Source organism: Aeromonas sp. R6-1 (assembly GCF_040908165.1).
Classification (GTDB): domain Bacteria; phylum Pseudomonadota; class Gammaproteobacteria; order Enterobacterales; family Aeromonadaceae; genus Aeromonas; species Aeromonas caviae.
In genome coordinates, this window is the sequence record NZ_JBFODF010000041.1 from 57,099 (window position 1) to 114,602 (window position 57,504).

The 57,504-nt window shown below is 61.1% G+C and carries 51 protein-coding genes (2 of these 51 running past the window's edge); 31 read left to right on the forward strand and 20 right to left on the reverse strand.

The window, feature by feature from the left end; genetic code table 11:
• A protein-coding gene (gyrA, locus tag AB5Y68_RS12075; protein WP_368207192.1) for a DNA topoisomerase (ATP-hydrolyzing) subunit A crosses the window boundary here: on the forward strand, nt 1-520 show its 3' portion. It extends 2,228 nt beyond the left edge of the window; 520 of the gene's 2,748 nt are visible here — the last part of the coding sequence; its start codon lies beyond the left edge, outside the window; it ends in the stop codon at nt 518-520.
• Between the two features lie 304 nt (nt 521-824).
• Nucleotides 825-998, forward strand: a complete 174-nt coding sequence (locus AB5Y68_RS12080; RefSeq protein ID WP_164882096.1) for a hypothetical protein — start codon at nt 825-827, stop codon at nt 996-998.
• 6 nt (nt 999-1,004) lie between these two features.
• Here AB5Y68_RS12080 and AB5Y68_RS12085 read toward each other — a convergent pair whose 3' ends face one another.
• On the reverse strand, nt 1,005-2,060 hold the full coding sequence (locus AB5Y68_RS12085; RefSeq protein ID WP_039040761.1) for a PA0069 family radical SAM protein: 1,056 nt from the start codon (nt 2,058-2,060) through the stop codon (nt 1,005-1,007).
• Nucleotides 2,061-2,234: 174 nt separating this feature from the next.
• Between AB5Y68_RS12085 and AB5Y68_RS12090 the strand changes: the two genes are divergently transcribed.
• Entirely contained in the window at nt 2,235-2,825 is a 591-nt protein-coding gene (locus AB5Y68_RS12090; RefSeq protein ID WP_039040762.1) for a tetratricopeptide repeat protein, read from the forward strand.
• Nucleotides 2,826-2,828: 3 nt separating this feature from the next.
• Here AB5Y68_RS12090 and AB5Y68_RS12095 read toward each other — a convergent pair whose 3' ends face one another.
• Nucleotides 2,829-3,041: a hypothetical protein gene (locus AB5Y68_RS12095; protein WP_010674802.1), complete on the reverse strand. Its 213-nt coding sequence runs from the start codon at nt 3,039-3,041 to the stop codon at nt 2,829-2,831.
• Between the two features lie 325 nt (nt 3,042-3,366).
• Between AB5Y68_RS12095 and thrS the strand changes: the two genes are divergently transcribed.
• The 13 genes from thrS (at nt 3,367) to AB5Y68_RS12160 (ending at nt 19,394) form a co-directional block, all read left to right on the forward strand.
• On the forward strand, nt 3,367-5,295 hold the full coding sequence (gene thrS, locus AB5Y68_RS12100) for a threonine--tRNA ligase (RefSeq protein WP_010674801.1): 1,929 nt from the start codon (nt 3,367-3,369) through the stop codon (nt 5,293-5,295).
• A gap of 21 nt (nt 5,296-5,316) precedes the next feature.
• A complete protein-coding gene (infC, locus tag AB5Y68_RS12105) occupies nt 5,317-5,847 on the forward strand; it encodes a translation initiation factor IF-3 (RefSeq protein WP_185219337.1) in 531 nt (176 codons plus the stop codon).
• Between the two features lie 86 nt (nt 5,848-5,933).
• A complete protein-coding gene (rpmI, locus tag AB5Y68_RS12110; protein WP_005300673.1) occupies nt 5,934-6,131 on the forward strand; it encodes a 50S ribosomal protein L35 in 198 nt (65 codons plus the stop codon).
• A gap of 15 nt (nt 6,132-6,146) precedes the next feature.
• A complete protein-coding gene (gene rplT, locus AB5Y68_RS12115; RefSeq protein WP_010674800.1) occupies nt 6,147-6,503 on the forward strand; it encodes a 50S ribosomal protein L20 in 357 nt (118 codons plus the stop codon).
• Between the two features lie 305 nt (nt 6,504-6,808).
• Nucleotides 6,809-7,792, forward strand: a complete 984-nt coding sequence (pheS, locus tag AB5Y68_RS12120) for a phenylalanine--tRNA ligase subunit alpha (RefSeq protein WP_039040764.1) — start codon at nt 6,809-6,811, stop codon at nt 7,790-7,792.
• 12 nt (nt 7,793-7,804) lie between these two features.
• Nucleotides 7,805-10,192, forward strand: a complete 2,388-nt coding sequence (pheT, locus tag AB5Y68_RS12125) for a phenylalanine--tRNA ligase subunit beta (RefSeq protein WP_039040765.1) — start codon at nt 7,805-7,807, stop codon at nt 10,190-10,192.
• Between the two features lie 3 nt (nt 10,193-10,195).
• Nucleotides 10,196-10,492, forward strand: coding sequence for an integration host factor subunit alpha (ihfA, locus tag AB5Y68_RS12130; protein WP_005300715.1), 297 nt, complete (start codon nt 10,196-10,198; stop codon nt 10,490-10,492).
• Between the two features lie 54 nt (nt 10,493-10,546).
• On the forward strand, nt 10,547-14,470 hold the full coding sequence (locus tag AB5Y68_RS12135) for a transporter substrate-binding domain-containing protein (RefSeq protein ID WP_039040766.1): 3,924 nt from the start codon (nt 10,547-10,549) through the stop codon (nt 14,468-14,470).
• A 1-nt stretch (nt 14,471) separates the two neighbouring features.
• A complete protein-coding gene (locus AB5Y68_RS12140; protein ID WP_039040767.1) occupies nt 14,472-15,722 on the forward strand; it encodes a response regulator in 1,251 nt (416 codons plus the stop codon).
• The gene (locus AB5Y68_RS12145) at nt 15,723-16,337 is read left to right on the forward strand and encodes a GNAT family N-acetyltransferase (RefSeq protein ID WP_039040768.1); all 615 of its coding nucleotides are present in this window, start codon (nt 15,723-15,725) and stop codon (nt 16,335-16,337) included.
• 72 nt (nt 16,338-16,409) lie between these two features.
• Complete coding sequence (cobB, locus tag AB5Y68_RS12150) at nt 16,410-17,183, forward strand: Sir2 family NAD+-dependent deacetylase (protein ID WP_010674794.1); 774 nt, start codon at nt 16,410-16,412, stop codon at nt 17,181-17,183.
• 106 nt (nt 17,184-17,289) lie between these two features.
• Complete coding sequence (locus AB5Y68_RS12155; protein WP_080770069.1) at nt 17,290-17,748, forward strand: hypothetical protein; 459 nt, start codon at nt 17,290-17,292, stop codon at nt 17,746-17,748.
• Complete coding sequence (locus AB5Y68_RS12160) at nt 17,745-19,394, forward strand: GGDEF domain-containing protein (RefSeq protein WP_039040770.1); 1,650 nt, start codon at nt 17,745-17,747, stop codon at nt 19,392-19,394. The genes AB5Y68_RS12155 and AB5Y68_RS12160 overlap by 4 nt, the downstream gene beginning before the upstream one ends.
• 89 nt (nt 19,395-19,483) lie before the next feature.
• Here the strand turns inward: AB5Y68_RS12160 and AB5Y68_RS12165 are convergent, their stop codons facing one another.
• The 7 genes from AB5Y68_RS12165 to AB5Y68_RS12195 all read right to left on the reverse strand — a co-directional run bounded on the left by AB5Y68_RS12165 (nt 19,484) and on the right by AB5Y68_RS12195 (nt 26,257).
• Entirely contained in the window at nt 19,484-20,509 is a 1,026-nt protein-coding gene (locus AB5Y68_RS12165; protein ID WP_039040771.1) for a substrate-binding domain-containing protein, read from the reverse strand.
• On the reverse strand, nt 20,509-21,441 hold the full coding sequence (gene rbsK, locus AB5Y68_RS12170) for a ribokinase (protein WP_039040772.1): 933 nt from the start codon (nt 21,439-21,441) through the stop codon (nt 20,509-20,511). The genes AB5Y68_RS12165 and rbsK overlap by 1 nt, the downstream gene beginning before the upstream one ends.
• Before the next feature lie 97 nt (nt 21,442-21,538).
• On the reverse strand, nt 21,539-22,414 hold the full coding sequence (gene rbsB, locus AB5Y68_RS12175; RefSeq protein WP_039040773.1) for a ribose ABC transporter substrate-binding protein RbsB: 876 nt from the start codon (nt 22,412-22,414) through the stop codon (nt 21,539-21,541).
• A gap of 30 nt (nt 22,415-22,444) precedes the next feature.
• Entirely contained in the window at nt 22,445-23,413 is a 969-nt protein-coding gene (rbsC, locus tag AB5Y68_RS12180; protein ID WP_039040774.1) for a ribose ABC transporter permease, read from the reverse strand.
• Complete coding sequence (gene rbsA, locus AB5Y68_RS12185; protein ID WP_039040775.1) at nt 23,410-24,939, reverse strand: ribose ABC transporter ATP-binding protein RbsA; 1,530 nt, start codon at nt 24,937-24,939, stop codon at nt 23,410-23,412. Before rbsA ends, rbsC begins: the two co-directional genes overlap by 4 nt.
• 35 nt (nt 24,940-24,974) lie before the next feature.
• A complete protein-coding gene (gene rbsD / locus AB5Y68_RS12190) occupies nt 24,975-25,394 on the reverse strand; it encodes a D-ribose pyranase (protein WP_039040776.1) in 420 nt (139 codons plus the stop codon).
• A 245-nt stretch (nt 25,395-25,639) separates the two neighbouring features.
• Nucleotides 25,640-26,257, reverse strand: coding sequence for a glutathione S-transferase family protein (locus tag AB5Y68_RS12195; protein ID WP_039040777.1), 618 nt, complete (start codon nt 26,255-26,257; stop codon nt 25,640-25,642).
• 257 nt (nt 26,258-26,514) lie between these two features.
• On the opposite strand from AB5Y68_RS12195, the gene AB5Y68_RS12200 reads away from it, so the two are divergent.
• A complete protein-coding gene (locus tag AB5Y68_RS12200) occupies nt 26,515-27,270 on the forward strand; it encodes a hypothetical protein (protein ID WP_052258877.1) in 756 nt (251 codons plus the stop codon).
• 61 nt (nt 27,271-27,331) lie between these two features.
• Nucleotides 27,332-27,994, forward strand: a complete 663-nt coding sequence (locus tag AB5Y68_RS12205; protein WP_039040779.1) for a DUF2987 domain-containing protein — start codon at nt 27,332-27,334, stop codon at nt 27,992-27,994.
• A gap of 71 nt (nt 27,995-28,065) precedes the next feature.
• Here the strand turns inward: AB5Y68_RS12205 and ttcA are convergent, their stop codons facing one another.
• From ttcA to ccoN, 11 genes are all read right to left on the reverse strand, one after another.
• Nucleotides 28,066-28,974, reverse strand: a complete 909-nt coding sequence (gene ttcA / locus AB5Y68_RS12210) for a tRNA 2-thiocytidine(32) synthetase TtcA (protein ID WP_010674783.1) — start codon at nt 28,972-28,974, stop codon at nt 28,066-28,068.
• A 67-nt stretch (nt 28,975-29,041) separates the two neighbouring features.
• Nucleotides 29,042-29,989: a universal stress protein UspE gene (gene uspE / locus AB5Y68_RS12215; RefSeq protein WP_039040780.1), complete on the reverse strand. Its 948-nt coding sequence runs from the start codon at nt 29,987-29,989 to the stop codon at nt 29,042-29,044.
• 136 nt (nt 29,990-30,125) lie between these two features.
• Nucleotides 30,126-30,881 carry an FNR family transcription factor gene (locus tag AB5Y68_RS12220; protein ID WP_039040781.1) on the reverse strand — a complete coding sequence of 252 codons (756 nt, stop codon included), beginning with the start codon at nt 30,879-30,881 and terminating at the stop codon, nt 30,126-30,128.
• Nucleotides 30,882-30,949: 68 nt separating this feature from the next.
• Nucleotides 30,950-31,636 (reverse strand): sulfite exporter TauE/SafE family protein, encoded by a 687-nt coding sequence (locus tag AB5Y68_RS12225; RefSeq protein ID WP_039040782.1) that lies wholly within the window; start codon nt 31,634-31,636, stop codon nt 30,950-30,952.
• Complete coding sequence (gene ccoS / locus AB5Y68_RS12230; RefSeq protein WP_039040783.1) at nt 31,620-31,826, reverse strand: cbb3-type cytochrome oxidase assembly protein CcoS; 207 nt, start codon at nt 31,824-31,826, stop codon at nt 31,620-31,622. The genes AB5Y68_RS12225 and ccoS overlap by 17 nt, the downstream gene beginning before the upstream one ends.
• Before the next feature lie 82 nt (nt 31,827-31,908).
• Nucleotides 31,909-34,305: a heavy metal translocating P-type ATPase gene (locus AB5Y68_RS12235; protein ID WP_039040807.1), complete on the reverse strand. Its 2,397-nt coding sequence runs from the start codon at nt 34,303-34,305 to the stop codon at nt 31,909-31,911.
• Nucleotides 34,306-34,393: 88 nt separating this feature from the next.
• Nucleotides 34,394-34,882 (reverse strand): FixH family protein, encoded by a 489-nt coding sequence (locus tag AB5Y68_RS12240; RefSeq protein ID WP_039040784.1) that lies wholly within the window; start codon nt 34,880-34,882, stop codon nt 34,394-34,396.
• A 113-nt stretch (nt 34,883-34,995) separates the two neighbouring features.
• A complete protein-coding gene (gene ccoP, locus AB5Y68_RS12245; protein WP_039040785.1) occupies nt 34,996-35,985 on the reverse strand; it encodes a cytochrome-c oxidase, cbb3-type subunit III in 990 nt (329 codons plus the stop codon).
• Nucleotides 35,985-36,164 (reverse strand): CcoQ/FixQ family Cbb3-type cytochrome c oxidase assembly chaperone, encoded by a 180-nt coding sequence (locus AB5Y68_RS12250; RefSeq protein WP_010674775.1) that lies wholly within the window; start codon nt 36,162-36,164, stop codon nt 35,985-35,987. The genes ccoP and AB5Y68_RS12250 overlap by 1 nt, the downstream gene beginning before the upstream one ends.
• A gap of 11 nt (nt 36,165-36,175) precedes the next feature.
• Nucleotides 36,176-36,790, reverse strand: coding sequence for a cytochrome-c oxidase, cbb3-type subunit II (ccoO, locus tag AB5Y68_RS12255; RefSeq protein WP_039040786.1), 615 nt, complete (start codon nt 36,788-36,790; stop codon nt 36,176-36,178).
• An 18-nt stretch (nt 36,791-36,808) separates the two neighbouring features.
• Nucleotides 36,809-38,233, reverse strand: a complete 1,425-nt coding sequence (gene ccoN, locus AB5Y68_RS12260) for a cytochrome-c oxidase, cbb3-type subunit I (RefSeq protein ID WP_010674773.1) — start codon at nt 38,231-38,233, stop codon at nt 36,809-36,811.
• 279 nt (nt 38,234-38,512) lie between these two features.
• Here ccoN and AB5Y68_RS12265 point away from each other — a divergent pair, with 279 nt between their 5' ends.
• From AB5Y68_RS12265 to AB5Y68_RS12325, 13 genes are all read left to right on the forward strand, one after another.
• Nucleotides 38,513-38,971: a hypothetical protein gene (locus tag AB5Y68_RS12265; protein WP_039040787.1), complete on the forward strand. Its 459-nt coding sequence runs from the start codon at nt 38,513-38,515 to the stop codon at nt 38,969-38,971.
• Between the two features lie 108 nt (nt 38,972-39,079).
• Nucleotides 39,080-39,538, forward strand: a complete 459-nt coding sequence (locus tag AB5Y68_RS12270; RefSeq protein ID WP_010674771.1) for a GAF domain-containing protein — start codon at nt 39,080-39,082, stop codon at nt 39,536-39,538.
• Nucleotides 39,539-39,639: 101 nt separating this feature from the next.
• Nucleotides 39,640-40,284, forward strand: coding sequence for an RNA chaperone ProQ (gene proQ / locus AB5Y68_RS12275; RefSeq protein WP_010674770.1), 645 nt, complete (start codon nt 39,640-39,642; stop codon nt 40,282-40,284).
• A gap of 8 nt (nt 40,285-40,292) precedes the next feature.
• Nucleotides 40,293-42,308 (forward strand): carboxy terminal-processing peptidase, encoded by a 2,016-nt coding sequence (prc, locus tag AB5Y68_RS12280; protein ID WP_039040788.1) that lies wholly within the window; start codon nt 40,293-40,295, stop codon nt 42,306-42,308.
• 129 nt (nt 42,309-42,437) lie between these two features.
• A complete protein-coding gene (gene pepN, locus AB5Y68_RS12285; protein WP_039040789.1) occupies nt 42,438-45,062 on the forward strand; it encodes an aminopeptidase N in 2,625 nt (874 codons plus the stop codon).
• Nucleotides 45,063-45,129: 67 nt separating this feature from the next.
• Complete coding sequence (locus tag AB5Y68_RS12290) at nt 45,130-45,351, forward strand: DUF2835 family protein (RefSeq protein WP_010674767.1); 222 nt, start codon at nt 45,130-45,132, stop codon at nt 45,349-45,351.
• 274 nt (nt 45,352-45,625) lie between these two features.
• Nucleotides 45,626-50,488, forward strand: coding sequence for an NAD-glutamate dehydrogenase (locus tag AB5Y68_RS12295; RefSeq protein ID WP_039040790.1), 4,863 nt, complete (start codon nt 45,626-45,628; stop codon nt 50,486-50,488).
• 47 nt (nt 50,489-50,535) lie between these two features.
• Nucleotides 50,536-51,546, forward strand: coding sequence for a quinone-dependent dihydroorotate dehydrogenase (gene pyrD / locus AB5Y68_RS12300; protein ID WP_039040791.1), 1,011 nt, complete (start codon nt 50,536-50,538; stop codon nt 51,544-51,546).
• 85 nt (nt 51,547-51,631) lie between these two features.
• Nucleotides 51,632-52,168 carry a cell division protein ZapC gene (locus AB5Y68_RS12305; RefSeq protein WP_039040792.1) on the forward strand — a complete coding sequence of 179 codons (537 nt, stop codon included), beginning with the start codon at nt 51,632-51,634 and terminating at the stop codon, nt 52,166-52,168.
• A 308-nt stretch (nt 52,169-52,476) separates the two neighbouring features.
• Nucleotides 52,477-54,648: a bifunctional 23S rRNA (guanine(2069)-N(7))-methyltransferase RlmK/23S rRNA (guanine(2445)-N(2))-methyltransferase RlmL gene (gene rlmKL, locus AB5Y68_RS12310; protein WP_039040793.1), complete on the forward strand. Its 2,172-nt coding sequence runs from the start codon at nt 52,477-52,479 to the stop codon at nt 54,646-54,648.
• Nucleotides 54,648-54,875, forward strand: coding sequence for a glutaredoxin family protein (locus AB5Y68_RS12315; RefSeq protein ID WP_039040794.1), 228 nt, complete (start codon nt 54,648-54,650; stop codon nt 54,873-54,875). Before rlmKL ends, AB5Y68_RS12315 begins: the two co-directional genes overlap by 1 nt.
• 72 nt (nt 54,876-54,947) lie before the next feature.
• On the forward strand, nt 54,948-56,858 hold the full coding sequence (locus AB5Y68_RS12320; RefSeq protein ID WP_039040795.1) for an ABC transporter ATP-binding protein: 1,911 nt from the start codon (nt 54,948-54,950) through the stop codon (nt 56,856-56,858).
• Between the two features lie 8 nt (nt 56,859-56,866).
• Nucleotides 56,867-57,504, forward strand: partial view of a DUF3466 family protein gene (locus AB5Y68_RS12325; RefSeq protein ID WP_039040796.1) — the 5' portion only. 1,012 nt of this gene lie beyond the right edge of the window; only the first 638 of its 1,650 coding nucleotides appear in the window; it begins with the start codon at nt 56,867-56,869; the stop codon falls past the right edge of the window.

The following is a 57,504-nucleotide window of genomic DNA, read 5'->3' on the forward strand; positions in this document are numbered from 1 at the left end:
GGGCACCTTCAAGGGCGTACGTCCCATGGGTCGTACCGCTGCTGGCGTGCGCGGCATCAAGCTCGGCGCCGGTGACAAGGTGGTCTCCCTCATCGTGCCCCGTGGTGATGGTGCCATCCTCACCGCTACCGAGAACGGTTACGGCAAGCGCACCGCGCTGGACGAGTACCCGACCAAGAGCCGTGGTACCCAGGGCGTCATCTCCATCAAGGTGGATGAGCGCAACGGCAAGGTGATCGATGCGATCCAGGTCGAAGATACCGACCAGATCATGCTGATCACCAACGGCGGTACCCTGGTTCGTACCCGGGTGTCCGAGGTGAGCGTCATCGGCCGCAACACCGGCGGTGTGCGTCTGATCCGTACCGGTGAAGACGAGACCGTGGTTGGCCTGCAGCGCGTTGCCGAGAGCGACGAAGAGGAAACCGAGGCCCTGGCTGTTGAAGGGGAGGTGTCTGAAGGCACCGACACCGCAGCGGACGCTGGCGCCGTCGATACCGGGGAGGCGGGCGACGAGTAATCGTCCCCCTTTGTCCGGTGCAAAAGAGCGACCTTGATGGTCGCTCTTTTTTTGTCTGCCTCACCGCAGGCTCTCCCCGTCCCTGTGCTTGCCCTGGCGCCCTCTTTTCTGCTGCGAGGCTCCGTCTGCCGTGCATGCAGCCCTGCCTGCCACGGCGTCATCTTCCTGATATGCAGGGTTGGTCCCATCGCATCAACACGATTCCTTCACTCGGCTGTCATGGCCCTGTCATGACGGCCAGCCATGCTGCCTGCGTTGAATGAGGCCACCACAGAGGCAGGCATCGCTTGCCAGGAGCACTGTTATGACGAGCTGGGTAATGTGGGAGATCTGGTGGAGCCGGATGTGGGGAGGGCAGGAGAAGGCGCGCCTTAGGGTGGATGAGGAGGAGGTGGCGCACGAGCCATCCCGCCTGCCTGCGGAGCTGATTGCACAGCGCCATCCAGCGGGGAGCTGCCCGCCGAGACCACGGGGCTGACGGCGCTCAGAACAGACGCAACTGCTCGCCCGGGCGGATGAAGGCGGCTGTATTGAGTGTTACATGGCGCTTGCCCAGTTGCAGCCGCCTGCTGATCAGGCGAAAGCGCTGGGCGAGCAGGTTGGCAAACTGTCCTTCACCTCGCATGCGGCTACCAAAGGTGGCGCTGTTGAGTGCGCCGCCCCGGCTTGCCCGCAGCTGGTTGAGGATCGCCTCTTTCTGGCCGGGATAGTGCGTATCGAGCCAGTCGCAAAAGAGGGTGGTGAGCTCGTGGGGCAATCGCAGCAAGATGTAATCCGCACAGCCCGCCCCGGCGTCGACGGCGGCCTTGATGATCTGTTCCAGTTCCGGCTCGTTGAGCCTGGGGATCATGGGGGCGGCGAGCACGCCGACCGGCACACCGGCCTTGGCCAGTCGTTCGATCACCTTGATCCGCCCAACCCCCGTGCTGGCCCTGGGCTCCAGCTGTCGCCTCAGCGTCTCATTGAGGGTGGTGACCGACACCATCACCTGGCATAACCCTTCCCGGGCCAGCTCGGTCAGCAGATCGAGGTCGCGCAGGATCATGGCGCTCTTGGTGATGAGCCCTACCGGATGGCGATGAGCCAGCATCACCGTCAGGAGTTCGCGAGTCAGGCGATAGTGGTGCTCGATGGGTTGATAGGGATCGGTATTGGCCCCCAGTACGATGGTTTGCGGCTGATAGGCTGGCTTGGCAAACTCCCGTCGCAGCAGCTCGGCAGCATTGGTTTTGGCAAACAGCTTGCTCTCAAAATCCAGCCCGGGGGAGAGCTCAAGGTAGGCGTGGCTAGGTCTGGCATAGCAGTAGATGCAGCCATGCTCGCACCCCTGATAGGGATTGATGGAGCGACCGAAGGGAAGATCCGGCGAATCGTTGTAGCTGATGATGCTGCGGGCGCTGATCTCCGTCACCTCGGTGCGGGGAGCGCTGGCGGCAAATGCCGCGTCCCAGTCGCTCTGACTCCAGCCGTCGTCAACTGGTTCGATTTGCGGGCCGCTGAAGCGGTGCTCGACATTGTGGTTCGCGCCTCGTCCTGCCATCACATCACCAATATACTGTTTATATATACAGTTATTTTGCTGTGTAGCCCGTCAAACTGCAAGTTCGCAAAGAGCGACCCCATGAAAGAGGGTGAACCCAGGTGATCTCCTGCTTGATCTGTTGCTACATTTCGTTTACATAGACGAAATGCGAACCAGATCACGGAAAATGTCATGCAACCTACTATCGCCCGCTGGCTCTTCATCACCCTCATTGCGCTGGTCATCTGGCGTCTGATCCCGCTCTCCACCGAGCAGGAGCTGGCGGCGGCCAACCGCGCCTGGCGGACAGGGCACTTTGATGAGGCGACCCGGATCTGGTCGCCCCTGGCGGAGCAGGGCCAGCCACGGGCACAGGCGCTGATGGGTTGGAGCCATGAAGTGGGGCAGGGGAGCGAGCAGGATATGGATCGCGCCATCCGACTCTATCGTCAGGCTGCGCAGGCGGGGGACGCTTTCGGCCAGTATCGGCTGGGAGAGGTCTATCTGCGCGGGGCCGGGGTGAAGCGGGATCTGCACGAGGCGTTTCGCTGGATGCAGCTGGCAGCCAGGAACGGTGATGTGCCCGCCATGCTGAAGGTGGGCATCCTGCACCTGATGGGGGTCAACGGGCGGGTTGAACTGGCCGAGGCGAAGCAGTGGCTCTATCAGGCCTCGCAAAAGGGCAACAAGATGGCACTCCAGGTATTGCAGGAGATGGCGCTGGCCGAGGAGGGACGCAGCGCCTTCGATTTCAATGGCCACTCTTTTCTGAACGCCGGTTAGGGATCAACGGCTGGCGGTGACTTTGCCGGGCGTCACGTCCGTGACATAGAGGGTACTGCGCTCGGCACTGTGGACGATGCTGCATACCTCCCGCTTGCTGCCATCACCCAGGATCACCAGCTCACCGATATGGACGGGACAGTGAGTCGTGAGAAGGTGATCCGGATGAACCAGCTTTTCTGCATGCTCCGGAAATGAAATGTCGTAGGTGTACATCATGCTCTCCTTGCTTTGGCTGACGCCTCAATCTGGTACAGGGTATGGCAGCAGAAGGGCGCCCTCGCAAGTAGGACAGGTTGACACCCGCGCTTAAGCGGTATGCAAAATCGCCAAGACAGCTTGTCTGGGTTGTCGCGTCTGATACAATCCCCCGCTGTACCTCTCAATGGATGGCCTTGCACACGCCATATGGTGTGCCACTGCCGTGTACCAACCGTATTGTGAACGGTGAAACTCGGGAGTGAACAGCTGGACATGAAAGGGTTTCTCCAACCTGCATGTGGCCTTTGGTAGGGGTCACCACTGTATAAGGAAACACCTAATGCCAATCATTACTCTGCCTGACGGCAGCCAACGTCAATTTGCCCACGCCGTTTCCGTCATGGATGTGGCCGCGGACATCGGTCCCGGTCTCGCCAAGGCGTGCATTGCCGGTCGGGTAAACGGTGAACTGGTGGATGCCTGCGAGCTGATCGAAGCCGATGCCTCCCTGGCCATTATCACCGCCAAAGACGAAGAAGGTCTGGACATTCTGCGCCACTCCTGTGCTCACCTGCTGGGTCATGCCATCAAGCAACTCTGGCCCCAGACCAAGATGGCCATCGGTCCCGTCATCGACAACGGTTTCTACTACGACATCGATCTCGACCGCACCCTGACCGATGAAGATCTGGCTGCCTTGGAAGAGCGCATGCTGGCGCTGGCCGCCAAGGATTACGACGTCATCAAGAAGAAGGTCTCCTGGCAGGAAGCGCGCGACGTGTTCGAAGCCCGTGGCGAGACCTACAAGGTCGAGATCCTGGATCAGAACATAGCCCGTGATGACCAGCCCGGTCTCTATCATCACGAAGAGTACATCGACATGTGTCGCGGCCCGCACGTGCCCAACATGCGTCACTGCCACCACTTCAAGTTGCAGAAGATGTCCGGCGCCTACTGGCGCGGCGACTCCAATAACAAGATGCTGCAGCGCATCTACGGCACCGCCTGGGCCGACAAGAAGCAGCTCAAGGCGTATTTGCAGCGTCTGGAAGAGGCCGCCAAGCGCGACCACCGCAAGATCGGCAAGCAGCTCGACCTGTACCACATGCAGGAAGAAGCGCCGGGCATGGTGTTCTGGCACAACGACGGCTGGACCATCTTCCGCGAGCTGGAAACCTTCATCCGCGGCAAGCTCAAAGAGTACGACTATCAGGAGGTGAAAGGCCCCTTCATGATGGATCGCGTGCTGTGGGAGCGTTCAGGTCACTGGGAGAAATACGCCCAGGCCATGTTCACCACCCAGTCCGAAAACCGCGAGTACGCCATCAAGCCGATGAACTGCCCGGGTCACGTGCAGATTTTCAACCAGGGTCTGAAATCCTACCGCGATCTGCCGCTGCGCATGGCCGAGTTCGGCTCCTGCCACCGCAACGAGCCGTCAGGCTCCCTGCACGGCCTGATGCGGGTTCGGGGTTTCACCCAGGATGACGCCCACATCTTCTGTACCGAAGAGCAGATCATGGAAGAGGTGTCTGCGTGCATCCGCATGGTCTATGACGTCTACGGTACCTTCGGTTTCGAAAACATCGTGGTCAAGCTCTCGACCCGTCCGGAGCAGCGTATCGGCTCTGATGAAGCCTGGGATCGTGCCGAGGCTGCGCTGGCCGAGGCGCTGGAACTCAACGGCCTGAAGTACGACCTGCAACCGGGCGAGGGGGCTTTCTACGGTCCCAAGATCGAGTTCACCCTGCACGATTGCCTTGATCGTGCCTGGCAGTGTGGTACCGTGCAGCTCGACTTTGCCCTGCCGGGCCGTCTTGGCGCCACCTATGTAGGCGAAGACAACGAGCGCCACATCCCCGTGATGATCCACCGCGCCATTCTGGGCTCGCTGGAGCGCTTCATCGGGATCCTGACGGAAGAGTACGCCGGTCTGTTCCCGACCTGGCTGGCGCCGACCCAGGCCGTGGTCATGAATATCACGGATAACCAGGCCGATTATGCTGTGAAAGTTGCCAAGGCATTGAATGATGCGGGCCTTCGCGCAAAAGCGGACTTGAGAAATGAGAAGATTGGCTTTAAAATCCGCGAGCATACTTTGAAGCGAGTACCCTTCATGCTGGTCTGCGGCGACAAAGAAGTAGAAGCCGGCAAGATTGCAGTGCGTACTCGTAAAGGGGCTGACCTGGGCTCTTATCCTGTTGAAGAGCTGATTGCTCTGTTGACCCAGGAAGTTCAGACCCGCGGACAAAAGAAAGTGGAGGAATAAGCTATAAAAGGCGGAAAAAAACTGGGCAAGCAACCGCAAGCCCGCGCTCACCGGATCAATGAAGAGATCCGTCTGAAAGAAGTTCGTCTGACTGGTCTGGATGGTGAAGCCATTGGCATCACCTCCATTCAGGATGCGCTGAACTTGGCCCTTGAGGCTGGAGTGGATCTGGTCGAGATCAGTCCGAACGCTGAGCCGCCCGTTTGCCGGATCATGGATTACGGCAAATTCCTCTACGAAAAGAGCAAGACCACCAAAGAACAGAAGAAAAAGCAGAAAGTCGTCCAGGTCAAGGAAATCAAATTCCGTCCTGGCACCGACGAAGGCGACTATCAGGTAAAACTACGCAACCTGGTTCGCTTTCTGGAAGACGGGGACAAGGCAAAGGTCACCCTGCGCTTCCGTGGTCGTGAAATGGCCCACCAGGATCTTGGTATCAAGGTTCTCGAGCGCGTCAAGAACGATCTGGAAGAGCTGGCCGTAGTCGAATCGTTCCCGAAAGTCGAAGGCCGTCAAGCTGTGATGGTCCTCGCACCCAAGAAGAAATCTTAAGGCCCACAAGAAATTGACTCATGGGGCTGGCCCCATGAGTCGGTTCGCCTTGCGATTTTGTTGTCACTCACAATGCGGAGTATGAAATGCCGAAGATGAAAACCAACCGGGGCGCCGCAAAGCGCTTCAAGAAGACTGGCTCAGGTCGCTTCAAGTGCAAGCACAACCACCTGCGTCACATCCTGACCAAGAAGAGCAGTAAGCGTAAGCGTCAGCTGGGACCGAAGTTCTTTGTTTCCGCTGCCGACCACAAACGTGTTGTCGCTTGTCTGCCGTACGCATAAGGGGGGATGTGAAAAATGCCAAGAGTTAAACGTGGTGTGACCGCTCGCGCTCGTCACAAGAAAGTAATGAAAGCCGCCAAGGGTTACTACGGCGCCCGTTCCCGTGTCTACCGCGTAGCGGTACAAGCGGTAACCAAAGCTGGTCAGTATGCCTACCGTGACCGTCGCCAGAAGAAGCGTCAGTTCCGTCAACTGTGGATTGCGCGTATCAACGCTGCAGCCCGTCAGAACGGCCTGTCCTACAGCCGTCTGATCGACGGTCTGAAGAAGGCTTCCATCGAGATCGATCGCAAGATCCTGTCCGATATCGCCGTTCACGACAAGCTGGCTTTCACCGCCCTGGTTGAAAAAGCTAAAGCAGCTCTGGTCTAATCCAGTTCTGTTATAAAAATAAAGGAGGCTCAGGCCTCCTTTTTTGTTGTCTGTTTTTGAGCGTTGGCAGGTAGCATGCCACGTTCATGAATGCTTTATCCTTCCATATGCCAACAAACTAGAACAAACGACGCTTGTCTCAATCCTGTTGCACCTGGCTTGTGGCTTTTCCATATAACAAAATGATTTGCAGGGAGAAAAGCCCGTCATAACTATGGTCAGCCAAGGGGCTTTTTTTGTATTATTCCCCTCTTGACCTTATTTAGCCTAAAGGCTCCTGTTCCGGGAGTGGTGACGAGGAAGACATGCAACAGCTTGAAGAAGTAGTCGGCCAGGCCAAGGCCGAAATTGAGGGCGTAAGCGACATCGCCGCCCTCGACGAAATCCGGGTCAAATATCTGGGTAAAAAGGGCTTTTTTACCGAGCAGATGAAGGGACTGGGTGCCCTGTCCGCTGAAGAGCGTCCCGCAGCGGGCGCCGTGATCAACCAGGCCAAACAGCAGGTTCAGGATGCCCTGAACGCGCGTCGTGAAGCCCTCGAAGTCGCCGTGCTGAACCAGAAGCTGGCCGCCGAGACCATCGACGTCAGCCTGCCGGGCCGCCGCATCGAGAATGGCGGTCTGCACCCGGTGACCCGTACCATCGAGCGCATCGAGCGCCTGTTTGGCGAGATGGGCTTCAAGGTTGCCCGTGGTCCCGAGATTGAAGATGGCTTCCACAACTTCGATGCGCTGAATATCCCGGCTCACCACCCGGCGCGTACCGATCACGACACCTTCTACTTCAATCCTGATCTGATGCTGCGTACCCACACCTCCGGTGTGCAGATCCGCACCATGGAATATCAGCAGCCGCCGATCCGCATCATCGCGCCGGGCCGCGTCTATCGTAACGACTACGACATGACCCACACCCCGATGTTCCACCAGGTCGAAGGCCTGCTGGTCGACGAGCATGCCAGCTTCACCGAGCTGAAAGGCATCCTGCACGACTTCCTGCGCAACTACTTCGAGGAAGACTTGACCATTCGCTTCCGTCCTTCCTATTTCCCGTTCACCGAGCCGAGCGCCGAAGTGGACGTGATGGGCAAGAACGGCAAGTGGCTGGAAGTGCTGGGCTGCGGCATGGTGCACCCGAACGTGCTGCGTTCGGTCGGCATCGATCCGGAAAAATACTCCGGCTTTGCCTTCGGCATGGGCGTTGAGCGCCTGACCATGCTGCGTTACGGGGTCAACGACCTGCGTGCCTTCTTCGAAAACGACCTGCGCTTCCTCAAGCAGTTCAAGTAAGGGCGAGAGAACATGAAATTCAGTAAATCCTGGGTGATGGAGTGGGTCCGCACCGAGTTGAGTGACAATGCACTGGCCGAGCAGATCACCATGGCCGGTCTGGAAGTGGACGCCGTGGAAGCGGTGGCCGGCCAGTTCAACAATGTGGTCGTGGGTGAAGTGGTCGAGTGCGCCCAGCACCCGGACGCGGACAAGCTGCGGGTGACCAAGGTCAACGTGGGCGAGGCCGAGCTGCTGGACATCGTCTGCGGTGCGCCGAACTGCCGTGCCGGCCTCAAAGTGTGCGTGGCCAAGGTCGGGGCGACCCTGCCGGGTGATTTCACCATCAAGAAAGCCAAGCTGCGCGGCCAGCCGTCCCACGGCATGCTCTGCTCCTTCAGCGAGCTGGGCATCGACGTCGAGGCTGATGGCATCATCGAGCTGCCGCTGGATGCCCCCATCGGGACCGATATCCGTGAATACCTCGCGCTCAACGACGTCAGCATCGATGTGGATCTGACCCCAAACCGTGCCGACTGCCTCGGCATCGCGGGTCTGGCCCGTGAAATCGGCGTGCTCAACAGCGTGGACGTGGTCGAGCCGACCTGGGCGCCGGCTGTTGCCACCTGTGATGCCACCTTCCCGATCCGGGTTGAAGCGCCGGCGGATTGCCCCCGTTATCTCGGTCGTGTCATCAAGGGGCTGAACCTGCACGCCCAGAGCCCGCTCTGGATGCAGGAGAAGCTGCGCCGTGGCGGCATCCGTTCCATCGACGCCATCGTCGACATCACCAACTACCTGCTGCTGGAATACGGCCAGCCGATGCACGCCTTCGACCTGGCGACGCTTGAAGGGGAACTGGTGGTGCGCCGCGCCCGTGCCGACGAGCCCATGACTCTGCTCGATGGCAACGAGGTGAAGCTCAAAGAGACCACGCTCGTGATTGCCGACGCCAAAGGCCCTGCCTGCATGGCCGGCATCTTCGGCGGCGATCGCACCGGTGTCTCCGAGACCACCACCGACATCCTGCTGGAGTGCGCCTTCTTCGCGCCGCTCTCCATCACCGGCCGTGCCCGTGCCTACGGTCTGCATACCGATTCTTCCCACCGCTTCGAGCGCGGGGTGGATCCCGAGCTGCAGGCCAAGGTGATGGATCGTGCCACCCGTCTGCTGCTGGACATCTGCGGCGGTGAAGCGGGTCCGGTCATCGAAGTCAAATCCGATGCCCATCTGCCCAAGGCTGCCCCCATCAAGCTGCGCCGCACCAAGCTCGACAAGGTGATCGGCATCAGCGTGGCGGATGCGCAGGTGGTCGAAATTCTGACTCGTCTGGGCATGCAGGTAACCGTGGATACTGACGGCTGGACCGCGCTGGCTCCCTCCTGGCGTTTCGACATCGCCATCGAGGAAGACCTCATCGAGGAAGTGGCCCGCATCTACGGCTACAACAATATCCCGAACCTCAAACCCGCCGCATCCCTCGCGATGGTAGAGCAGGCAGAAGGGCAGGTGACCCTGAAGCGGGTGCGCGACCTGCTGGTTGACCGCGGTTTCCAGGAAGCGATCACCTACAGCTTCGTGGATCCCAAGGCTCAGCAGACCCTGTTCCCGCAGAGCGATGCCATCGTGCTGCCGAACCCGATCTCGGTCGAGATGTCCGCCATGCGCGTCTCTCTGTTCCCGGGTCTGGTGCAGGCGGTGGTCTACAACCAGAACCGTCAGCAGCCGCGCGTGCGCCTGTTCGAGCAGGGCCTGCGTTTCATCAAGGACGAGAATGCCGAGAACGGCATCCGTCAGGAGCCCATGCTGGCCGGCATCATCACCGGCAACCAGGGGGACGAGCACTGGGATGTCAAGGCCCGTCCCGTCGACTTCTTCGATTTGAAGGGTGACCTGGAAGCGGTACTGGATCTGACTGCAGAAGGGGCTACCTTCACCTTCGAGCGCACCGAGCACAGTGCCCTGCATCCGGGCCAGAGCGCAGCCATTCTGCGCAATGGCGTCGTGATCGGCCACATCGGCGTGATCCACCCGAGCCTCGAGAAGAAGCTGGGGCTCAAGAGCCGCGCTGTCATGTTCGAGCTGGAGCTGGACAAACTGACGCCGGCCAAGGTGCCGGTTGCTGCCGAAGTATCCAAGTTCCCGGCCAACCGTCGCGATATCGCCGTGGTGGTTGACAGACAGATCCTGGCAGGCGACGTTCTGGCAGTAATTAAAAAAGTTGGCGGAAATCAGTTAGTTGGAATAAACTTGTTCGACGTATACCAGGGCGCTGGTATGGCAGAGGACAAGAAGAGCCTGGCCATCAGCCTGGTGTTGCAAGACACCCAGCGCACCCTGGAGGAGAAAGAGATCGCCGAGACCGTGGACAATGTCGTGCGGGCCCTCGGTGAAGAGTTGAATGCATCCTTGAGGGATTGATCTATGGCGCTTACCAAAGCCGACATTGCAGAGCACCTGTTCACCCAGCTCGGGATGAGCAAGCGTGAAGCCAAAGATATGGTGGAAGCCTTCTTTGAGGAGATCAGACAGGCGCTCGAGCGTGGCGAACAGGTCAAGATTTCCGGCTTCGGTAACTTCGATCTTCGCGAGAAGAACCAGCGTCCCGGACGCAACCCCAAGACGGGGGAGGATATTCCCATCAGCGCCCGTCGTGTGGTGACCTTCCGGCCCGGCCAGAAGCTCAAGGCCAGGGTAGAAAATGTTGAACCCAACGAGTGACAAAAAGCCAGGCAATCGCCTGGCTTTTCCGTTCCGATGATAAAAATCCTTCTGTTGTCCGGCGCGCTGCTGGCCTTGCCACTGCGTGCCGCCATACTCCCGCTGTCACCGGATGCCCAGGCTTATGCCGATTCGCTCACCGGGCTGACCTTCTGTTACCCGGCCCTGCAACGTCCTCCCTATCTGGAGGCGGAGGGGGGCCTGCTTATCGATCGCATGACGCGGCTGGCAGAGTTGTTGCCGGTACCGGTGCATGTCGAGAAGCGGCCGAGCTGGGCAGCAGTGACGCAGGATCTGCTGAACGGGCGCTGCGATCTCATTCCTCACGTCGGGCCTGCCCGATCGAACTCGAGCGATACCGTCTTGAGCCGCGCCATGCTGGAAGCGGAGTCTGCCATCCTCTATCGGGGTGAGCTCGATCAGGCGCAGTTTCTGGTGTCACCCATCTGGCAGGCCCAGGAGACCCTGAAGCGTCTCTATCCTGGTTCATCCCAGCAACTGCTGACCGATGCCGAGAACTGGTATGGCGCCCTGGTGGCCGGCAAGGGCAGCGCCTATCTCGGTGATTATCTGCAACTGCGCTACCTGATGCGGGAGTACCCGGATGAAGGGCTGCGTCTTCGCCGTCTTCGCAGCGACGATCTGGTCATCAGCTACCGGCTGATGATGCGCAACCAGCCCGAGTTGCTGGAGCTGGTGGATACGGCCATCCGCTATTTGCCGCCGGGCAGTCTCTACCGGGATCTGGGCAAGTATCTGCCTCAGGGTGAGCAGGATGTGAATCCCCTGCATTTTACCGACAAGGAGCAGGCCTGGCTGGTCGGCAAGGCCCACACCATCAAGATGGTGGCGGATCCCGGTTTCATGCCATACAGCGGCGTCAACCAGCAGGGAGAGCTCATTGGCTGGAGTGCGGATGTCTTGCGGGAAGTGAGTCGGCAGACGGGGCTGCGCTTCGAGCTGGTGCCTGCCGCCAGCCGGGAGGAGGCGCTGGCATTGCTGCGCAGTGGCGATGCCGCCATGATGGTCGGACTGATGGAGTCCGCCGCCCTGAACAAGGAGTTCGACTTCACGAGGATGGTGGCGACCAGCCGCTATGCCCTGGTCAGTCGCAGCAAGAGGGGGTCTGCCTCCCTCGCGGAGGTCAGTGGCAAGGTGGTGGTCCCGAGAATGCTCTATGATCCCGGCCTGCTTGCCCGGTTCGGCCAGCATGAGTGGGAGGTGACCGACAACCTGCTGCAGGGATTGGCGGCGGTGCGGCATGGGGATGCCCAGGCCATGCTGGCGGAGTTGTACCAGCTCCAATATCCCATTCGAAACAACCAGTTGAGCGAGCTGACCATCACCGAATTGCCGGAGCGTTTCGGCCTCGGCTTTGCCATCCGGCCGGAACAGACCAGCCTGGCAGGGGTACTGGATCAGAGCCTGATGACCCTCAATGATCGGCAGGTGGACGATCTGGTGCAACGCTGGCGCCGCCTGGTGGTCAACCAGCAGGAGGGGGTCAGCTATGGTTTCTGGCTTGGCTCCGTGTTGCTGGCACTGCTGATCAGCATGGCGGTGATCTGGTCAGTCTGGCGATCCCGCCAGCAACTGGCCCAGGAGGCCCGCGAGCGTCACAAGGTGGAGCAGGCGCTGGCGCTGGAAAGCAAGTTCAGGGAGTCTCTCTTCCAGGCGCTCCCCGTTCCCGTGTTCTTGCGCAATGACAAGGGGGAGGTGATCAAGCGCAACAAGCGGGCCAAGCGCATGGAGGCGCGCTACGCCGCCGATCTGGTGCTGCCCGCGCCACAGTTGCAGGGCGCCGAAGGGGAGCTGGCGCTGCACGAGCAGGTCTACTCCTATGCCCAGATCCCCTTGCGACTGGGGCCCCAGGCACCGGCAGGGGATCTTATCGCCCTCTCCGACATCAGCGCCCTGCGCGAGCGTACCCGCCTGCTGCGTCAGGCAGAGCGGCGCCTGCGCGCCCTCACCAATACGGTGCCCGGTGTGGTGCTGCAATTCACCCTGCTGGGGGGAGCCATCACCCGGGTGGAGTTTGTGAGCCGGGGCAGTCACGAGCTGCTGGGGCTGGCGAGCCAGCAGATCCGGGTCAATCCCAACGAGACCCTGACCCGCATCTCCCATCAGGACAGGCGCGAGATGCGAGCACCCATGCTGGCCATGCTGCAAGCCGGACGACCGTTCTCCCATCTGCTGCGCTATCAGCACCCCGCCAAGGGAACCCGCTGGCTGCAATTTTCCGGCAGGGGGCGCCGTCAGGGAGAGGGGTGGCGGATCTACGGGGTGGTGCAGGATGTGACGGCCAGGGTGGAGCAGGAGCACTCCCTGCAACTTTCCCACGAGCAGGCCCAGCAGGCCGTGCTTGCCAAGGGGCGCTTCCTGGCCGCCGTGAGCCACGAGATCCGCACCCCCATGAACGCCATGCTCGGCCTGCTGGAGTGGCTCGAGCAGACCGGACTCAATGCAGAGCAGGCCTCGGTTCTGGCCCATGTCAGACAGGCGGGCAATGAACTGCTCGGACTGCTCAATGACGTGCTCGACTTCAGCCGCAACGAGACGCGCCAGTTGCGCCTCTCCGTGCAGCCCACGGATCTGGTGGAGCTGTGCGAGCATGTGGCGGCGGTGCACTGGTCCAAGGCGCGATCCCGCCATCTGCAACTGCGCCTGGCGCTCGACCCGGCGCTGCCCGCCTTGATGGAACTCGATCCCCACCGGGTGCAACAGGTGCTGCACAACCTGCTCTCCAACGCCATCAAGTTCAGCGAGCAGGGAGAGGTGGTGCTCTGGGCCCGGCGGCAAGGGGAGTGGATTTTGTGCGGGGTGGATGACGAGGGGCCCGGGATCAGTGCCGAGCTGTTGCCCCGGTTGTTCCAGCCCTTCGAGCAAGGGGAGGAGCCTGGCCAGCCCAGAGCCCAGGGGACCGGGCTTGGGCTGGCCATCTGCCGCCAGCTGATGGAACAGATGGGGGGCGAGATCCGGGTTGAACCTCTGGCTCGCGGGGGCAGCCGTTTCCTCTGTTCCTTGCCCCTCAGACATGCGCAGGAGAAGGCGCCCTGGCAACCGCGCGTCAAGACGGTCTCCCTGCAACTGTTGCCCGGGGAACTTGAATATATGCGGGCCTGGCTCGCAGCGTTTGGCGTGGCCGAGGACCCGGCTGCACCTTGCCTTGGGGCCATGCAGGACGATGGGGGCTTGCGCGCCTGGTACTGGCAGGGGGAACCCTGGATCCCGGGCTCCGTGGTCAGCCTGCTGCAACCCAGACTCGTCCGTGGCGCCGAGGAGATCACGGACCTGCCGGGGGCAGGCAGGCGGGTGCTGCTGGTGGAAGATCATGAGGTGAACAGAATGCTGATCAGCATGCAGCTGGGTCAGCTGGGTGCCCGGGTATTGAGTGCGGCCAATGGCCGTCTGGCACTGGAGATCCTGCAATCGGAGTCGGTGGATCTGGTGCTGACGGACCTGCAGATGCCGGTGATGGACGGCGCCGAGCTCTGCAGGCAATTGCACGCCGATGAACGCTGGCAGCATCTACCCGTCTATGTGATCACCGCCGATCTCAGCGAGCAGGCGGCGCAGCGACTGGCGGAATGCGGCTGTCAGGGCCATCTGGACAAACCCGTCTTGCTCAGGGATCTGGCCGTACTGCTTCGTACCGTCTTTGGCCCCCATGATGGGGGGAAGGCACCGCAGCCAACGGCAGCCCTTTCCCTGCCCGTGTCCCTCAGCCCGGCCCTCGTTGACATCTATCTGGCATCGGTTCACCAGGATCTGGCCGACATTGAGCGGTGTGTCACACAAGGGGACGAGAAGGCCCTCAATACGGCTTTACACAAGATGAAGGGGGCCGCCAAAATGGTGGGGGCTACCCCCCTGGTAGAGGTGATCGACCGTTGGCAGGAGGCCCCCGGACATCCCCTTGGAGCCGCCTTGAGGCAGTGCGTGGAAGAGGTCTGCCGACAACTGGGCGAGAGAGCATGACATGATCATCACAGATGAAGAGTTGATGGCCTTGCTGGAGTCTGATGACAGCCAGGAGCCAACGTTTTACCCGGTCAGCGTCTATGCCCTGGACGCCGTCTCCCATCAGGCGGTCAAGGGGGCGGGCCTGCCGGCCTATGCCAATCTGCACCGCACCCGACCCGATGCCGGCTGGCAATGGGAAGGACTGTTTGCCGCCGGGGCCATCGCCCTGTTTGATCCTGCCTCTCATCAGGGGGCCGACTATCTGCCTCATCTGTTGGCTCCCGGGGCGGGGATCTATCGCCTCAGCGACCCCTGGCTCGAGGGGTTGCAGGCACGGGAGCAGGGGTGGCGTGCCTGGCTCGCCCAGTGCCAGATCCTGCTGCTCGAAGATCACCCCTTCCAGGGAGCCTGTATTCAGCAGGAGATCCAGGGACTGGGGTTGCCCTGCCACTGGGTTCAGGATGGCGAAGGGTGCCTCAAGGCGCTGGAAGAGGGGGGCGTGAGATTGCTTATCTGTGATCTCAGCCTGGCGGAGCAGGATGCCATCAGCCTGCTGATGAGCCATCCCCAGTATCGCCACAGCGGTCTGCCCATCATCCTGCTCTCCGCTCATGATCAGACCCTGATAGACGGCGCCCGGCGTCTCCTGCACGATGCGGGTTTCAACGTGCTGGCCGCCCTGGCCAAGCCGCTGCAAAGCGATGATCTGCTGCGTCTGCTCAAGATGCTCTATCTTGGCCCCCAGCGTCAGCGCAGGCTGGGCGGGCTCAAGCGCACCGTGCGTAGCTGGCAGGGAGAGGCGAGAGGACAGCTTGGGCTGCTGGCAGATGCGGCCTCCTGCACGCTGCCGATCTGGCTGAGCCTGAGCGGCCTTTCCCCTCACTGGGAGCCGCTCAAGCTCTGGCTCGAGCAGCATGGACGAGAAGCAAGCGAGCTGACCCTGGTCATCCACCGACGGGATCACCTGCTGAGCCAGGCGGACCGTTTCGCCCTGGTGCTGCAGGCGAGCCTCGCGGGGGCCAGACTCGCGCTGCTGCTCGATCATGCCCAGCACCTGCCGTTTGATCTCATCGAGCGTCTGCCGTTGCAATCCCTGCTGCTCGGGCAACACCTGCTGCCCGAGCTGGAGGCGATGGCTGCCGACTCCTTGCTGGCCCGCTTCATCCAGCGCTCCCGGGAGCTTGGCATCGCGCTCTACCTCGACGACCCCTTCAACCTGCAGGATGCCGCCCAGTGGCAGGATCGCGGCGTGGCAGGGCGCTGGTGAATGGCTCGCTATCTTTGCTGGCCGCTCGATGAGACGCGCTTGTGGCAGGGGATGACGGGTTGGACGGCTCCCGCCTCACGGGGCGACCTGCCGATGACGATGGTAGTGGGGGGGCTGATTTGCCGCTTGCAGGAGCTGGCGGGCAGCGACCCGAAGCGAATAAGTGCGGCCTATGACACCCTGAGCGAGCAGAGCGTCTATTTGCGCTTCATGCGGGCCAAGCAGCCTGCGACGGCCGAGCAGCTCGCCTTCTTTCTCGACTACCCCAGAGAACCCCAGATAGGATTGCTGCTGACCGACGAGCAGGGGACACCGCTTGCCATGGCCCAGTCCGTGCGCCGGCGCCTGCACCCGGACAGGGCCGAGTTCTCCTGCATCGTCGCGGATCATTTTCAGCATCGCGGCGCCGGGCGTCGCATCCTGCTGGCGCTTGCGCGACTGGCATACGGGGAGGGGATCCGGGAGTGGACGGCGGAAGTGCTCGGCCAGAATCGCCCCATGCTGGCCCTGCTCAAGGGGCTCGGGTTGCCACTTACCCTGGTGACAGGACGGGAGATGGTCTTTGCCAGGCTGGATCTTGCGCCCATGGCGAGCTTTGTGCTTCCATCGGCCTAAGACCAAGGGCGAATGGGCCGCTTCTTGCTCCTGTGCTAAGGTCAGCCTGTTACCCGTTGGAGGAGAACAACCATGGTGCAGTCAGCCAAACATATCGTGATCCTCACCGGTGCCGGCATCTCGGCCGAATCCGGTATCAAGACCTTCCGTGCCTGTGATGGCCTGTGGGAAGAGCACAGGGTGGAGGACGTGGCCACCCCTGAAGGCTATGCGCGGGATCCCGAACTGGTACAACGTTTCTACAATGCGCGGCGCCATCAGTTGCAGCGCGCCGAGATCCACCCCAATCCGGCCCACTATGCATTGGCCCGGCTGGAGCGCCTGCTGCCGGGGCGCGTCACCCTGGTCACCCAGAACATCGACAACCTGCACGAGAGTGCCGGCAGCAAGAACCTCATCCACATGCACGGCGAGTTGCTCAAGGCCCGCTGCCCGGGCTCGGGTCAGGTGATCGAGTGGCGCGGGGATCTCCATCAGGAAGAGCTGTGTTCCTGCTGCCAGTTCCCCCACCCGCTGCGCCCCCATGTGGTCTGGTTTGGGGAGATGCCCCTCGGGCTTGACCGCATCTACTCGGCCCTGGCCCAGTGCGATCTCTTCATCTCCATCGGGACCTCCGGGGCGGTCTACCCTGCTGCCGGATTCGTCCATGAGGCCGGCCTGAACGGTGCCCATACGGTGGAGCTCAATCTGGAGCCGAGCGAAGTGGGCAGCCAGTTTGATGAAAAACGTTATGGTCCGGCTTCCTTGCTGGTGCCCGCTTTTGTAGATGAACTCCTGCAAAGTTGCGGAGTGCATCAGCCTCTCTCCGTCGAGGGCCATAACTGGATGGAGATGCGGGGCCCCTAATTATTGATTTTTCACACAGTTGCATTGACCCACTGAAATCGCCACACTGGCTCCTAACTTCAAGATGCAGTTGGCACAACATGTCATGAACTTTCCAACGCGCGGGATGGCCTCTCTCCTGCTGGTGTTTTTCTCGTTCGGCACCCAGGCTTCCTCCTCTTCGCTATTGCAACTGATCCTGCCGGACAAGCGGGAAATCACCCTGGATGAGGCGGCGTTGGCCGCCTTGCCACAAGTGGAGTTCGAGACGGCGACGCCCTGGACCCTCGGCACTCACCGCTATCGTGGCCCGACCCTGAAGAGCGTGCTGGCGGCGCAGCAGGTGGATAGTGCCAGCGCCATCGATGTCGCCGCACTCAATGGCTACCAGCAGCGGGTCGATCTCTCCCTGTTTGCCAAGGTGCCGCTGACCCTGGTGCGTTACCAGGATGACAAACCGCTCACCCGTCGCAATAAAGGGCCGCTCTGGCTGCTAGTCCCCCTCTCGGCCCATCCCGACATGGATGTGTCCGCCATCCACAACAACATGGTCTGGCAGGTGATCCGCATCGAGGTTGTCCCGTGACGCGGCGACAGCGAGATAACCTGCTGCTTGCAGCCATTTCCCTGCTGTTTCTCTTCTCGTCCCTCTGGGGGCTGCTGCTGCAGAGTCGGCACGAGCAGCTCGTTGACATGTTCTACCGCAACACCCACTGGAACATCAGCCAGGTAATGCAGGAGTCCCAGCGATTTCTCTATGATGTGCGCCTCTACCGTGCCGGGGCGCTCGACATGGCGGCCCTGAGCCTGGATTACGATCTGCTGTGGAACCGGCTGGATGTGTTCCTGATCAGTACCGAGACCGCCGATGCGCGAGCGAGGCATGGGTTGGGGGAGGTGCTTGAACGGCTCTTTGACGAACTCAAGGCGCTGGATCCCCAGATGCAGTCCGGGGAGCTGAAGAGGGGGAAAGCCCTCGATCTTGCCCTCGTCCGGCTGACCGGTTTGATCCATCAGGTGGAGCAGATTGGGGATCAGATCCTTTCCGGCCAGGAGCGGGAAGCCTCCCTCAACCAGTTGCGGCAGAGCCTGTTCTGGATCCAGATCTGGCAGTTGATCCTGCTGGTGATGGGCTGTGTGCTGGTCTTTGCCCTCATTCGAACCAATCTGCAGAATCGTCGCCTTTCCCTGCTCGATCCCATGACTCGGCTTGGCAACCGTCGGGCCTTGCAGGGGCAGCTCAGGCAATCCCTGCTGCAAGATCGGGTCCAGGCGCTGGCGGTGCTGGATCTGAAGCGGTTCAAGCAGGTCAATGATCTGCTCGGATACCAGGTTGGTGATCGCCTGCTGCAGGCGGTCGCGGCCCGGTTGCGTCAGGCATGCCCCGGCCGTGCGTACCGGTTGGGGGGCGATGAGTTCGCCGTGGTGCTGGACGACGAAGAGGGAGATCTCGATGCCCGCATGGCGGCCATGGTGAGCCTGTTGCAGTTTGAGTTCGTGACCCGGGAAAGCAGCTTTGATCTGGCGTGTCGCTTCGGAGTGGCCAGGTGCGAGGGTGGCGAGGATGCCGATGAGCTATTGGAGCAGGCCATATTGGCATTGAACGAGGCCAAGCGTGAGGGGACCACCCTGGTGTGGTATCAGAGTGCGATGAAGGCTGACCTCCACATGGCCCAGCGGCAGTTGCACCAACTGCGGGAATGGCTGGCGGGGGCCGCCCCTTCACCCCTGGAGACCTTCTGCGAGCCGATGAGAGACGAGCAGGGCGTGCCGGTGACGGCGGTCAGCCTGCGCTGGCGGGTGAGCCAGCAGCCCTGTGACGTGGGCTGGATGCAGGAGCGTGGTGTCCTTGGGCCCGTGATGGCGCGATGGCTGACAGAAGAGCCATGCAGTGGCACCTTGCTGGTGATGCTTCATCAGCCTGCCCAGCTGGCCCCTCTGCTGGCGAGCCTGCCCCCCTTGCCACAGGGGAGGCTGATCCTGGCATTGCCTGCGCTGATACAGGATGCCACCCTGCTTGAGAAGGTGCGCGAGTGTGGTTGCATGCTGGCGCTGAGCGAGCTTGGCAGCAGCGCCCCCGAACTGCTGCAGGCGGGCTGGCCAATTCGCTACTGGCTGCCAGCACCCTCCGGGTACGAGGTGCTGCTCCAGCCGTTGGCAACGGCGCTGGGGCTGCTGCGCCTGGCTCCCCGGGGAGAGGCGCAGCAAGAGGATGACCTCAAGCTAAGTTGAGTGGTGGCTTATGCAGTCTCGGGGCCGATGCCAAGGAGACAATACACAGAAGGGCGGCTCATGGCCGCCCTTCTGCTGCTTGCTGGCACTTAAACTGGTTTGCTGTCCGGTGAGGAAAAGGGAGCGCAGGAGTGTCTGATCACCAGGTCCGGATCCACGGTGATCATGCGGTTCGCGATAGGCTCGCCGTTGATACGCGCCAGCAGCCGGGTGACGGCGAGGCGGCCCAGCTCCTCTTTCGGTTGATTGACCGTGGTGAGCGGGGGAGACATGAACTGGGCCAGCGCCACGTTGTCATAGCCGACGATGGAGAGATCGCGGGGGATCACCAGCCCCGCCTGATGGGCGGCACTGATGACCCCCATGGCCATCATGTCGTTGCAGACAAATAGCGCGGTGGGACGCTCTGGCAGTGCCAGCAGGCGGGTCATGGCGGCGGCGCCGCTGGCGCAGTCAAAGTCTCCCTCCTGGATCCAGCCCGGATTGACGGTGAGCCCGGCCTCCTGCATCGCCTGCTCGAAACCCGCCTGTCGCTGGTTGGCCGGGGCCCGGCTGTGGGGCCCCGTGATGCAACCGATGGCAGTGTGACCCAGCCCCAGCAGGTGGCAGGTTGCCAGGTAGCCGCCGCGATGGGAGTTGTCGGCGATGAGATCCACCTCGCCGTTCTCCATGCCCCAGTCCATCACCACCACCGGCAGGCTCTTGAGCCAGTCGAGCTGGTTGAACACCTCCTGCTGCCCTTCGCTGCACATGATGAGCAGGCCGTCGACCCGTTTCCTGAGCATCATCTTGAGGTAGGAGAGCGCCGTCTCGGCCTGTCCTTCGGTGTTGCCCAGCATCAGGTTGTAACCCTGCTCGAAGCAGTAGCGCTCCACCCCGCGCACCACCTCGGCGAAGAAGGGGTTGCTGGAGGTGGTGACCAGCATGCCGATGCTGTTGGTCTCCTTTACCTTGAGGCTGCGGGCCACCAGGCTCGGGGCATAGTTGAGATCGCGCATGGCCGCGAAGACCCGCTCCCGGGTCTCTTCGGCCACGAAGCGGGTCTCGTTGATGACGTGGGAGACAGTGGTGGTCGACACCCCCGCCAGCGCGGCCACCTCCTTGATATTGGCCATCAGTGCCCCTGCGCAGTCTGTTCAAGGAGGAAGGCATCGACCTCCTGCTTGCTCGGGATGGAGCTTTGGGCACCAAACCGGGTGACGGAGAGTGCCGCCGCCCCGTGGGCAAAGCGTACGGCAGCGTCAAAGTCGGCGCCGGCGAGCTCGGCCGCCAGGAAGGCGCCGTTGAAGGTATCCCCGGCCGCCGTGGTATCCACCGCCTTGACCCGAAAACCCGGCATGAGCGCCTGTTGCTGCCCCTTGCTGCAATAGACCCCTTGAGACCCCAGGGTGATCATCACCTCATCGATGCCCATCTGGTGGAAGCGGGCGGCAGCCTCACGGGCGCTCGCTTCGTCCGTCACCTTGATGCTAGTCAGCAGCTCGGCCTCGGTCTGGTTGGGGGTGATGAGGTCCACCAGCGCCAGCAGATCCCTTGAGAGCGGGCGCGCGGGGGCGGGGTTGAGCACCACCCGGGTGCCGTGGGCACGAGCCAGACGGGCCGCTTCTTGCACGCTCTCGAGCGGCACTTCCAGTTGCAGCAGCAGGGTGTGGGCGGCGGCGATCATCGCCTCGTGACCTTGCACCACGGTCGGGGTGAGGGCGCCATTGGCTTCGGCGGAGATGCCGATGCTGTTTTCCCCCTCGTCGCTCACATAGATGATGGCGATGCCGGTCGGGAGCCTGGGGTCGAGTTCGACGGCGCTGACATCGATGCCGTCGTTGGCAAACCCGGTTTTCATCTGGTGGCCGATGGCATCATCACCGATGCGGGCGATGAAGGAGACAGGGGCGCCGAGGCGGGCGGCGGCCACCGCCTGATTGGCACCCTTGCCGCCGGGAACGACCTGATAGCTGTGGCCGGTCAGGGTTTCACCGGGGCGGGGAAAGTGGGGGACGCGCAGCACATGATCCGCATTCACGCTGCCGAGGACTACGAGACGATTCATTCCTATCACCCTTGGTTGAGTACATCCTGGTCTGGGTGGGCCCAGACCAGGCGGCACTGGCGGAAAAAGAGAGGGGAGGCGAACCTCCCCCAACAACTTACTTGTTGACGATTTGCAGCGGTACCGGGATGGATTTTTCCACCGGTTGACCCTTGAGCACCTTGTCGGCGGTTTCCACGCCGATGGCGCCGATGAGGGCGGGCTGCTGGGCCACGGTGGCGGCCAGTTTACCCTTGGCCACGGCGGCTTTGCCATCGTCGGTGCCGTCAAAGCCCACGATCATCACCTCTTTGCCGGCGGCCTGCACGGCGCGGATGGCACCCAGCGCCATCTCATCGTTCTGGGCGAACACCGCCTGCACGGTCGGATGGGCGGCCAGCAGGTTCTCCATGACGTTCAGGCCCTTGGTGCGGTCAAAGTCGGCGGGCTGGGAGGCCAGCACCTGCAGTTTGTTGGCGGTGACCGCCAGGGCGAAGCCTTCGCCGCGATCACGGGCGGCGGAGGTACCTGCGATCCCTTCCAGCTGGATCACCTTGGCGCCGCTGCCCAGCTTCTCGGCGATGAAGTCGCCAGCCAGCTTGCCACCGGCCACGTTGTCGGAGGCGATGTGGGCCTTGACGTCACCCTGGGCTGCGCCGCGGTCCAGGGTCAGCACCGGGATGTTCGCCTTGTTGGCCAGGCGAATGGCGTTGCCCACCGCTTCGGAGTCGGTCGGGTTGATCAGGATGGCATTGACCTTGCGCACGGTGAGGTCTTCCACGTTGGAGAGCTCCTTGGCCGGGTCGTTCTGGGAGTCCAGCACCACCAGATCGTAGCCAAGCTCCTTGGCCTTGGCTTCGGCGCCCTCCTTCATGGTGACGAAGAAGGGGTTGTTGAGGGTGGAGACCACCATCGCCAGGGTGTGATCCGCGGCCTGGGCGGTGCCCAGCACGGACATGATGGCGGCAGCGAGCAGGGTATTGAGCTTTTTCATCATTTCATTCCTTGTGTGTGGCGTGGCTTGTTAACGGTTGCTTTTGTTATCGATCATCACGGCAAGCAAAATCACGCTGGCCTTGGCGATCATCTGGTAATAGGAGCTGACGTCGAGCAGGTTGAGGGCATTGTTGAGGAAGCCGATGATGAGGGCACCGATCAGGGTCCCCATGATGCGGCCCTTGCCCCCCATCAGGCTGGTGCCCCCCAGCACCACGGCGGCGATGGCATCCAGCTCGTACCCCATGCCGGCAGTGGGCTGGGCGGAGGAGAGGCGGGATGTGACGATGAGCCCGGCCAGTGCCGACAGCATGCCGCACAGACCATACACCGCGAGCTTGACCCGATCCACATTGATACCGGAGAGGCGGGTGGCCGATTCGTTGCCGCCGAGGGCATAGATGTAGCGGCCCAGGCGAGTGTGGTTGAGCAGGTACCAGGCCAGCAGGAAGACGATGGCCATCAGCCAGATGGGCACCGGCAGACCCAGCAGGTAGCCGGTCCCGAGCCAGGCGAAGTGATCGGCGCCGTCACTGAAGCCGGTGGAGATGGGGCGCCCCTCGGTGTAGACCATGGTGACGCCGCGCAGGGCGGTCATGGTGACCAGGGTGGCGATGAACGCCTGTACCTTGCCCTTGGCGATGATGAGGCCGCTGATGCTGCCAAGCAGGGCGCCGGCACCCAGGGTGAGGGGGATCACCAGGCCGATGGGCAGCTCCATGGCCACCATGGTGGCGGCCAGGGCGCCGCACAGGGCCAGTACCGAGCCGACCGACAGATCGATGCCGGCGGTGAGGATGACCAGCGTCATGCCGACCGCCATGATGGCGTTGACCGATGTCTGGCGCAGGATGTTGAGCAGGTTGTCGGCGGTGAAGAAGTTGGGGCTCAGGAAAGAGACCACGCCGATCAGCACCAGCAGCGCGACCAGGGACTTGTTCTCGATCCACCAGGCCTTGCTCATGACGCCGCGGCGGGAAAGGGTTTGGGTTGTCATTGTGCTGCCTCTTGCTCTGCTTGCCACTGTTTACCGACTGCCGCCGCCATCAGCTTCTCCTGATTGGCATCGCGGGTGTTGAATTCTGCGCTGATGCGCCCTTCGTGCATCACCAGGATGCGATCACTCATGCCGAGCACTTCCGGCATCTCGGAGGAGACCAGGATGATGCTCATCCCCTCCTTCTTGAACTGGTTGATGAGCTGATAGATCTCCTTCTTGGCGCCGACATCGACGCCGCGGGTCGGCTCATCCAGGATCAGCACCTTGGGCCGGGTCAGCAGCCCCTTGGCGATGGCCACCTTCTGCTGGTTGCCGCCGGAGAGGAGCTTGATCAGCTGATCCTGACTCGGGGTCTTGATGTTGAACAGACGCACATAGTCTCCTACCGCCTGGCGCTCGGCCTTGCCGTCAATCTTGCCGCCACGAATGAACTCGCCGAGGGCGCACAGGCTCATGTTTTCGCGCACCGACAGCTCCAGCACCAGGCCGTCGCCCTTGCGATCCTCGGAGATATAGGCGATGCCAGCGGCCAGACCATCGGCCGGGCTTCTGGGTACCAAGGCGTGGCCATCCACCGTCACCTGGCCAGCGCTGATGGGGCTGGCACCGTAGATGAGCTTCATCAGTTCGGTACGACCGGAACCCATCAGGCCGCTAAAACCCAGAATTTCCCCCTGACGCAGGGAGAAACTCACCCCGCGCACGCCGGGACCGGCCAGATCCTTCACCTGCAGGCTGACGGGGCCGAGTTCGCGCTCAAGGCGCGGATACTGCTCTTCCAGCCGACGGCCCACCATCATCTCGATGATCCTGTCTTCATCGAGATCGCTCACCGCCTGCTCGCCTATCCACTTGCCGTCCCGCAGCACGGTGACCCGATCGCAGATCTCGAAGATCTCTTTCAGGCGGTGGGAGATATAGACGATGCCGCAGCCCTGCTCGCGCAGTTCGCGAATGACGGTGAAGAGCTGCTCGGTCTCGGTGTCGGTGAGGGCATCGGTGGGCTCGTCCATGATGATGACGCTGGCATCGAACGACAGCGCCTTGGCGATCTCCACCATCTGCTGTTCACCGATGGAGAGACTTCCGAGTCGGGTATCCGGGCCGTGTTTGACGCCAAGCCGTGCCAGCAGGGTGCTTGCTCGTTCGCGCAGTTGCTTGTGGTCGATGCTGCCAAAACGGGTACGGGGTTCGCGGCCGAGGAAGATGTTGGCGGCAATCGACAATTCCGGCAGCAGGTTCAGCTCCTGGTGGATGATGCTGATCCCCTGATCCTGGGAGTCGCGGGGGCCCTTGAAGTGAACCGGCTGGCCGCGATAGCTGATGCTGCCCGAATCGGCCTGGTAGATGCCGGTCAGCACCTTCATCAGGGTCGACTTGCCAGCGCCGTTTTCGCCGAGCAGGGCCATCACCTGGCCCGGATAGACCCGAAGACCCGCTTCGTCGAGGGCGCGTACCCCGGGGAAGGTCTTGACGATCCCGGTCAGCTCCAGAATGGGTGAGAGGGGGGAGGTTGTGCTCATTTGCAGCTTCCTTGAAGAGGCCTTCTTTGAAGAATTCAGAACGCCACACCGGCGCAGAGGATCAGGTTGGCGTAGGGAGTCACCTCGCCGCTGCGCACGATCGCCTTGCTCTGGCGGGAGCGGGTTTTGAACTCCTCATGCAGGCAGTATTCGATGGCGATGGGCTTGCCCTGGGCGGCTGCGTGGGCCTCAAGCTGATCCACCAGCGCCTGATGGGCGGCGGGACTGATCTGCTTGATCTCTGTTGCCATGATCACCTTCTCCACCACCAGATCGGTGAGCAAGGCGGTCAGCACGGTTTCAAGGCTGGGGGTGCCCGCCATCAGCGCCAGATCGATGCGCTCGGGGCCTGCCGGAATGGGCAGGCCCGCATCGCAGACGGTGATCTCGTCGGTGTGGCCCATCTGCGCGACCAGCGCGCTTAAGGGAGCATTGAGCAGCTTGCCTCGTTTCATACAGCACCTCGGCGGCCTGGGACCGCATATGGATATTGAGTTGGGCAATCGGTTACGCAACCGGTTGCGTCATTAGGGCGAAAGATAGGTGTTAACCGTTAACGGGTCTAGGCAGTGATGACGAAAATGTGAAAACGATCTCAGTGACAGGGCAATTTCAGAAGAAACGGGTGCCAGAAGAGCACCCGTCTGAGAGGCGTCGCTGGATGTTGCCCGTACAAAAAGGCGTACCCGGCGCGAGGAGATCAGAGGGCGAGCGCCGCCTGGACTGCGGGGCGGGCCAGCATGCGCTGATAGTGATCCGCCACCTTGGGAAACTCGCTGATGGCAACCCCGTCGCTCTCGAGCCAGCCTGCAATCACGAAGAGGTAGATGTCGGCCAGGCTGAAGCGCTCCCCCAGTACCCAGGGGCCGGCCAGATAGTGGCGCTCAATCTGGTCAAAGCCATCGCGCATGTTCTGGGGCATCTTGGCCTGCATGGCAGCCATGGCCTGTTCATCGTCGGCCCAGCGGCCGGGACGGCGTCCATGGGCATGGGCGACATGGACGGTGGAGACGAGGAAACTGTGTACCTCCTGCATCCTGGCCAGGAGGAAGGGGTCATCCAATGGGGCCAGCCCGGCGTTAGGAAAACGCTGGGCCACGTAGAGCAGCAGGGCCGGTGTTTCGGTCAGCACGCCATGCTCCGTCACCAGTGCCGGGACTCGCCCCTTGGGATTGATGGCGAGGTAGTCGGGGCTGCGCTGTTCACCAGCGGCCAGATCCAGGCGCTTGACAAGGTGAGGGGCACCGGCCTCCACCAGAGCGATGCGTACCGCCATGGCACAGGTACCGGGGGCAAGATAGAGCGTCAGTTCGGACATGACCGTTTTCCTTGTGTGAGAGAGAAGAGCCAGTGGACATCTCGTCCGCCAGCGCGCGCCATCATCCTACTCCCGTTGGACAGAGGGGCCAAGGGTGAGGGGAACTTCATCAAGAAGGGCTGCAAGGCCTTTGGTATCAATGGCTTTCTGAACGGAAGATAACAGGAAAAACGGCTACGCATGCCGGTTCAAACCGCTATAATGTGCCACCTTGGATCAGTCGTCAGTGAATGTTGGACAGTCAATTGAGTAATAGAATGCGGATCGGTGGAACCCTCGAACAGTCCCTCAGCCAGGGATATCGTCTGGACCTGCAAGGGGTGTTGAAAGAGGGGTGGCAACAGACTCGTCGCACCGGTTTCGGATTGGCGCTGGCCATCGCCGGGGTCATGGCAATCTGGATCCTGCTGAGCAATACCTTGCTGACGCCCTATGTCGCCCGTGAAGGAGGGGATATGGATATGGCCCTGATCCTGAGCCTGCTGGTCACGGTGATCATGTCACCCATGACCTCCTCCCTCGACATGCTGGGGTTGCAGCAGTCGGTGGGGGTACGCGCCCGGCCGAGCCAGGTGTTCGACTTCTTCCGCCACTTCCTGCGCCTGGGCAGCCTGAGTCTGCTCGGCAGCCTCATCACCAGCCTGTTTGGACCCCTGTTCGAGCTGCTGGGCGTGCCTGTGATGCTGGCCTTCATCCCTTCCGCCCTGGTGGGCATGGGGCTGGTGTTTACCGTACCTCTGGTGCTGGAGCGCGATCTTTCCCCGGCTCAGGCCATTCTGGTCTCCCTCAAGCTCTTTGCCCGGGGCTGGCCCAGCATAGTGCTGCTGCACGGGGTCATGCTGGCACTCTTCTTCCTGGCGCTCATCCCCATGGGGCTGGGACTTATCTGGGTGGCGCCGCTCTACTTCAACTGCAAGGGCATTCTCTACCGGGATCTGTGTGGGGTGGCAGTCGAAGTGACCGAGGTTGCCAGTGGCAACGACGGGCAGGGCCCGGATCATTTCAACGCATAACGGGATACCAGGGGATCAGCCGGTGTCGACCCGCCCGGAACATGATGCAAAAGGATGGCATATGAACAAGCGATACGGGATGGCGGCGCTCCTGCTGATGCCCATGCTGGGACAGGCTGAGCCGTCCCTTGAACTCGACTACGGCACCTTCTACAGCCAGATGAAGACCTTCGCCAAGGGGGAATTTGGCCATGCCAGACTGGGCTTTTATCTGGCCAGTCAACAGAACGGTCGGCGATGCGGGCTCACCTCGGCCCGGGTCTCGACCCCGGACAGGGATGTGCCCGCCGAGGTCACGGTGGATGGCGAACTGCGTCTGCCCTATGACGAAGATCTCAACCTCGACAAGGCGATCGTGGTGGTGGGGCTCACCGAGGCCCACGCCGCCTGCGATCTGTCGGTACAGGTGATGGCTGACGCCCCCGCCACACCCGAGGTGCCGCTGGCCGAGCTCGTCTCGCGCCAGCAGCAGATGCAGCGATTGCTCGACAAGATGGCCGGCATGGTCGGCCAGTATTTCCTGCCCAAGATGGAAGGGGTGAGGATCTCCATGGTGGCGCCCGCAGGCACAGCCTACCTTGTGGAGGGTGCCCGTCAGGAGGCCGTCTCCTGGCAGCAGGGGCAACTGCTGCTCAGCAATGCGCAGCTGAAGGGGTTTGCCCAGGGCAAGCTGCAACTGCAAGGGGAGAGCCTGCGCCTGACCCCCTGGCTGCACAAGGAGTAGCGACCCGAGTCCGCAGATTGCCAGAATGAAAAAAGGAGCGCCTGGCGCTCCTTTTTTGTGGGTGACGGGGCTTAGCGCACCTCAATCACGTCCAGCATGTCCATCTCGTCGATGTCCAGCAGCGGCGCCTTGGGCAGCTCGGGCGGATCAAATGCCTTGTCGCCACCATCGATGATGCCGGAGTCGCGGTTGATGCTCTTGAAGTCAAACAGCTGGTGATCGAGCAGGTGGCTCGGGATCACGTCCTGAATGGCGGTAAACATGGTCTCGAGACGGCCCGGGAAGCGGCGATCCCACTCCTGCATCATCTGCTTGATGGCCTGGCGCTGGAGGTTCTCCTGGGAGCCGCACAGGTTGCAGGGGATGATGGGGAAGGCCTTGACCTCGGCATAGCGCACCAGGTCTTTCTCCTTGCAGTAGGCCAGGGGGCGGATCACCACGTTCTTGCCATCGTCGCTCACCAGCTTGGGGGGCATGGATTTGAGCTTGCCACCGTAGAACATGTTGAGGAACAGAGTCTCGAGGATGTCGTCACGGTGATGGCCAAGGGCGATCTTGGTGCAGCCCAGCTCCTGGGCGGTGCGATACAGAATGCCGCGGCGCAGGCGGGAGCAGAGCGCGCAGGTGGTCTTGCCCTCCGGTACTTTCTCCTTGACGATGGAGTAGGTATCTTCTTCCACGATCTTGAAGTCGATGCCGAGGGTGCTCAGGTATTCAGGCAGCACGTGCTCGGGGAAGCCGGGTTGCTTCTGATCCAGGTTGACGGCCACCAGATCGAAATGGATGGGGGCGCTGGCCTTCAGGCTCATCAGGATGTCGAGCATGGCAAAGCTGTCCTTGCCGCCAGACAGGCAGACCATGATCTTGTCACCCTCTTCAATCATGTTGAAGTCGGCGATGGCCTGGCCCACGTTGCGCCGCAGGCGTTTCTGCAGCTTGTTGAAACTGTATTTCTCTTTGGCGTTAAGCTCTTCTAGCATGGCCTCAAACCCGGGACAAAAATAAGCGGCTTATTATAGCCATGTCCCGGGGGAGGGCAAGAAACGCTTATGCAGGATGACGCCTGTCATCCACAGGGCAGCTGTAATCGTCGGGTTTGAGGATGAGAATGTCGCAGTTGAGCCTGTCCACCACGTGCTCGGCGGTGTTGCCAAGCAGGGCGGCAGAGAGGCCGGTACGGCCGACGCATCCCATGATCATCAGGGTGGCATTCAGATCGTCCGCCATGTCCGGCAGCACCTCCTCCGGCAAGCCTTCCGCCACCTTGGTCCACATGTGGTTGATGCCGAACTGATCGGCATGCTCCCGCAGCAGATCTTCATGGTGTTTGCGAATGGCATCGTTGTAGGCGTTGGGATCGAACTCTGGCAGTTCGATGGCGACATTGACCGGAGTGCCCGGGTAGGTGTTGACCAGATAGAGACTGGCACCAAGCAGCTCGGCGATGGCGATCCCCTCGCGGGTGATCCGCTCGTTGAGCACCTTCTGCTCCTTGTCATCGCTCGAGCAGTTGATGGCGGCAATCAGGTTGCCCCCCCGTTGCCAGTGCCCTTCTTTTACCAGCAGAACCGGACAGGGGCATTTGCGCAGCAGGTGCCAGTCGGTGGGGGTGAAGATGAAGGTTTGCAGGAAGGAGTGTTTGTGAGTCGCCTTGACGACCAGATCGTGACGCTGTTCCAGCACTTCCTGAATGACGCACTCGAAGGGACGGTTGTGCCAGAGCACTTTCACTTCGCATTCCAGCCCTCTGGCCCGATAGGGAGTGAGGATCTCGTCGAGCCACTCCCGACGCTGGGCGATGACACCATGGCGCATCTCTTCCCGCTCGTCTGCCGAGAGCATGGCGGTCATCTCGTAAGAGAAGTCGTAAATCGTCAGGAGCAGGGTCAGCTGGGCGCCCTCATCCAGCTCGGCGACCTTGACCGCGCGCTCGAGCGCGATCTGGCGCTCCTCCTCGGGATTGATCACCACCAGAATGTTTCGGTACTTGACCATGTTCTCCTCCTTGGCAAAAAGGCCAATGATGGCAACTCTTTAGCTATTACAGCTTAGTCCAAGGGGGGAGGCGGGAAGGTGTGCCGGATCAAATTTCAGGGTGATCCGATCCGGCAAAAAAGGGAATAAACGGGGATTAACCGCAGGGAGGACGAGTGGCTCCGGCCATGACGCCCAAGGCAACGTTGTCCAGTACAGTAATGTATTTGCCTTTGACGCTGATGAGACCGGATTTCTGGAAACGGCCCAGCAGGCGGCTGATGGTCTCGACGGTGAGACCGAGGTAGTTGCCGATGTCCCCACGGGTCATGGAGAGGCGGAACTCCTTGGCGGAGAAGCCGCGCTCGGAGAAACGAACCGAGAGATTGTGCAGGAAGGCAGCGAGGCGCTCTTCGGCGTTCTTTTTGGAGAGCAGCAGTATCATCTCCTGATCGCCCATGATCTCGTTGCTCATCAGCCGCATGATCTGCTGGCGCAACTTGGGCATCTTGCCTGAGAGGTCGTCGAGCACATCGAACGGGATCTCGCACACCATGGCGGTTTCCAGCGCCTGGGCGAAGGAGGGGTGAGACTGCTTGTGGATGGCGTCAAAACCGACCAGATCACCGGCCAGGTGGAAGGCGGTGATCTGTTCGTCACCCTGTTCGGTGATGGTGTATGACTTGATGGTCCCGGAACGGATGGCATAGAGCGATTTGAGCTCGTCGCCGGCCTTGAACAACTCTTCACCCTTCTGGATCGGCTTTTTGCGCTCGATGATGCTGTCCAGCTGATCAAGCTCGTTGTCGTTCAGGGTGAAGGGGATGCAGAGCTGGCTGATGCTGCAATCCTGGCAATGAATTGCACAGCCACCGCTCTGAATACGTCTGCCAGGTTTCTTGTCCGGGATCATAGGCTCAAATGAATAATTGATTTATATCAAACAAGTTTACCACCATCTCATCCGTTTTGGATAGGGTTTCAAAAGGACGCCATCCCGATCCAGAGGGTGTGGATCCCGTAGGCAATAAGTAGCAAGGCGCCCCCCAGGCGCAGGCTGCGCAGGGTGAGCCAGTAGCGCAATCGGTCTGCCAGCCCCCCCAGCGCAAACAGGGTCGGCAGGGTGCCGAGGCCGAAAAAGAGCATGGTGAGCGCCCCGCCACTCGCGGAGCCTGCGGCAGCGCTCCAGGTCAGCATGGAGTAGACGAGGCCGCAAGGGAGCCAGCCCCAGACCATGCCAAAGGGGAGGGCCTGCCAGGTTGATGTAAACGGGAGAAACCTGCCTGCCAGCGGCTTGATGAGAGGCCAGAACTTCGCACCGATGCGCTCGAGCAGCAAGACGCCATGCCACCAGCCAGCCAAGTAGAGGCCGAGCGCTATCATCAGCAGGGCTGCGATGAGGCGAAGCCCTGCCAGGGCGTGTTTGCCAGCGCCTATCTCCGTGGTGGTGGCGAGCAAACCGCCCACCAGCGCCCCCGCCAGCACATAGCTCAGGATGCGCCCCAGGTTGTAGTTGAGCAGATAACCGAGCCTGCCCCAAAAATGCTGCTGCTCGGCAGGTATGGCCATGGAGAGCGCTGCGGACACGCCGCCGCACATGCCGATGCAGTGGCCGGCACCGGCAAGCCCGACCAGCAGGGCGCCCATGAGGTCAAGGCTGCTGGTCATGAGGCCTGCTTTCCTGTTCTGCTTGTTGTTCAGGGGAGGGCAAGGGGCGCTGCTCCTCGTCAAACAGGATGTTGGAGCCCTGCCTGTCGAGATCCTCGAACTGCTCGGAGCGGATGGCCCAGAAGAAGACGGCTCCTGCAATGACAACGAACAGGATGGCGATGGGGATGAGGACGAAGATGATGTTCATGGCGCGGACCCTGTGGTGAAAGGGGGATGATAACCCGGCGAGGCAAGAGGTACCGCCACCCGGGAGGATGCCAGACGGCTGCTCACCGGTTGAGCCGCATGGAGTTGGTGACCACGATTAGGGAGCTCAGGGACATGCCTGCCGCCGCCAGATAAGGGGGGAGCCAGCCACTGGCCGCCAGCGGCAGCACAAGCAGGTTGTAGCCGATGGACCAGGCAAAGTTCTCCTTGATGATCTTGCGAGTGCGCAGGGCCAGGGCCCGGGCGGCCAGCAGACGGGAGAGATCGTCGGCCAGCAGGATGGCGTCGGCGCTGTTCTTGGCAAGATCCGTTCCCCCCGCCATGGCAAAGGAAGCGTGAGCGCCGGCCAGCACAGGGGCGTCGTTGATGCCATCTCCCACCATGATGCTGATATCCCCGGCCGCTTCCCGGGCCTTGAGATAGGCCAGCTTGCCGTCCGGGGTGACCCCTTTTACCAGCTCATCGACCCCCAGCTCGCGGGCTACCTCGTCGGCCTGGGCCGAGCTGTCGCCGGTGAGGATGGTGGTCTTGAGGCCGGCCGTCTTGAAGGCCTGGATCAGTGCCTTCGCATCGGGGCGCAGCGTGTCGGCCAGGATGAAACGGGCCAGCAGTCCGTGTTCATCGGCCAGATAGATGGCCAGCCCTTGAGCGGCATTCTCTTCCTGCGCCAGTTCGAGCCAGCGTGCACTGCCGATGCGGTAATGCTTGCCCTCAATCACTCCCTGCACGCCGTGGCCGATGACGGGGGTGACGTCGCTGGCGGCGAGCGGCACCCCGTCCGCCAGTGGTTTGCTTCGAAACGCACGGGCGATGGGATGCTCGGAGTAGGTCTCCAGGGCCTGGGCGAGTGCGAGGCAGCGGGTTGCGTCGAGCTCGCCGAGGGGTTGGGTGCTCATCAGGCTGATGTTGCCCGTGGTCAGGGTCCCCGTCTTGTCCATCACGATGCGGTTGGCTCGGGTCAGAATGTCCAACACGTGGCCGCGGCGCAGCAGAATGCCGCTGCGGGTCAGGTTGGCAGTGGCCGAGGTCAGTGCGGTCGGGGTGGCCAGCGAGAGGGCGCAGGGACAGGTCGCCACCAGCACCGCCAGGGTGACCCAGAAGGCCCGCTCGGGCTGATGAAAATGCCAGAAGGTCCAGACCGCGGCCGCAATGATCAGGAGCACCAAGATAAAGTGGCGCGACAGCACGTCCGCCAGTTGGGCGATGGCGGGCTTGTCGTCCAGAGCATGATCCTGCAGGCGCATGATCTGGGCGAGACGCGACTCTTCAATGGGATGGCTGACCCGGATCTCCAGGGGGGCATCGGTATTGATGGTGCCTGCATAGACGGGATCCCCGGCCTGCTTGAGCAGAGGCAACTGTTCGCCAGTCAGCATGGATTCGTTGAGGCTGGCCTGGCCCAGGGTGACGATGCCGTCGGCTGGCAGAGTGGCCCCCGCGAGTACCCGCACCCTGTCTCCGACTCGCAGCGTCTTGGCGGCCACCTCGTGTTCGCCGTCATCATCGATGCGGGTTGCCATGATGGGTACCAGGCGCGCCAGGTTGGAGCTCGACTCCGACGCCTTGCGCCTCGCTCGCAGTTCCAGCAGACGGCCCAACAGCAGGAAGAAGACGAACATGGTGATGGAGTCGTAATAGACCTCACCCGTGTTGAAGACCGTGGCCCAGATGGAGGCGACGAAGGCGCCGATCAGTGCCAGCGACACCGACACATCCATGGAGAGGTGCCCCTGCTTCAGGCTGCGCCATGCCCCCACGTAAAAAGGCTGGGCCGAGTAGATCATGATGGGGGTGGAGAGCAGGAGGCTTATCCACTTGAAGTAGATCATGAACTCCTCTTCCACGCTGATGAAGAGGTCCATGTAGAGTGCCACGGCGCACATCATCACCTGCATGGATCCAAGCCCGGCCAGCGCCATGCGGAACATGTAGCTGCGCACCTCTTTGGCGTAGAGTGCTTCCTGCTGATGAGTCTGGAAGGGATAGGCGCGATAGCCGACCCTGGCAAAGCCCTTGAGAATGTCGCTCAACGAGAGCTGGGCCGGATCCCACTTGATGCGGGCGCGATGGGTGGTGGTATTGACGTTGATGTAACGCAGACCGCGCAGGGTCATCAGGTGCCGCTCGATGAGCCAGGCACAGGCGGCGCAGGTCAAGCCTTCCACCGTCAGCTGGATCTCGCGCGTAGTTTCGCGACCCGTACCGGTGTCGGTGACGAACTCCTGCTGCACCTCCGCCAGATCGTAGTGGGTGAGGGCGGCGAGCTCTTCGGGCACCAGCTCCCCCTTGATGCCGGGAGCGGTGCGGTGTTCGTAATAACTGGCGAGGCCGCATTCGAGAATGGTCTGTGCCACGGCCTGGCAGCCAGGGCAGCACATCGGCTGAACGATGCCTTTGATCTCGAGAGTAAAGTTACTGCCAGTGGGAACCGGTTCACCACAGTGAAAACAGCCGGTCATGGTGATCATCCCTCTTTGATGCAGCCCTGCAGGCCGGGTCGGGGAGAAGGGCGGCTGACCGGCGTGCCGATCACCCTGCCTTCGTGATTCAACGTCCCTTGGGATCGAGCTCAATCGCTGCCTGAGTCGGCAGTTGTGCCGTCTCCTGGAGGCGCCACTCATGGTTGAAGGCATCGACCCGCACGTGCCACTTGCCGGTGAGGGGCTTGTCCAGCATCAGGCGATAGACTCCCTTGCCATCGGCCGTCAGCAGATGTTCGCTGTCCAGGCCCGCCAACGTGGGATGAAACAGGGAGAGGTGCAGTGCTTGTCCTGGTGGGATCTTCCCTGCCAGGGGAGTCAAAGTCAGCTCTTTGTCGCTGACATTGAGGGCGATACGGATGCCGAGCGCCTCGGCGCGATCGAACTTGCTGAGATCCTGGTTAATCTCCTTGCCCTGCTTGTAGTAGTCCTCCGCTACCAGGTTGACCCCATCCTTGCTGGCAATGATGGCGGTGGCGATGCTGCCTACCACGGCGGCGCAGGGGAGGGCGATGATGAACCAGGGCCAGAATTGGCGATACCAGGGTTGGGTCATGATGCTACCGAAACAAATGGTTAACGAAATGGCGGTAATTCAGCCAACACAAGATAACAAAAAGCCTCGAAGAGTCGAGGCTTTTTGCTGATTAATCACGTGCTTATCACATGTTACTGCTGATTTTGCCGATCGTTGTGGGACAAGCTGTAAACGTAGGAGGCGAGCAGGTGTACCTTGTCTTCCCCCAGAATGTCCTTCCAGGCCGGCATCACGCCGTGGCGCCCGTGGGTGATGGTCTGTTCGACCACCTGACGGGAGCCGCCATAGAGCCAGATGTTGTTGGTCAAGTCGGGGGCGCCGAAGGCGATGCCGCCCTTGGCATCCGGGCCGTGGCAGGCGGCGCACATGGCAAAGCGTGCTTCCCCTTTCTTGGCTTCCACCAGATCAACCTTGCGACCGGAGAGGCTCAGCACATAGGAGGCCACCTCCTTCACCCCGTCCTGACCCAGGATCTCGCCCCAGGCGGCCATGATCCCCTGACGACCGCCCATGATGGTGGTCTTGATCTGGTCGGGGGCGCCGCCCCACTGCCATTCGCTGTCGGTCAGGTTCGGGAAACCGCGGCCACCGCGGGCATCGGAGCCATGACACTGGGAACAGTTTTGCAGGAACAGGCGCTGACCCACCTTCAGGGCTTCCGGATCCTTGGCGATCTCGGTGATCTCCTTGTAGCTCTTGCCGTCAGCCTGATAGGTCAGCTCGCGGAACTTGGCGCCGTAGATCTCGTCGGCCTTGGCGAGTTCCCGGTCGTATTCCACCGCGCGTCCTTCGGCCTTGGCAGACTCGGCCGCCGCCTTGGACTCGGCCAGGGAACGCACATCCTGGTTGGAGCTCTGCCAGCCCAGCAGACCCTTGAAGTTGCCAAGGCCCGGGAAGGCGAGCAGGTAGATGAGCCCGGTGACGATGAAGAAGAGGAACATATAGGACCACCACTTCGGCAGGGGATTGTTGATCTCCTCGATGCCGTCGAAGGTGTGACCCATGGGTTTGCCCTCTTCGGCCCCCATCTTGTCCTTCATGCACCAGGCCAGCAGCAGGAAGCAGCCGAGAATGGTGCCAAGGCTTATGACGGTCACAAAAATGCTAAACAGAGTGCTCATTATTGCTTCGCTCCTGCGTTCTTGTTATCAGCACTGGGTTGCTCGTCATCGGCAAAAACCAGGTTGGCGGCCTCGTCGAAAGAAGCCTTGCGGCGCTTGCTGTAGGCCCAGACGATGATGCCAATCATGATGACCATCAGCAGCAGGGTGTACAGGCCGCGAAATGTGCCGTAATCCATATCCCGACTCCTTATTTCAGGGCATGGCCCAGTGATTGCAGATAGGCGATCAGCGCATCCAGCTCGGTCTTGCCCTTGACGGCCTCACCGGCACCGGCGATGTCGGCATCGGTGTAGGGCACCCCGAAGTGATCCCGGAACAGAGCCAGCTTCTTGCCGGTCAGCTCGCCGTTCAGCACATTGGTCTCGAGCCAGGGGAAGGCCGGCATGTTGGACTCGGGCACCACGTCACGCGGGTTGATGAGGTGGGCGCGATGCCAGTCATCGGAGTAGCGGCCGCCGACCCGGGCCAGATCCGGGCCGGTACGCTTGGAGCCCCACAGGAAGGGGTGCTCCCACACGCTCTCGCCGGCAACCGAGTAGTGGCCGTAGCGTTCGGTCTCGGCGCGGAACGGGCGGATCATCTGGCTGTGGCAGACGGTGCAGCCTTCGCGGATGTAGATGTCGCGTCCTTCCATCTGCAGGGCGGTGTAGGGTTTGAGGCCCTCCACCGGCTCGTTGGTCTGCTTCTGGAAGAACAGGGGGGTGATTTCCACCAGGCCCCCCAGGCTGATGGCGAAGATGATGCCAATGACCAGCATGGGGACGCTTTTTTCAAAAATCTCGTGACGGTTGTTGTTGCTCATGCTTTAAACCCCTTCAAATCAGGCTGGCTGTGCGACGGGTTCCAGGGAACCCTTGGGCGCAGTGACGGTGCGATAGGCGTTGTAGGCCATCAGCAGCATGCCGGTGACGAAGAAGCAGCCACCCAGGAAGCGCACGAAGTAGAAGGGATAGGAAGCTTGCAGCGCCTCCACGAAGCTGTAGGTCAGGGTGCCGTCGTCGTTGACCGCACGCCACATCAGTCCCTGCATCACACCGGAAATCCACATGGCGACGATATAGAGCACGGTGCCCACGGTGGCCAGCCAGAAGTGGACGTTGATGAGCTTGATGCTGTACATGCGCCCCTGCCCGAACAGGTTCGGGATCAGGTGGTAGACGGCACCGATGGACACCATGGCAACCCAGCCCAGGGCACCGGAGTGAACGTGACCGATAGTCCAGTCGGTGTAGTGGGAGAGGGCGTTGACGGTCTTGATCGCCATCATGGGGCCTTCGAAGGTCGACATGCCGTAGAACGACAGGGAGACGATCAGGAAGCGCAGGATGGGGTCATAACGCAGCTTGTGCCAGGCACCCGAGAGGGTCATGATGCCGTTGATCATGCCGCCCCAGGAGGGCACGAACAGGATGAGGGACATCACCATGCCCAGCGACTGGGCCCAGTCAGGTAGGGCGGTATAGTGCAGGTGGTGCGGACCGGCCCAGATATAGAGGGAGATCAGCGCCCAGAAGTGCACGATGGAAAGGCGGTAGGAGTAGACGGGGCGACCCGCCTGCTTGGGCACGAAATAGTACATCATGCCAAGGAAGCCCGCCGTCAGCAGGAAGCCCACCGCGTTGTGGCCATACCACCACTGCACCATGGCATCCATGGCGCCGGAGTACATGGAGTAGGACTTCATGCCGGAGAGGGGCACTTCCATGTTGTTGACGATGTGCAGCACGGCAACCGTGATGATGAAGGCACCGAAGAACCAGTTCGCCACATAGATGTGGGAGGTGGTGCGCTTGACCAGGGTGCCGAAGAAGACGATGGCATAGCTCACCCAGACCACGGCGATGGCGATGTCGATGGGCCACTCCAGTTCGGCGTACTCTTTGGAGGTGGTGTACCCCAGCGGCAGCGAGATGGCTGCAGACAGAATGATCGCCTGCCAGCCCCAGAACACGAAGGAGGCGAGGGGACCACCAAACAGTCGGACCTGACAGGTGCGCTGCACCACGTAGAAGGAGGTGGCCATCAGGGCGCTGCAACCAAATGCGAAGATGACCGCATTGGTATGCAGGGGACGCAGACGGCTGTACGTCAGCCAGGGGGTGTCGAAGTTGAGGGCAGGCCAGATCAGCTGGGCTGCAATCAATACACCCACCGACATGCCGACGATACCCCAGACAATCGTCATGACGGTGAACTGGCGCACAACGGTGTAGTTGTACTCAGGGTGGTTTGTTGTATGGCTCATCGTTGTATTCCGCTTCCGATGCTGTTGTTTGTGTTGCCCGGTGTCCTGGGCCATTTTCACCCCGGTTTTGCAAAATCCTCTCGTTAACATCTGTTAATAAAAGGAAAAGCAAAAGGTGGTTAAATGAAAATCCATTGAGAATGATACTGAAATGACCGGTAAAATAACAGTACAAACAGTGATATATTTGGCTCCAGCGGGTCTCATGTCCGCCAGTTTTTACCTTGCGCCAGATCACGAAAATTACATTTTCAAAGTACCTTACAGAGCTGTTTTTTCATGAAAGAGAGACTCACTTCACGCAAAATCGTCCACCTGTCCATGGTGCTGGTCATTTTGCTCTCCCTGATGGCCTATCGAACCTGGTTTTCAGGCACTGGAAGCGATCATAAAGAGGGCACCAATGTTCAGATTTGTGATCTGTCCCACAGCCCCTGCCGCCTCATCGTCGGGGATCGCCCGCTGACGGTCAGCATCGATGGCTTGCCGATCCGCCCTGAACATGACTTTGTCCTGCGCCTTCAAGGGGGTGTGCCGGCCATCACGCCGGTCAAGGCCTGGCTCGAGGGCAAGGAGATGTTCATGGGGCTCATCCCCGTGCAGTTTGAACCCAGCCAAGCGGGGTGGCGAGGGGTGACCCAGGTGGGAAGTTGTACGACCGAGGCGATGGACTGGCTCCTGACCATCGAGTGGAGCAATGGCCAGCGCCATCAACTGACGTTGGGCGCGGCACGTTGAATGGACTCTCATCGGGACCCAGGAGGGGGGATAATTGAAAATTGATTTGAAATTTTCAGGCAGGACGGTACCTTGCATTGATTATCAAGGAGTGAAGTTCATTTAATCATGATTGAAAAACAAGCATTTTATCGCACGCTCAACCAGCAGGCCCAGGCATTGCTGGAGGGCGAACCCGACATGATCGCCACCCTGGCAAACCTGTCTGCCCTGCTCAATCAGGAACTGGCTGACATCAACTGGGTTGGTTTCTACCTGCTGCAGGGCGAGACCCTGGTGCTCGGCCCGTTCCAGGGCAAGCCGGCCTGTGTGCGCATCCCGGTCGGGCGCGGTGTCTGTGGCACTGCGGTTGCCGAGGGCAAGACCCAGCTGGTGGACGACGTGCACCAGTTCGCGGGGCACATTGCGTGCGACGGTGCCAGCAACTCGGAAATCGTGATCCCGCTGCGCCGTGGCGGGGAGATCATCGGGGTGCTGGACATCGACAGTCCAATATTTAACCGCTTTGACGAGCAGGACCGGATTGGCCTCGAAGAAACGGTGCAAATTTTGGAAAGCATGCTCTAAGTCATTGCTAGATGGTTCGCAAAAGGTCCCAAGCTCTCTATAATGGGGCCTTTGTTGTGTTCGGGCATGCCCGTGCGTCTATATGAAAGCCAAGGTTATACATGGAAAACACTGAAAAGCTGAAGAACAGTAAAGAGATCGTCGCCTACCTGGTCGAGAAATTCCCGGCCTGCTTCATCGCTGAAGGAGAGGCCAAGCCACTCAAGATTGGCATCTTCCAGGATCTGGCCGCGCGTCTTGCTGATGACGAGAGAGTCTCCAAGACCATGCTGCGCTCTGCTCTGCGTCAATACACCTCCAGCTGGCGTTACCTGCATGGCCTCAAGGCTGGCCAGGCCCGTGTCGATCTGGACGGCAACCCGGGCGAGCTGCTCACCGAAGAGCACATCGAGCATGCCAAACAGGCGCTCAAGGAGAGCAAGGAACGTGTCTTTGCCAGCCGCCGTACCAACACCAAGGAGAAGGAAGACAAGCCCAAGCAGCCGCGTCGCAACGCGCCGCGCAAGGCTGACGCTCCCCGCTCCGACAAGCCCAAGTCCGCCCCTGCTCCCAAGGCTGCACCGGTCGCCGATGCGCCGCTGGTGAAAGTGGATGCCGCTACTCTGAAAGTCGAGCAGGGCGTGCGCGTCGTGCTGGGCAAGTCCCCTGTGCCTGCGACCATCAAGGAAGTGACCAAGGATGACGTACAGGTTCAATTGCAGACCGGCATGATGTTGCGGGTCAAGTTCGAGCATCTGGTTCTCTAAGGAGACGAATGTTGAAGCATGGCGTGATTCGTTTTTCACTCGTTGCCTGTAGCCTGGCGCTTGCCGGGCTCGCACAGGCCATCGAGCCGGTGCTCAAGGAAAGTGATTTGCCTGTGTTGGCTCAAGAGAGCCAACATGCTACGGCCAGCAAGCGAATTGCCAATCTGTTTACCCGCTCCCACTACAAACAGTTCAAGCTGGACGACGCCTTTTCCTCCGTGATCTTTGACAAGTATCTGGAGAATCTGGACTACAGCCGCAACCTGTTTCTGGCCTCTGACATCAGCCGTTTTGAGAAATATCGTACCGGTTTTGACACCGACCTCGAGCGAGGGCGACTGGCTCCGGCCTACGAGATGTTCAACCTGAGTCAGCAGCGGCGGTACGAGCGGTTCGAATACGCCCTCAAACTGCTCGACACTCCCTTCGATTTTACCCAGAAAGACAATTACGTCTTCGATCGGGAAGGGGCTCCCTGGCCCAAGGATGAAGCCGAGCTCAACGAGCTGTGGCGTCAGCGGGTCAAGTTCGATGCCCTGAGCCTCAAGCTCAGCGGCAAGGAGTGGCCCGAGATCAAGGAGCTGCTTGGCAAGCGTTACAACAACGCCATCAAGCGGATGTCCCAGACCGAGAGCGAGGACGTGTTCCAGCTCTTCATGAACTCCTTCGCCCGCGCCATCGAACCGCACACCAGCTATCTGTCTCCGCGCAGCGCCGATCGGTTCAACACCGAGATGAACCTCTCGCTGGAGGGGATTGGGGCCGTGCTGCAGGCGGAAGATGACTTTACCGTCATCCGCTCCCTGGTGCCAGGCGGCCCGGCGGCCAAGTCCAATCACCTGAAACCCGATGACAAGATCACCGGGGTGGGGCAGGACGACGGCAAGATTGTGGATGTCATTGGCTGGCGTCTTGACGACGTGGTCGAGCTCATCAAGGGGCCCAAGGGCAGCAAGGTGAAGCTGGAGATCCAGCGCGGCAAGGGTGCAACCGCCAAGACCGAGCTGGTGGAGCTGGTGCGTGACAAGGTGCGTCTGGAAGACAGAGCCGCCAAGTCCAAGGTGATCACCGCCGAGGGCAAGAAGATCGGCGTGCTCGAGATCCCGAGCTTCTACGTCAACCTGCACGACGACGTGATCAAGGAGATCTCCAGCCTCAACAAGCAGAAGATCGACGGCCTCATCGTCGATCTGCGCGGCAACGGTGGCGGTGCCCTGACGGAAGCTTCCGCCCTGAGCGGTCTCTTCTTTGCCAGCGGCCCCGTGGTGCAGATCCGTGATCACATGGGTCGCATCACCGTCAATGGCGACGACGACGGCAATGTCTACTACGGTGGCCCCATGTCGGTGATGATCGACCGCTACAGCGCCTCGGCCTCCGAGATCTTCGCTGCCGCCATGCAGGACTATGGTCGTGCGCTGATCCTCGGCGAAAACTCGTTCGGCAAGGGGACGGTGCAGCAGCATCGCAGCCTCGCCAAGGTCTATGACTTCTACGATCAGCCGCTGGGTCACGTGCAGTACACCATCGCCAAGTTCTACCGTATCGATGGCGGCAGCACCCAGAACAAGGGGGTTGCACCCGATATCGCCTTCCCGACTGCGGTCGCGCCGGGGGAGACGGGGGAGAGCCGCGAGTTCAACGCCTTGCCCTGGGACAAGATTGCCTCGGCCAGCTACGAGCGACTGGGGGACTTCTCCAGCCTGCTGCCCAAGCTGAAAGCGGCCCACGAGGCACGGATCACCAAGGATCCGGAATTTGCCTATGTGCTGCAGGACATCAAGGAGTATCAGGCGGACAAGGACAAGAAGTCGGTCTCCCTGAACGAAGCCGAGCGGCTGGCTGAACAGGCCAAACAGGACGAGAAGGCGCTGGCGCGAGCCAACGAGCGGCTGACCCGTCTTGGCAAGCCGACGGTGAAGAGCCTGGATGAACTGCCGACCGATTTCGAGGCACCTGACGAATACCAGGTGGAAGCGGCCAACATCACGGCGGATCTGGCCACCCTCAGCAAGAAGAGCTGATGCTGGCAACGAAATGACAAGGGCGACTCGGGTCGCCCTTTCTTTTGCCTGAATGCAAACTATTTGACCCTGTCCGAGCCTTGTGACAGCCTCTGACACGTCAATAACAAAGCGTGGAAGCACACAATAATGACTGAACAACCTCAGGCCATGACGGCCAAATATCGCCAGGATTACCAGGCTCCCCTCTATTGGTGTGACAGCCTGGATCTCGATTTTCAGCTGCAAGAGCCCCTGACCCGGGTCACCGCCATCTCCCGTTTGCGTCGCAGCGGCGATCACAACGAACCCCTGGTGCTGGACGGCGAGGGGCTTGACCTTGTCAGCGTCAGCGTGGATGGCGTGCCCTATCAGCAATACGAGCAGGGAGAGAGCAGCCTGACCCTGTTCAACTTGCCGGCCGAGTGCGTGCTGACCGTGGTCACCGACATCGATCCCGCCGCCAACACGGCGCTGGAGGGGCTCTACAAATCCGGCGATGCCTATTGCACCCAGTGCGAGGCCGAGGGCTTTCGTCGTATCACCTATTACATGGACAGGCCGGACATCCTGGCCCGTTACAGTACCCGCATCACCGCCGACAAGGCCAAGTACCCCTATCTGCTCTCCAATGGCAACAAGGTCGCGAGCGGCGATCTGGACGACGGTCGCCACTTCGTGCAGTGGCAGGATCCCTTCCCCAAGCCGAGTTACCTGTTTGCCCTGGTGGCCGGGGACTTCGATGTGGAACGCAGCCATTACGTCACCAAGAGCGGCCGCAAGGTGGCCCTCGAGATCTTCGTCGACAAGGGCAACCTGGACCGCGCCGGTTTCGCCATGGAGAGCCTCATCAACTCCATGCGCTGGGACGAGCAGCGCTTCGGCCTCGAGTATGACCTCGACATCTACATGATCGTGGCGGTGGACTTCTTCAACATGGGGGCCATGGAGAACAAGGGGCTCAACATCTTCAACTCCAAGTTCGTGCTGGCCAACCCGGCCACTGCCACCGATGCGGACTACCACGGCATCGAGCGGGTGATCGGCCACGAATACTTCCACAACTGGACCGGCAACCGTGTCACCTGCCGCGACTGGTTCCAACTCAGCCTCAAAGAGGGGCTGACGGTGTTTCGGGATCAGGAGTTCTCCTCCGATCTGGGGTCGCGCGGCGTCAACCGCATCAACAACGTGCGCACCGTGCGCGGTCCGCAGTTTGCCGAAGATGCCGGCCCCATGGCCCACCCCATCCGCCCGGATGTGGTGATCGAGATGAACAACTTCTACACCCTGACCGTCTACGAGAAGGGCTCTGAAGTGATCCGCATGATGCACACCCTGCTGGGGGAGGACGCCTTCCAGGCGGGCATGCGACTCTACTTCGAGCGTCACGACGGCTCTGCCGCCACCTGCGACGACTTCGTGCAGGCGATGGAGGATGCCTCCGGGGTGGATCTCGCTCGCTTCCGCCGCTGGTACAGCCAGTCCGGCACCCCCGAGCTCACCGTGACCGACGAATACGATGCCGAAAGCGGTGTCTATCGTCTGCACGTGAGCCAGCACACCCCGCCGACCCAGGATCAGCCACAGAAGCTGCCGCTGCATATCCCCCTCGACATCGAGATCTACGATGAGCAGGGTGCCGTCATCCCGCTGCAATACCAGGGCAAGGCCATTGGCAATGTGCTGGACGTGCTGGAAGCACAGCAGACGTTCGAATTCGATCGAGTGCCGGTCAGACCGGTACCCTCTCTGTTGCGAGACTTCTCCGCCCCGGTCAAGCTGCACTATGACTACAGCGACGAGGCCCTGGCCTTCCTGATGCGTCATGCCCGCAACGAGTTTGCCCGCTGGGACGCCGCCCAGATGCTGATCAACAAGGCGGTGATCGACGGGGTTGCCCGGGTCCAGCACGGGCAGGGGATTGAACTCTCCCACACCCTGCTGGCGGCCTTTGTCGCCATTCTGGACGAGGCTGCACTGGATCCCGCCCTCAAGGCAGAGATCCTGGCCCTGCCGGGGGAGGCGACCCTGGCCGAGCTGTTCGAGGTGGCCGACATCGACGCCATCCACCAGGTGCGCAACGGCATTCAGACTGCTCTGGCCCACGCCTTTGGCGACCGCCTGCTGGCGTGCTACGAGAGCCTGCGTCTGCCGGCTTATCAGGTGGTCCATGCCGACATGGCCAAGCGGGCCCTCAAGGGTGTGGTGCTGGGTTATCTGGCGGCGCTGGATGCCGCGAAGGCCGATACCCTGGTGCGCGAGCAGTACGGGGCTGCCGACAACATGACCGACACCCTGGCGGCGCTCCAGGTGGCCAACAGCCATCTGCTGCCGTGCCGCGCTGCGCTCTTGGCCGACTTCGAAGGCAAGTGGGCCCATGATGGCCTGGTACTGGACAACTGGCTGCGGCTGGTGGGGGCCAAGCCGGCCAAGGATGTGCTCCATGACGTGAAGCAGGCGATGGCGCACCCGACCTTCAGCATCCGCAACCCGAACCGGCTGCGGGCGCTCATCGGCAGCTTCGCCATGAGCAACCAGGTGCAGTTCCACGCCGCCGATGGCAGCGGCTATCGCTTCCTGACCGATCTCTTGATCGAGCTCAACGAGGTCAATCCCCAGGTGGCGTCCCGCCTCATCACCCCGCTTATCCAGTTCAAGCGGCTCGATGAGGGGCGCAAGGCGCTGGTTCGCGCCGAGCTGACCCGCCTGGCCAACCTGGACGGGCTGGCGCGGGATCTGTTCGAGAAGGTGAGCAAGGCGCTGGCACAGTAAGCGTCACGACGGCGGGCAGGAGAGTCTGGCTCTCCTGCCCGTTTTTCATGGATGACCAGGAGGTGACATGAGGCAATACACTTTTCGGCTCTCCCTTGGCCGCGACGAGATCATGCTGATGTACCAGGGGCAGGTGAACCGCCTGGTGGTACGTACCGAGCAGGGTCTGACCCTGGAGCTGGGGTTGGAGAAAATCCGGCGTTTTGTGTCGGAGAGCGGCGTTCACGGCTACTTTCGACTGAAAACCCAGGATGATCATCGCTTCATTTCCCTGGAACGCATAAATTAACAAAACTTGAACATCAATCCGGGTAAATATCTGCTTTAAGTCACTATCTATCCGGTAAATGGCGCGGCATCCAGTGCGATTTTCTGAATTTTGCCAACTTGGCAAAATTTATCACAACCCAAGCCGTGATCTGCCCCTTGTTTTTAACATCCCGTTATCACCTTTGCTCGCCTTCCTTGATCCAAGCCATTACACTTCGCTGCAACTCTGTACCGGCGCGCATCCTGGGTGGATGTCGCCGTGTCTGTGATGTCGTCCGATAAGGAAACTAGCAATGGCATTGAAAGACGCCCCTACCTCCGTTCTGCTCGAAAACGTTCTCAGTCTGATCCACCAGAAATTGCCGAAAAACAGTGCCTCCCTGGTCGAATGTTTCGTTGCCAAGTTCTACGGCAACATGGCCAGCACTGATCTGCATGACCGCAATGACAGCGATCTCTATGGCGCCGCCCTCAGTCTGTGGAATGCCCTCAACCACCGCACCGGCATCGAGCCCTATATCCGGGTCTACAACCCCGAGCTGACCCGCCACGGATGGCAGTCTCCCCATACCATCGTCGAGATCATCCTGCAGGATTCCCCCTTCCTGGTGGACTCCATCCGCATGGCGCTCAAGCGTCTCAATATCACCGCCCACATGATGCTGCACCAGCCGCTGCACCTGATCCGCGGCGAAGGCGGCAAGATTGGCGCCATCCTGGATCTGGACAACACCGCAGAGCAGACCTCGGTGGAAACCGCCTTCCTCATCGAAATCGATCACCTGACCGGTGAAGAGGAGATGGACGCCCTGACTGCCGAGCTCAACTCGGTGGCGCGGGAAGTGGCCCTGGCGGTGGGAGACTGGCAGCCAATGCTGGCGCGCCTGAACGAGATCATCGAGGAGCTGCCCAAACGCAAGAACCCGGTCAGCCAGGCTGAGGTGGACTCCTGCGTCGCCTTCCTCAAATGGGTGGCCGCCCACAACTTCACCCTGATGGGTTATCGTCGCTACGACGTCAAGGCGGTGGAGGGGGATCACGAGATCCTGCCGCAGCCCGAGTCCAGCCTGGGGCTGATGAAGAACTCCATCAAGGACGAAGGCCAGCGCCTCGGCACCATGCCCGCCAGCGCCCGTCACGCTGCCCTCAGTTCCGACTTGCTGATCCTCACCAAGTCCAACAGCAAGTCCCGGGTGCATCGTCCGGCCTATGTGGATTACATCGGCATCAAGCGCTTCGACGAGCACGGCAAGGTGGTGGGAGAGGATCGCTTCATCGGCCTGTATGCCTCCTCCATCTACAACACCAGTGCGACCCAGATCCCCCTCATCAGCCACCGCCTCGAGCGCATCATGGCCGCCTCCGGCTTTGAATCGGGCTCCCATGCCTACAAGGCGCTGCTGAACGTGCTGGAAACCTACCCGCGCGACGAGCTGATCCAGGCCCGTGAAGAGGAGCTGCTGGCCACCGGTCTCGGGGTGCTGGAGATGCAGGAGCGGGACATGCTGCGCCTGTTCGTGCGCCGCGATGTCTACGGCCGCTTCTTCTCCTGCATGGTCTATGTCACCAAGGAGCGCTACAACACGGCGCTGCGAGTCAAGACCCAGCAGATTTTGCAGAAATATTTTGGCAGCAGCATCGATGTGGAGTTCAACGTCTACTTCACCGAGGGCGTGCTGGCACGGACCCACTACATAGTGCGGGTCAACAACAACAACGTGGATGTGGATGTGAACGAAGTACAGAACAACCTGATTGAAGCGGCCCGCAGCTGGGATGACCGCCTGGATTCCGTGCTGCTTTCCCACTATGGCGAGGCCCGCGGCAACGAGCTGCGCCGCCGTTTCAGCACCGCCTTCCCCCGCGCCTACAAGGAAGATGTGCTGCCGGGCTCTGCCGTCGCGGACATCATGGCCCTGGATGGATTGAGCGAGGCCGAGCCGCTTGGCATGCTGTTCTACCGCGCCCAGGAGGAGGAGAACGATCGCCGGGTACGCCTCAAGCTGTTCCACCGAAGCGAACCCATCCACCTCTCCGACGTCCTGCCCATGCTGGAAAACATGGGGCTGCGCGTCATCGGCGAGACTCCGTATCAGGTACGGACCCCCACCGGCGAGGTGTTCTGGATCCTCGATTTCTCCATGCTGCTGCGCGGTGAGCAACCGTTCGATCTGGAGCAGAGCCAGCAGCGCTTCCAGCAGGCTTTCGCCGCCATCTGGAACAAGACCCTGGAAGATGACGGCTTCAACCGTCTGGTGCTGGGGGCCGGCCTCACCGGTCGTCAGGTATCCGTGCTGCGGGCCTATGCCAAATACATGCGCCAGACCGGCGTCTCCTTCAGCCAGTCCTATATCGAGGAGACCCTGACCCGTTATCCGGACATCGCCCAACTGCTGTTCACTCTGTTCGAACAGCGCCTGGATCCGGCCATCAAGCAGGATGCCAAGGTGCCATCGCAAGATGCCAAGGCATCAGCCAAGCTGCACGAGCAGCTCGCCGCCAAGCTGGATCAGGTCGCCAACCTGGATGACGATCGCATCATTCGCCGCTATGTGGAGATGATCGACGCCACCCTGCGCACCAACTACTACCAGCTGGACAAGGCGGGCAACATCAAGCCCTACATCTCCTTCAAGCTGGCCCCCTCCAGCATCACCGATATGCCGCTGCCGCTGCCGAAGTTCGAGATCTTCGTCTACTCCCCGCGAGTGGAAGGGGTACACCTGCGCTGGGGCAAGGTGGCCCGTGGCGGCCTGCGCTGGTCCGATCGCAAGGAGGACTTCCGCACCGAGGTGCTGGGTCTGGTGAAAGCCCAGCAGGTGAAGAACACCGTCATTGTGCCGGTGGGCGCCAAGGGCGGCTTCTATTGCAAGCAGATGCCGGTTGGCGCCCCCCGTGCCGTCATCCAGGAGGAGGGCAAGGCCTGCTACCGTCTGTTCATCCGCGGCCTGCTCGACGTGACCGACAACATCATCCAGGGCGAGGTGATCCCGCCAAAATCCGTGGTGCGTCACGACGAGGATGACTACTACCTGGTCGTGGCGGCCGACAAGGGCACTGCCACCTTCTCCGACATCGCCAACGAAATCAGCCTCGAATACGGCCACTGGCTCGGCGATGCGTTCGCCTCCGGCGGCTCGGTCGGCTATGACCACAAGAAGATGGGCATCACCGCCCGCGGCGCCTGGGAATCGGTCAAGCGCCACTTCCGTGAGATTGGCATCAACTGCCAGACCACCGACTTCACCTGCGTGGGGATAGGTGACATGGCCGGCGACGTGTTCGGCAACGGCATGCTGCTCTCCGAGCACATCCAGCTGGTGGGCGCCTTCAACCACATGCACATCTTCGTCGACCCGACCCCGGATGCGGCCAGGAGCTTCGTCGAGCGCAAGCGCCTGTTCGAGCTGCCCGGCTCCAGCTGGGATGACTACAACCGTGAGCTCATCTCCAAGGGGGGCGGCATCTTCCTGCGCTCTGCCAAGTCCATCAAGCTGAGCCCGGAAATGCAGACCCTGCTTGGCACCGACAAGAGCGGCATGGCCCCGAACGAGCTGATCAAGGCGCTGCTCTGCCTGAACGTCGACCTGCTCTGGAACGGCGGCATCGGCACCTATGTGAAGAGCGCCCGCGAGAGCGACGCCGACGTCGGGGATCGCAGCAACGACGTGCTGCGGGTCAACGGGCGTGACCTGCGTGCCCGCATCGTGGGCGAGGGTGGCAACCTGGGCTTCACCCAGCTTGGCCGGGTGGAGTATGCCAGTCAGGGTGGTCGCATCAACACCGACTTCACCGACAACGTGGGCGGGGTGGATTGCTCCGACAACGAGGTCAACATCAAGATCCTGCTCAACCAGCTGGTGGCCGCCGGGGATCTGACCCTCAAGCAGCGCAACCAGATGCTCTACGAGATGACGGATGCGGTGGCCCAGGTGGTCATCACCAACGCCTACCGCCAGTCACAATCCATCTCGGTGACCGCCTTCCGTGGTGCCGAGCAGCTGAAAGAGCAGCAACGCTTCATCCAGGGGCTGGAGCGGGAAGGCAAGCTGGACCGGGCGCTCGAGTTCCTCCCCTCAGACGAGGAGCTCTCCGAGCGGATGGCGGCAGGGCAGGGGCTGACCCGACCCGAGCTGGCGGTGCTGGTGGCTTATGGCAAGATGGTGCTCAAAGAGCAGCTCAATTGCCCGGAAGTGACCGAGGAGCCCTTCCTCGCCAACATGCTGGTCACCAGCTTCCCGACCCAGTTGCAGCAGCAATTTGGCGCGGCCCTGGCCCAGCATCCACTGCGAGGCGAGATCATCGCGACCCGGGTGGCCAACATGCTGGTCAACGACATGGGGCTCAACTTCGCCAGCCGGATGAAGGACGAGACCGGTGCCTCGGTGGCGGAAGTGGCCTGCTGCTTCGCCATGGCCCGGGAAGTGTTCGGCCTCGGCGCCCTGTGGCGTGACATCGAAGGGTGTGACAACGGGGTGGATGCCCAGACCCAGCTCGAGCTGATGTTCTACAGCCGCCGCATCGTGCGCCGCGCCACCCGTTGGTTCCTGCGCGCCCGCAACCGCAGCTGGAGCATCGGCGAGAACATCGCCTTCTTCCGTCCGGCCTTCGAGACCCTGAGTCAGCACCTTTATGAGGTAATGGACGAGAGCGAAGTGGCCGAACACCGCCAGGCGGTCGCCGCCCTGATGGAGAAACAGGTGCCGGAGGCCATCGCCCGTCGCGTGGCCCACATGAGCAGCCTCTTCTCCTGCCTGGATCTGGCGCAGATTGCCGCGGAGCACAAGACCGACATCCTGCGGGTTGCCAACGTCTACTATCGCCTGGGCGCCAAGCTGGATCTGCACTGGTTCCTCGAGCAGATCAACCATCAGCCGGTGGGCAACCACTGGCAGGCGATGGCGCGGGCCTCCTTCCGCGAAGATCTGGACTGGCAGCAACGCAGCCTCACCTCCGTGGTACTGGAAGGGTGCAAAGAGCAGGGGGAATGCGCTACCATACTGGCCGACTGGATTTCGGAGCATGAGCAACTCTTGTCCCGTTGGACCCACATGTTGGCCGACTTCAAGACCACGAGCACGCACGAGTTCGCCAAGTTCTCGGTGGCCTTGCGAGAGTTGAACCTGCTCCAGTTGAATTGCCGAACCTCGGCATAACCCCAAAAGCCCCGGCCAGTTGCCGGGGCTTTTTTTAAGGAGCAAGCATGCTGTACCCACTCGCCAGGCATTTCCTGTTCAAACTCAATCCGGAGCAGGCTCACGATCTCTCCATCAAATATTTGCCCCGCCTTCTCGGTACCCCGCTTGATTGTTTCTTCCGCCACTCTCTGCCCAAACGCCCCGTCACCGTCATGGGGCTTAATTTTGCCAATCCGGTGGGGTTGGCCGCCGGTCTGGATAAAGACGGGGAGTGCATCGATGCCTTCGGCGCCATGGGGTTCGGTTTCATCGAGGTCGGTACCGTGACCCCCAGACCCCAGAGCGGCAATGACAAGCCTCGTCTCTTCCGGGTGATCCCGGCCGAAGGGATCATCAATCGCATGGGATTCAACAACAAGGGAGTCGATCACCTGGTGGCCAAGGTGAAAGAGGCCAAATATCAGGGGGTGATCGGCATCAATATCGGCAAGAACAAGGACACCCCCATCGAGCAAGGCAAGGATGATTACCTTCTCTGCATGGACAAGGTGTATGACCATGCCGGTTATATTGCGGTCAATATTTCCTCACCAAACACCCCGGGTCTGCGTCAATTGCAATATGGCGATGCACTGGATGAACTGCTGGCCGCATTGAAACAGCGCCAACAGGAGCTGGCCGAGAAATATAAAAAGTATGTGCCGCTGGCCGTGAAAATTGCCCCGGATCTGTCACTCGATGAAATAGATCAGGTAGCCGCCTCTTTGATCAAGAACCGTATTGACGGTGTCATCGCCACCAATACCACTCTGGAGCGGGAGATGATATATGACATGCCCCATGCCGCAGAGGCCGGCGGGCTTAGCGGTCGTCCGCTCCAGCACAAGAGCACCGAGGTGATCCGCCACCTGGCCAAGGCCCTCGACGGCGCCCTGCCCATTATCGGTGTGGGTGGTATCGACAGCGCCATGGCGGCTCGGGAAAAACTGGCAGCGGGTGCCAGTCTTGTCCAGATTTACAGCGGCTTTATTTATAAAGGGCCGAGTCTGGTCAAAGAGATCGTTACCCATATTTAAAAAATAACCGGTTGCCCTTATTTAACGTTGCTCAAATTCTCGACATGGAATAAAGTCGAGGGACGGCTTAGATAAGGGCACCACCATGTGTATTCAACCCAATGACAATTGGCAGTGGCATTATGACGCTCAGGATGATCGCCTGATGCTGGATTTGTCCGATCGCATGATATTTGCCACTGAATATAAAGGTCGGCAACTTGTTCCCTGTTCTTTCACCACCCAGCCTTTTTGCGTGGATGATGCCGCCCTTTATTACCAGTTGATGGACAAGGCCGCTGAACTCGACTGGAGTACGCCCCACCAGGTCCAGCTGGTCCTCAATGCCATCGCCGTCAGCCGTTTTTATAAACCCCTGATGCCGCAAAGCTGGTTCTTTCATGAACAGCAGGCTCATGTTTTTCCGGATATGGGATCCCTGGTGTGGATGGATACGCCCCATGGTCGGGGGGAATTCATGGTCATCGAAGCCGGCGATCAGGCGAGCGTTTGCCTGAACCTGACCGACGAACTGGTGCTGACCAACAGCAAGACGCTGCCGCGCTTTGCCGTGATCAAGGTGATGAATAACCGGATGCAAGCCAGAGTCCGGGCACCGACACAATATCGGGAAGTGGGCTGACGACGGGGCCGTTATATGGCGACGAATAAGTCCGTTATAGGCCTGCTATATTGGTCTGATATTTAAGCGCTCAGTCTCTCTCTTGTTCCATTATTTGTATTTTCTCCTTCGTCTGGTCGTCACGACCGTTTTCTGCCTGGCCCGGGCAAGATTTTCGAATTCTTTACGAATGTGATGGTAGACAACTGCCAGCCAGGAGCGGGATCCTGTCGCCCGCAAGGGGGAGGGGAGCGTTTGCCGCGCCTCTTGCCGTTTATATGGCGCCTTTGTCCAAGGTTCGAGTGCCGAGTGCGGGCCGATAAGGTATAATGCGGCACTATTTTTATGGCATCCCCGTGAGCGTGATGAAAGAATTTTTTGCAACCTGCCCCAAAGGGCTGGAAAACCTGCTGGCCGTCGAGCTGACCAATCTGGGGGCGGAGCAGGTCCGTGAGACCGTGGCCGGCGTCCACTTCAAGGGCGAACTGGCCATCGGCTACAAGGCCTGTCTGTGGAGCCGTTTCGCCTCCCGAATCGTGCTGGTGCTCTCCGAGTTCCAGATGAACGACGATCTGGACCTCTACCTCGGGGCCCATACCATTCCCTGGGAGGAGCACTTCTCCGGTACCGCCACCATCGCGGTGGACTTTACCGGTACCAACGCCTCCATTCGCAATACCCAGTACGGTGCCCTGAAGATCAAGGACGCCATCGTCGATCGCTTCACCAAGCGCGGTCACGTGCGCCCGGATGTGGACAAGAAGTCCCCGGACATTCGCATCATGGCGCACCTTGGCAAAGGCAAGGCCAATATCACGCTGGACTTGTCAGGCCCGGCGCTGCACCAGCGCTTCTATCGCCAGGGCACCGGCGAGGCGCCCCTCAAAGAGAACCTGGCTGCGGCCATGATCGCCCGCAGCGGCTGGGCCGGCGAGCCCATGATGGACCCCATGTGCGGCTCCGGTACCCTGCTGATTGAAGCGGCCTTCATCGCTGCCGACATGGCGCCTGCGCTGCGCCGCGAGCGCTTCGGTTTCGATCGCTGGCTGCAACACGATGGTGAACTGTGGCAGAGTCTGATGATGGAAGCCCAGGTGCGTGCCAAGCGCGGCATGCAACGCTGCGAGGTGAAACTGTTCGGTTGCGATGCGGATACCCGGGTCCTGATGAAGGCCCGTGACAACGCCAAGGCCGCCGGCGTGGCCCATCTCATTACCTTCAAGCAGGCCGATGTCACCAAGCTGGAAAATCCGCTGCCGATGCCGGCTGTGGAAGGGGAGAGCCGTCAGGTCGGCATGCTTATCTCCAACCCGCCCTATGGCGAGCGTCTTGGGGAGTTCCCGGCCCTGCTGGAAGTGCATCAGGCCCTTGGCGATGCCCTGCGCCGCGGTTTTCAGGGGTGGAAGGTCACCATTCTCTCCGCCTCTCCCGAACTCCTGAGCTGCCTGCGCCTGCGTGCCGACAAGCAGTATCGCCTGTTCAACGGCGCCCTCGAGTGTCAACTGCGCAACTACCAGATCGCCCTCGATGCCGTCGCTTCCCAGAAAGAGGTGGCCCAGGACTTTGCCAACCGTCTGCGCAAGAATCTGAAGACCCTCGAGAAATGGGCGAGCAAGGAGAACCTCGATTGCTACCGCCTCTATGACGCGGACTTGCCGGAGTACAACGCCGCCATCGACCGCTATCAGGACTATCTGGTGGTACAGGAGTACGCTGCGCCCAAGGACATCCCCGCCCAGAAGACCCGCCAGCGTCTGCTGGACATGGTGCAGGCCGCCATCAAGGTGACTGGCATGGACGGCGAGAAGGTGATCCTGAAGGTGCGCGAGCGCCAGGAAGGCAAACAGCAGTACCAGAAGCTTTCCGAAGAGCAGCACCGGATGGAGGTGCAGGAGTACGGTGCACGCCTCTGGGTCAACCTCTACGACTATCTGGACACCGGCCTCTTCCTCGACCACCGCCAGACCCGCCGCATGCTGGGCCAGATGGCAAAGGGCAAGCGCTTCCTGAACCTGTTCGCCTATACCGGCAGTGCCACCGTGCACGCGGGGCTCGGCGGCGCCCGCGAAACCACCACGGTGGACATGTCGCGCACCTACCTCAACTGGGCCCAGGACAACATGCGCCTCAACTCGCTGGTGGGCCGTGAGCACAAGTTCGTGCAGGCGGACTGTCTGAAGTGGTTGTCGGAAGCTGACGAGCAGTACGACCTCATCTTCATCGATCCGCCCACCTTCTCCAACTCCAAGCGGATGGACGAGAGCTTCGACGTGCAGCGGGATCACCTGCTGTTGATGCAGCACCTCAAGCGCCTGCTCGCGGCGGACGGCACCCTGGTCTTCTCCAACAACAAGCGCCACTTCAAGATGGACTTGGCCGGCCTTGACGCCATCGGTCTCAAGGCGCAGAACATCACGAACAAGACCCGGCCCAAGGACTTCGAGCGCAACCAGCATATCCACAACTGCTGGATCATCACCCACGCCGAGGCACAAGGCTGATGCTGACCCTGTTTCACACCGACGGCTGCCACCTGTGCGAACAGGCGTGGGCGCTGGTGGAACAGGCAGGGATGGCCGCGCAGACCCGCCGCTGCGACATCCTGGAGGAGGAGGCCTGGCTCGAGGCTTACCGGGTGCGCATCCCGGTGCTGCAAGACAGTGCCGGCCGGGAGCTGGGCTGGCCTTTCACCCTGGGAGAGCTGCAAGGCTGGCTGGCACAGGGGTGAGCAGGATTTGACGACAAAACGGGGGCAGACTCACGCTGCCGCCCGTTTTTTCATAAGCAACAAGGAACAAACATGGCTCTTTTGACATTGCACGGCGCGTCCCTGTCGTTCAGTGATTTTCCGCTGCTCGACCATGCCGAGCTCACCATAGAGCGGGGCGAGCGCCTCTGTCTAGTGGGTCGCAACGGGGCGGGCAAGTCTACCCTGATGAAGGTGATTGCCAGCGAATTGCCGCTGGACGACGGCCGTCTGGTGTTGCAACAAGATTTGAAAGTGACCCGCCTCGAGCAGGATCCGCCCGCCTCGAGCGAGATCACCGTGTTCGATTACGCCGCAGAAGGGCTGGCCGGGGTAGGGGAGCTGCTCAAGCAGTACCACCATGTCTCCCACGCCCTGGCGCACGACCCTTCCGATGCCAACATTCGCACCATGAGCCAGTTGCAGGAGCAGCTCGACTATCAGAACGGCTGGCAGTACGAGACCCGCATCAATCAGGTGCTGACCCTGCTCGATCTCGACCCTGATGTGACGCTCGACAGTCTGTCAGGCGGCTGGCTGCGCAAGGTGGCTCTGGCCCGCGCCCTGGCGTGTGACCCGGACCTGTTGCTGCTGGACGAGCCGACCAACCACCTGGACATCGATGCCATCAACTGGCTGGAAGAGTTCCTCAAGGACTTTCGCGGCGCCATCGTCTTCATCTCCCACGACCGGGAGTTCATCCACAAGCTGGCGACGCGGATCATCGATCTCGATCGCGGCGTGATCACCTCCTGGCCCGGCAACTATGACGAATATCTGCAAGGCAAGGAGGAGTGGCTGCGGGTCGAGGAGCTGAAAAACGCCGAGTTCGACCGCAAGCTGGCCCAGGAAGAGGTATGGGTGCGCCAGGGGATCAAGGCGCGTCGTACCCGCAACGAGGGACGGGTGCGGGCCCTCAAGGCGATGCGCATGGAGCGCACCCAGCGCCGGGAACTGCAGGGCAAGGCCAAGCTGCAACTGGACGAGGCGGGCCGCTCCGGCAAGCTGGTGTTCGAGACCGAGGGGCTGGGGCTGGACTTTGGTGATCGCACCCTGTTCCAGGGACTGGATCTGCAGGTGCTGCGTGGGGACAAGATTGCTCTGGTGGGCCCCAACGGCTGCGGCAAGTCGACCCTGATCAAGCTGCTGATGGGCCAGCTCGAGGCGAGCCGTGGCTCGGTGCGCCAGGGGACCAACCTGGAAGTGGCCTACTTCGATCAATACCGTGAGCAGCTCGACCCCGAGAAGACGGTGGTGGACAACGTGGGGGAGGGCAAGCAGGAGGTGATGGTTCGCGGCCGCTCCCGCCACATCCTCGGCTACCTGCAGGACTTCCTGTTCGAGCCCAAGCGGGCGCGCACCCCGGTCAAGGCCTTGTCAGGGGGCGAGAAAAACCGTCTACTGTTGGCCAAACTCTTCCTCAAGCCCAGTAACTTGTTGATTCTGGATGAACCAACCAACGACCTGGATGTCGAAACGCTGGAATTGCTGGAAGAGCTGCTCACCGATTACCCGGGCACCCTGCTGCTGGTCAGTCACGATCGCCGTTTCATCGACAATACCGTGACCGGCTGCTGGCTGTTTGAAGGGGATGGACGGATCAGCGATTATGTCGGGGGCTACGCCGACATGATGGCCACACGAGCCCTGCAGGCCGCCCAACAGACGGCCAAGGCGACCCCGGTCAAGGTGGCAGAGCCTGTCGCGTCGGCAGCGGAGCCTGCGAAAAAAACACGAAAACTCTCTTACAAGTTGCAACTGGAGCTGGATAATCTGCCAGCCCGGCTGGAACAGTTGGAAATGGAACTCGATGCCCTGCAGGCCGAGATTAACCACCCCGGTTTCTTCTCTCTGCCAGCAGAGCAGACCCAGCCCAAACTGGATGCATTGAATGCGGCAGAGGCCGCATTGGAACACGCCTTCTCCCGTTGGGAGGAGTTGGAAGCGTTGAAACATCAAGACTAAGGAAGTAGATGAAAAAGCAATTATCCATGCTGGCCATCCTGGTCGGCGCCAGCCTCAACGCGCAGGCGGCACAAAGCTCCTTTTTCACCATCGTCGATGACGAAGTCAAAGGCTATGCCAGCGGGATCAGCGGCGATGCCAACGGCCTCATCGGGCTCAACACCAAGAACAACATGGCGGAATACTTCTCCACCGTGCGGTTTGCCGACTTCCTGGTCGATCGTTTCCGTTTCGAGCAGGGTTGCATGCTCTCCAACTCGGTCTGCAACTCCTTCTGGAGCGACAACTCGGGCTTTGCCTACCAGTGGCGTCGCGACTTCCTGGACAAGGTGGATCAACGCAGCAACCTGGGCTACGTGACCAGCTCCGAGGTCGATGGCCTGGTGACGGCCCTCGGGGATGTCCCGGAGGATCGGGTCGGTTACAAGATGAATGGCAAGCTGCGCACCGCCTTTGCCGTGGTCAATGACGGCAACCCGGTCGAGCTCAAGGATGCGGCCAGCACCCACGGCCTGAGCGTACCCACCTCCATCAAGAAGCTGGACAACGGTCAGTATCTGGTGACCGGTACCGCGGCCAGCGACAAGTATCGCCACAAGGTGGGCGGTGACTTCTACAAGTGGTGTTTCGAGACGGGCAATGACAG

What these genes read in the sequence shown, in the direction of transcription:
- AB5Y68_RS12080 (WP_164882096.1), top strand. Translation starts at nt 825, where the DNA reads ATGACGAGCTGGGTAATGTGGGAGATCTGGTGGAGCCGGATGTGGGGA.
- AB5Y68_RS12085 (WP_039040761.1), bottom strand. Translation starts at nt 2,060, where the DNA reads ATGGCAGGACGAGGCGCGAACCACAATGTCGAGCACCGCTTCAGCGGC.
- AB5Y68_RS12090 (WP_039040762.1), top strand. Translation starts at nt 2,235, where the DNA reads ATGCAACCTACTATCGCCCGCTGGCTCTTCATCACCCTCATTGCGCTG.
- AB5Y68_RS12095 (WP_010674802.1), bottom strand. Translation starts at nt 3,041, where the DNA reads ATGTACACCTACGACATTTCATTTCCGGAGCATGCAGAAAAGCTGGTT.
- thrS (WP_010674801.1), top strand. Translation starts at nt 3,367, where the DNA reads ATGCCAATCATTACTCTGCCTGACGGCAGCCAACGTCAATTTGCCCAC.
- rpmI (WP_005300673.1), top strand. Translation starts at nt 5,934, where the DNA reads ATGCCGAAGATGAAAACCAACCGGGGCGCCGCAAAGCGCTTCAAGAAG.
- rplT (WP_010674800.1), top strand. Translation starts at nt 6,147, where the DNA reads ATGCCAAGAGTTAAACGTGGTGTGACCGCTCGCGCTCGTCACAAGAAA.
- pheS (WP_039040764.1), top strand. Translation starts at nt 6,809, where the DNA reads ATGCAACAGCTTGAAGAAGTAGTCGGCCAGGCCAAGGCCGAAATTGAG.
- pheT (WP_039040765.1), top strand. Translation starts at nt 7,805, where the DNA reads ATGAAATTCAGTAAATCCTGGGTGATGGAGTGGGTCCGCACCGAGTTG.
- ihfA (WP_005300715.1), top strand. Translation starts at nt 10,196, where the DNA reads ATGGCGCTTACCAAAGCCGACATTGCAGAGCACCTGTTCACCCAGCTC.
- AB5Y68_RS12140 (WP_039040767.1), top strand. Translation starts at nt 14,472, where the DNA reads ATGATCATCACAGATGAAGAGTTGATGGCCTTGCTGGAGTCTGATGAC.
- AB5Y68_RS12145 (WP_039040768.1), top strand. Translation starts at nt 15,723, where the DNA reads ATGGCTCGCTATCTTTGCTGGCCGCTCGATGAGACGCGCTTGTGGCAG.
- cobB (WP_010674794.1), top strand. Translation starts at nt 16,410, where the DNA reads ATGGTGCAGTCAGCCAAACATATCGTGATCCTCACCGGTGCCGGCATC.
- AB5Y68_RS12155 (WP_080770069.1), top strand. Translation starts at nt 17,290, where the DNA reads ATGGCCTCTCTCCTGCTGGTGTTTTTCTCGTTCGGCACCCAGGCTTCC.
- AB5Y68_RS12165 (WP_039040771.1), bottom strand. Translation starts at nt 20,509, where the DNA reads ATGGCCAATATCAAGGAGGTGGCCGCGCTGGCGGGGGTGTCGACCACC.
- rbsK (WP_039040772.1), bottom strand. Translation starts at nt 21,441, where the DNA reads ATGAATCGTCTCGTAGTCCTCGGCAGCGTGAATGCGGATCATGTGCTG.
- rbsB (WP_039040773.1), bottom strand. Translation starts at nt 22,414, where the DNA reads ATGAAAAAGCTCAATACCCTGCTCGCTGCCGCCATCATGTCCGTGCTG.
- rbsC (WP_039040774.1), bottom strand. Translation starts at nt 23,413, where the DNA reads ATGACAACCCAAACCCTTTCCCGCCGCGGCGTCATGAGCAAGGCCTGG.
- rbsA (WP_039040775.1), bottom strand. Translation starts at nt 24,939, where the DNA reads ATGAGCACAACCTCCCCCCTCTCACCCATTCTGGAGCTGACCGGGATC.
- rbsD (WP_039040776.1), bottom strand. Translation starts at nt 25,394, where the DNA reads ATGAAACGAGGCAAGCTGCTCAATGCTCCCTTAAGCGCGCTGGTCGCG.
- AB5Y68_RS12195 (WP_039040777.1), bottom strand. Translation starts at nt 26,257, where the DNA reads ATGTCCGAACTGACGCTCTATCTTGCCCCCGGTACCTGTGCCATGGCG.
- AB5Y68_RS12200 (WP_052258877.1), top strand. Translation starts at nt 26,515, where the DNA reads ATGCGGATCGGTGGAACCCTCGAACAGTCCCTCAGCCAGGGATATCGT.
- AB5Y68_RS12205 (WP_039040779.1), top strand. Translation starts at nt 27,332, where the DNA reads ATGAACAAGCGATACGGGATGGCGGCGCTCCTGCTGATGCCCATGCTG.
- ttcA (WP_010674783.1), bottom strand. Translation starts at nt 28,974, where the DNA reads ATGCTAGAAGAGCTTAACGCCAAAGAGAAATACAGTTTCAACAAGCTG.
- uspE (WP_039040780.1), bottom strand. Translation starts at nt 29,989, where the DNA reads ATGGTCAAGTACCGAAACATTCTGGTGGTGATCAATCCCGAGGAGGAG.
- AB5Y68_RS12220 (WP_039040781.1), bottom strand. Translation starts at nt 30,881, where the DNA reads ATGATCCCGGACAAGAAACCTGGCAGACGTATTCAGAGCGGTGGCTGT.
- AB5Y68_RS12225 (WP_039040782.1), bottom strand. Translation starts at nt 31,636, where the DNA reads ATGACCAGCAGCCTTGACCTCATGGGCGCCCTGCTGGTCGGGCTTGCC.
- ccoS (WP_039040783.1), bottom strand. Translation starts at nt 31,826, where the DNA reads ATGAACATCATCTTCGTCCTCATCCCCATCGCCATCCTGTTCGTTGTC.
- AB5Y68_RS12235 (WP_039040807.1), bottom strand. Translation starts at nt 34,305, where the DNA reads ATGACCGGCTGTTTTCACTGTGGTGAACCGGTTCCCACTGGCAGTAAC.
- AB5Y68_RS12240 (WP_039040784.1), bottom strand. Translation starts at nt 34,882, where the DNA reads ATGACCCAACCCTGGTATCGCCAATTCTGGCCCTGGTTCATCATCGCC.
- ccoP (WP_039040785.1), bottom strand. Translation starts at nt 35,985, where the DNA reads ATGAGCACTCTGTTTAGCATTTTTGTGACCGTCATAAGCCTTGGCACC.
- AB5Y68_RS12250 (WP_010674775.1), bottom strand. Translation starts at nt 36,164, where the DNA reads ATGGATTACGGCACATTTCGCGGCCTGTACACCCTGCTGCTGATGGTC.
- ccoO (WP_039040786.1), bottom strand. Translation starts at nt 36,790, where the DNA reads ATGAGCAACAACAACCGTCACGAGATTTTTGAAAAAAGCGTCCCCATG.
- ccoN (WP_010674773.1), bottom strand. Translation starts at nt 38,233, where the DNA reads ATGAGCCATACAACAAACCACCCTGAGTACAACTACACCGTTGTGCGC.
- AB5Y68_RS12265 (WP_039040787.1), top strand. Translation starts at nt 38,513, where the DNA reads ATGAAAGAGAGACTCACTTCACGCAAAATCGTCCACCTGTCCATGGTG.
- AB5Y68_RS12270 (WP_010674771.1), top strand. Translation starts at nt 39,080, where the DNA reads ATGATTGAAAAACAAGCATTTTATCGCACGCTCAACCAGCAGGCCCAG.
- proQ (WP_010674770.1), top strand. Translation starts at nt 39,640, where the DNA reads ATGGAAAACACTGAAAAGCTGAAGAACAGTAAAGAGATCGTCGCCTAC.
- prc (WP_039040788.1), top strand. Translation starts at nt 40,293, where the DNA reads ATGTTGAAGCATGGCGTGATTCGTTTTTCACTCGTTGCCTGTAGCCTG.
- pepN (WP_039040789.1), top strand. Translation starts at nt 42,438, where the DNA reads ATGACTGAACAACCTCAGGCCATGACGGCCAAATATCGCCAGGATTAC.
- AB5Y68_RS12290 (WP_010674767.1), top strand. Translation starts at nt 45,130, where the DNA reads ATGAGGCAATACACTTTTCGGCTCTCCCTTGGCCGCGACGAGATCATG.
- AB5Y68_RS12295 (WP_039040790.1), top strand. Translation starts at nt 45,626, where the DNA reads ATGGCATTGAAAGACGCCCCTACCTCCGTTCTGCTCGAAAACGTTCTC.
- pyrD (WP_039040791.1), top strand. Translation starts at nt 50,536, where the DNA reads ATGCTGTACCCACTCGCCAGGCATTTCCTGTTCAAACTCAATCCGGAG.
- AB5Y68_RS12305 (WP_039040792.1), top strand. Translation starts at nt 51,632, where the DNA reads ATGTGTATTCAACCCAATGACAATTGGCAGTGGCATTATGACGCTCAG.
- rlmKL (WP_039040793.1), top strand. Translation starts at nt 52,477, where the DNA reads ATGCGGCACTATTTTTATGGCATCCCCGTGAGCGTGATGAAAGAATTT.
- AB5Y68_RS12315 (WP_039040794.1), top strand. Translation starts at nt 54,648, where the DNA reads ATGCTGACCCTGTTTCACACCGACGGCTGCCACCTGTGCGAACAGGCG.
- AB5Y68_RS12320 (WP_039040795.1), top strand. Translation starts at nt 54,948, where the DNA reads ATGGCTCTTTTGACATTGCACGGCGCGTCCCTGTCGTTCAGTGATTTT.